At 55.8% G+C, this 55,024-nt stretch carries 59 protein-coding genes (2 of these 59 only partly in view); 29 read left to right on the top strand and 30 right to left on the bottom strand.

All coding sequences use genetic code 11. From position 1 onward, the window contains the following. Positions 1-130 carry the 3' portion of a hypothetical protein gene (locus tag ACQKLP_RS14240; RefSeq protein WP_427323408.1) on the top strand. The gene continues 221 nt to the left of window position 1, outside the view, so the window shows 130 of its 351 coding nt (coding positions 222-351); its start codon lies off the left edge, out of view; its stop codon occupies positions 128-130. A gap of 40 nt (positions 131-170) precedes the next feature. On the opposite strand, the gene ACQKLP_RS14235 is transcribed toward ACQKLP_RS14240, so the two are convergent. The 3 genes from ACQKLP_RS14235 to katG all read right to left on the bottom strand — a co-directional run bounded on the left by ACQKLP_RS14235 (position 171) and on the right by katG (position 4,722). Continuing rightward, entirely contained in the window at positions 171-1,142 is a 972-nt protein-coding gene (locus ACQKLP_RS14235) for an ADP-ribosylglycohydrolase family protein (RefSeq protein WP_427323407.1), read from the bottom strand. 30 nt (positions 1,143-1,172) lie between these two features. Beyond that, positions 1,173-2,303 (bottom strand): acyltransferase family protein, encoded by a 1,131-nt coding sequence (locus tag ACQKLP_RS14230; protein WP_427323406.1) that lies wholly within the window; start codon positions 2,301-2,303, stop codon positions 1,173-1,175. A gap of 142 nt (positions 2,304-2,445) precedes the next feature. Beyond that, entirely contained in the window at positions 2,446-4,722 is a 2,277-nt protein-coding gene (gene katG / locus ACQKLP_RS14225) for a catalase/peroxidase HPI (RefSeq protein WP_427323405.1), read from the bottom strand. A gap of 290 nt (positions 4,723-5,012) precedes the next feature. Here katG and ACQKLP_RS14220 point away from each other — a divergent pair, with 290 nt between their 5' ends. From ACQKLP_RS14220 to ACQKLP_RS14200, 5 genes are all read left to right on the top strand, one after another. Further along, positions 5,013-5,336, top strand: coding sequence for a metalloregulator ArsR/SmtB family transcription factor (locus ACQKLP_RS14220; protein ID WP_341839678.1), 324 nt, complete (start codon positions 5,013-5,015; stop codon positions 5,334-5,336). A 6-nt stretch (positions 5,337-5,342) separates the two neighbouring features. Further along, on the top strand, positions 5,343-5,810 hold the full coding sequence (locus ACQKLP_RS14215) for an SRPBCC family protein (protein ID WP_427323404.1): 468 nt from the start codon (positions 5,343-5,345) through the stop codon (positions 5,808-5,810). Between the two features lie 6 nt (positions 5,811-5,816). After that, on the top strand, positions 5,817-6,410 hold the full coding sequence (locus ACQKLP_RS14210; protein WP_427323403.1) for a YdeI/OmpD-associated family protein: 594 nt from the start codon (positions 5,817-5,819) through the stop codon (positions 6,408-6,410). A 37-nt stretch (positions 6,411-6,447) separates the two neighbouring features. Beyond that, on the top strand, positions 6,448-6,828 hold the full coding sequence (locus ACQKLP_RS14205; RefSeq protein ID WP_427323402.1) for a DoxX family protein: 381 nt from the start codon (positions 6,448-6,450) through the stop codon (positions 6,826-6,828). A 192-nt stretch (positions 6,829-7,020) separates the two neighbouring features. Next, a complete protein-coding gene (locus tag ACQKLP_RS14200) occupies positions 7,021-8,340 on the top strand; it encodes a DUF3472 domain-containing protein (protein ID WP_427323401.1) in 1,320 nt (439 codons plus the stop codon). Positions 8,341-8,422: 82 nt separating this feature from the next. Here the strand turns inward: ACQKLP_RS14200 and ACQKLP_RS14195 are convergent, their stop codons facing one another. Further along, on the bottom strand, positions 8,423-9,064 hold the full coding sequence (locus ACQKLP_RS14195) for a response regulator (RefSeq protein WP_427323400.1): 642 nt from the start codon (positions 9,062-9,064) through the stop codon (positions 8,423-8,425). 234 nt (positions 9,065-9,298) lie between these two features. Here ACQKLP_RS14195 and ACQKLP_RS14190 point away from each other — a divergent pair, with 234 nt between their 5' ends. Then, positions 9,299-10,030 carry a hypothetical protein gene (locus tag ACQKLP_RS14190; RefSeq protein ID WP_427323399.1) on the top strand — a complete coding sequence of 244 codons (732 nt, stop codon included), beginning with the start codon at positions 9,299-9,301 and terminating at the stop codon, positions 10,028-10,030. 46 nt (positions 10,031-10,076) lie between these two features. Then, the gene (locus ACQKLP_RS14185; protein WP_427323398.1) at positions 10,077-10,649 is read left to right on the top strand and encodes a hypothetical protein; all 573 of its coding nucleotides are present in this window, start codon (positions 10,077-10,079) and stop codon (positions 10,647-10,649) included. 103 nt (positions 10,650-10,752) lie between these two features. Here ACQKLP_RS14185 and ACQKLP_RS14180 read toward each other — a convergent pair whose 3' ends face one another. Continuing rightward, on the bottom strand, positions 10,753-11,223 hold the full coding sequence (locus ACQKLP_RS14180) for a DinB family protein (RefSeq protein WP_427323397.1): 471 nt from the start codon (positions 11,221-11,223) through the stop codon (positions 10,753-10,755). Positions 11,224-11,412: 189 nt separating this feature from the next. On the opposite strand from ACQKLP_RS14180, the gene ACQKLP_RS14175 reads away from it, so the two are divergent. Together ACQKLP_RS14175 and ACQKLP_RS14170 are read left to right on the top strand one after the other, a co-directional pair. Further along, positions 11,413-12,549 carry a serine hydrolase domain-containing protein gene (locus ACQKLP_RS14175; RefSeq protein WP_427323396.1) on the top strand — a complete coding sequence of 379 codons (1,137 nt, stop codon included), beginning with the start codon at positions 11,413-11,415 and terminating at the stop codon, positions 12,547-12,549. A 159-nt stretch (positions 12,550-12,708) separates the two neighbouring features. After that, positions 12,709-13,773 (top strand): hypothetical protein, encoded by a 1,065-nt coding sequence (locus tag ACQKLP_RS14170; protein WP_427323395.1) that lies wholly within the window; start codon positions 12,709-12,711, stop codon positions 13,771-13,773. Here the strand turns inward: ACQKLP_RS14170 and ACQKLP_RS14165 are convergent. From ACQKLP_RS14165 to ACQKLP_RS14150, 4 genes are read right to left on the bottom strand one after another with little or no spacing between them, the layout of a single operon-like run. After that, positions 13,759-15,300: an MFS transporter gene (locus ACQKLP_RS14165; RefSeq protein ID WP_427323394.1), complete on the bottom strand. Its 1,542-nt coding sequence runs from the start codon at positions 15,298-15,300 to the stop codon at positions 13,759-13,761. The two genes, ACQKLP_RS14170 and ACQKLP_RS14165, sit on opposite strands and share 15 nt — an antisense overlap. Positions 15,301-15,339: 39 nt before the next feature. Beyond that, positions 15,340-16,035 carry a LytR/AlgR family response regulator transcription factor gene (locus ACQKLP_RS14160; protein ID WP_126243695.1) on the bottom strand — a complete coding sequence of 232 codons (696 nt, stop codon included), beginning with the start codon at positions 16,033-16,035 and terminating at the stop codon, positions 15,340-15,342. Next, on the bottom strand, positions 16,004-17,098 hold the full coding sequence (locus ACQKLP_RS14155; protein ID WP_427323393.1) for a sensor histidine kinase: 1,095 nt from the start codon (positions 17,096-17,098) through the stop codon (positions 16,004-16,006). The genes ACQKLP_RS14160 and ACQKLP_RS14155 overlap by 32 nt, the downstream gene beginning before the upstream one ends. Continuing rightward, positions 17,082-18,071, bottom strand: a complete 990-nt coding sequence (locus ACQKLP_RS14150; protein ID WP_427323392.1) for a histidine kinase — start codon at positions 18,069-18,071, stop codon at positions 17,082-17,084. Before ACQKLP_RS14150 ends, ACQKLP_RS14155 begins: the two co-directional genes overlap by 17 nt. A gap of 226 nt (positions 18,072-18,297) precedes the next feature. Here ACQKLP_RS14150 and ACQKLP_RS14145 point away from each other — a divergent pair, with 226 nt between their 5' ends. The 4 genes from ACQKLP_RS14145 to ACQKLP_RS14130 are packed head-to-tail and all read left to right on the top strand — an operon-like array spanning position 18,298 to position 25,163. Further along, the gene (locus ACQKLP_RS14145) at positions 18,298-21,351 is read left to right on the top strand and encodes a SusC/RagA family TonB-linked outer membrane protein (protein WP_427323391.1); all 3,054 of its coding nucleotides are present in this window, start codon (positions 18,298-18,300) and stop codon (positions 21,349-21,351) included. 12 nt (positions 21,352-21,363) lie between these two features. Continuing rightward, a complete protein-coding gene (locus ACQKLP_RS14140; RefSeq protein WP_427323390.1) occupies positions 21,364-22,701 on the top strand; it encodes a RagB/SusD family nutrient uptake outer membrane protein in 1,338 nt (445 codons plus the stop codon). 20 nt (positions 22,702-22,721) lie between these two features. Beyond that, positions 22,722-23,978 carry a TlpA family protein disulfide reductase gene (locus tag ACQKLP_RS14135; RefSeq protein ID WP_427323389.1) on the top strand — a complete coding sequence of 419 codons (1,257 nt, stop codon included), beginning with the start codon at positions 22,722-22,724 and terminating at the stop codon, positions 23,976-23,978. A 12-nt stretch (positions 23,979-23,990) separates the two neighbouring features. Beyond that, the gene (locus tag ACQKLP_RS14130; protein WP_427323388.1) at positions 23,991-25,163 is read left to right on the top strand and encodes a TlpA family protein disulfide reductase; all 1,173 of its coding nucleotides are present in this window, start codon (positions 23,991-23,993) and stop codon (positions 25,161-25,163) included. A 58-nt stretch (positions 25,164-25,221) separates the two neighbouring features. Here the strand turns inward: ACQKLP_RS14130 and ACQKLP_RS14125 are convergent, their stop codons facing one another. Next, positions 25,222-25,857, bottom strand: coding sequence for a response regulator (locus ACQKLP_RS14125; RefSeq protein WP_427323387.1), 636 nt, complete (start codon positions 25,855-25,857; stop codon positions 25,222-25,224). A gap of 182 nt (positions 25,858-26,039) precedes the next feature. Here ACQKLP_RS14125 and ACQKLP_RS14120 point away from each other — a divergent pair, with 182 nt between their 5' ends. The 3 genes from ACQKLP_RS14120 (at position 26,040) to ACQKLP_RS14110 (ending at position 27,469) form a co-directional block, all read left to right on the top strand. Next, entirely contained in the window at positions 26,040-26,429 is a 390-nt protein-coding gene (locus tag ACQKLP_RS14120) for a hypothetical protein (protein ID WP_341839660.1), read from the top strand. 115 nt (positions 26,430-26,544) lie between these two features. After that, positions 26,545-27,066 carry a GNAT family N-acetyltransferase gene (locus ACQKLP_RS14115; RefSeq protein ID WP_427323386.1) on the top strand — a complete coding sequence of 174 codons (522 nt, stop codon included), beginning with the start codon at positions 26,545-26,547 and terminating at the stop codon, positions 27,064-27,066. 7 nt (positions 27,067-27,073) lie between these two features. Then, a complete protein-coding gene (locus ACQKLP_RS14110) occupies positions 27,074-27,469 on the top strand; it encodes a DoxX family protein (RefSeq protein WP_427323385.1) in 396 nt (131 codons plus the stop codon). On the opposite strand, the gene ACQKLP_RS14105 is transcribed toward ACQKLP_RS14110, so the two are convergent. Continuing rightward, positions 27,466-28,233, bottom strand: coding sequence for a nuclear transport factor 2 family protein (locus ACQKLP_RS14105; RefSeq protein WP_427323384.1), 768 nt, complete (start codon positions 28,231-28,233; stop codon positions 27,466-27,468). The genes ACQKLP_RS14110 and ACQKLP_RS14105 overlap by 4 nt on opposite strands. A 149-nt stretch (positions 28,234-28,382) precedes the next feature. Here ACQKLP_RS14105 and ACQKLP_RS14100 point away from each other — a divergent pair, with 149 nt between their 5' ends. Then, the gene (locus tag ACQKLP_RS14100; protein ID WP_427323383.1) at positions 28,383-29,138 is read left to right on the top strand and encodes a class I SAM-dependent methyltransferase; all 756 of its coding nucleotides are present in this window, start codon (positions 28,383-28,385) and stop codon (positions 29,136-29,138) included. A gap of 2 nt (positions 29,139-29,140) precedes the next feature. On the opposite strand, the gene ACQKLP_RS14095 is transcribed toward ACQKLP_RS14100, so the two are convergent. Next, positions 29,141-30,079, bottom strand: coding sequence for a dienelactone hydrolase family protein (locus tag ACQKLP_RS14095; protein WP_427323382.1), 939 nt, complete (start codon positions 30,077-30,079; stop codon positions 29,141-29,143). A 112-nt stretch (positions 30,080-30,191) separates the two neighbouring features. Between ACQKLP_RS14095 and ACQKLP_RS14090 the strand changes: the two genes are divergently transcribed. Both ACQKLP_RS14090 and ACQKLP_RS14085 read left to right on the top strand, forming a co-directional pair. After that, entirely contained in the window at positions 30,192-30,629 is a 438-nt protein-coding gene (locus ACQKLP_RS14090; protein ID WP_427323381.1) for a hypothetical protein, read from the top strand. Between the two features lie 16 nt (positions 30,630-30,645). Further along, entirely contained in the window at positions 30,646-30,933 is a 288-nt protein-coding gene (locus tag ACQKLP_RS14085) for a DUF721 domain-containing protein (RefSeq protein WP_126243680.1), read from the top strand. On the opposite strand, the gene ACQKLP_RS14080 is transcribed toward ACQKLP_RS14085, so the two are convergent. The 7 genes from ACQKLP_RS14080 to ACQKLP_RS14050 form a co-directional block, all read right to left on the bottom strand. Beyond that, the gene (locus ACQKLP_RS14080) at positions 30,930-31,457 is read right to left on the bottom strand and encodes a DUF4252 domain-containing protein (protein WP_427323380.1); all 528 of its coding nucleotides are present in this window, start codon (positions 31,455-31,457) and stop codon (positions 30,930-30,932) included. The two genes, ACQKLP_RS14085 and ACQKLP_RS14080, sit on opposite strands and share 4 nt — an antisense overlap. Before the next feature lie 77 nt (positions 31,458-31,534). Further along, on the bottom strand, positions 31,535-32,086 hold the full coding sequence (locus ACQKLP_RS14075; protein ID WP_427323379.1) for a DUF4252 domain-containing protein: 552 nt from the start codon (positions 32,084-32,086) through the stop codon (positions 31,535-31,537). A 50-nt stretch (positions 32,087-32,136) separates the two neighbouring features. Further along, positions 32,137-32,640 (bottom strand): hypothetical protein, encoded by a 504-nt coding sequence (locus ACQKLP_RS14070; RefSeq protein ID WP_427323378.1) that lies wholly within the window; start codon positions 32,638-32,640, stop codon positions 32,137-32,139. Next, positions 32,627-33,142: an RNA polymerase sigma factor gene (locus tag ACQKLP_RS14065; RefSeq protein ID WP_427323377.1), complete on the bottom strand. Its 516-nt coding sequence runs from the start codon at positions 33,140-33,142 to the stop codon at positions 32,627-32,629. The genes ACQKLP_RS14070 and ACQKLP_RS14065 overlap by 14 nt, the downstream gene beginning before the upstream one ends. A 113-nt stretch (positions 33,143-33,255) precedes the next feature. After that, entirely contained in the window at positions 33,256-34,308 is a 1,053-nt protein-coding gene (locus ACQKLP_RS14060) for an ABC transporter permease (protein WP_427323376.1), read from the bottom strand. A 5-nt stretch (positions 34,309-34,313) separates the two neighbouring features. Beyond that, entirely contained in the window at positions 34,314-35,402 is a 1,089-nt protein-coding gene (locus ACQKLP_RS14055) for a BT_3928 family protein (protein ID WP_427323375.1), read from the bottom strand. A 20-nt stretch (positions 35,403-35,422) separates the two neighbouring features. Continuing rightward, positions 35,423-35,953: a DUF1599 domain-containing protein gene (locus ACQKLP_RS14050; RefSeq protein ID WP_427323374.1), complete on the bottom strand. Its 531-nt coding sequence runs from the start codon at positions 35,951-35,953 to the stop codon at positions 35,423-35,425. A gap of 92 nt (positions 35,954-36,045) precedes the next feature. Here ACQKLP_RS14050 and folP point away from each other — a divergent pair, with 92 nt between their 5' ends. Then, complete coding sequence (folP, locus tag ACQKLP_RS14045; RefSeq protein ID WP_427323373.1) at positions 36,046-36,906, top strand: dihydropteroate synthase; 861 nt, start codon at positions 36,046-36,048, stop codon at positions 36,904-36,906. Positions 36,907-36,934: 28 nt separating this feature from the next. Next, positions 36,935-37,744 carry a diadenylate cyclase gene (locus tag ACQKLP_RS14040; RefSeq protein ID WP_126243672.1) on the top strand — a complete coding sequence of 270 codons (810 nt, stop codon included), beginning with the start codon at positions 36,935-36,937 and terminating at the stop codon, positions 37,742-37,744. A 217-nt stretch (positions 37,745-37,961) separates the two neighbouring features. Here ACQKLP_RS14040 and ACQKLP_RS14035 read toward each other — a convergent pair whose 3' ends face one another. Together ACQKLP_RS14035 and ACQKLP_RS14030 are read right to left on the bottom strand one after the other, a co-directional pair. Further along, positions 37,962-38,249, bottom strand: a complete 288-nt coding sequence (locus ACQKLP_RS14035; RefSeq protein ID WP_427323372.1) for a hypothetical protein — start codon at positions 38,247-38,249, stop codon at positions 37,962-37,964. A gap of 116 nt (positions 38,250-38,365) precedes the next feature. Beyond that, positions 38,366-38,722 carry a YraN family protein gene (locus ACQKLP_RS14030; RefSeq protein ID WP_427323371.1) on the bottom strand — a complete coding sequence of 119 codons (357 nt, stop codon included), beginning with the start codon at positions 38,720-38,722 and terminating at the stop codon, positions 38,366-38,368. A gap of 39 nt (positions 38,723-38,761) precedes the next feature. Between ACQKLP_RS14030 and manA the strand changes: the two genes are divergently transcribed. Further along, a complete protein-coding gene (gene manA, locus ACQKLP_RS14025) occupies positions 38,762-39,973 on the top strand; it encodes a mannose-6-phosphate isomerase, class I (protein WP_427323370.1) in 1,212 nt (403 codons plus the stop codon). A gap of 36 nt (positions 39,974-40,009) precedes the next feature. Then, positions 40,010-40,603: a DUF6580 family putative transport protein gene (locus ACQKLP_RS14020; protein ID WP_427323369.1), complete on the top strand. Its 594-nt coding sequence runs from the start codon at positions 40,010-40,012 to the stop codon at positions 40,601-40,603. A gap of 70 nt (positions 40,604-40,673) precedes the next feature. On the opposite strand, the gene ACQKLP_RS14015 is transcribed toward ACQKLP_RS14020, so the two are convergent. Further along, on the bottom strand, positions 40,674-41,333 hold the full coding sequence (locus tag ACQKLP_RS14015; protein ID WP_427323368.1) for a diphthine--ammonia ligase: 660 nt from the start codon (positions 41,331-41,333) through the stop codon (positions 40,674-40,676). Continuing rightward, the gene (lepA, locus tag ACQKLP_RS14010; protein WP_427323367.1) at positions 41,326-43,119 is read right to left on the bottom strand and encodes a translation elongation factor 4; all 1,794 of its coding nucleotides are present in this window, start codon (positions 43,117-43,119) and stop codon (positions 41,326-41,328) included. Before lepA ends, ACQKLP_RS14015 begins: the two co-directional genes overlap by 8 nt. A 175-nt stretch (positions 43,120-43,294) precedes the next feature. Here lepA and ACQKLP_RS14005 point away from each other — a divergent pair, with 175 nt between their 5' ends. Genes ACQKLP_RS14005 through ACQKLP_RS13995 form a run of 3 tightly spaced genes read left to right on the top strand, consistent with a single transcriptional unit; the run spans position 43,295 to position 45,431 of the window. After that, entirely contained in the window at positions 43,295-43,555 is a 261-nt protein-coding gene (locus ACQKLP_RS14005) for an acyl-CoA-binding protein (protein WP_341839639.1), read from the top strand. Positions 43,556-43,563: 8 nt separating this feature from the next. Next, complete coding sequence (gene rocD / locus ACQKLP_RS14000; protein WP_427323366.1) at positions 43,564-44,799, top strand: ornithine--oxo-acid transaminase; 1,236 nt, start codon at positions 43,564-43,566, stop codon at positions 44,797-44,799. Further along, entirely contained in the window at positions 44,796-45,431 is a 636-nt protein-coding gene (locus ACQKLP_RS13995; RefSeq protein WP_427323365.1) for a VIT1/CCC1 transporter family protein, read from the top strand. Before rocD ends, ACQKLP_RS13995 begins: the two co-directional genes overlap by 4 nt. Positions 45,432-45,501: 70 nt before the next feature. Here ACQKLP_RS13995 and ACQKLP_RS13990 read toward each other — a convergent pair whose 3' ends face one another. Beyond that, positions 45,502-45,894, bottom strand: coding sequence for a hypothetical protein (locus ACQKLP_RS13990; protein WP_427323364.1), 393 nt, complete (start codon positions 45,892-45,894; stop codon positions 45,502-45,504). Between the two features lie 96 nt (positions 45,895-45,990). Then, a complete protein-coding gene (locus ACQKLP_RS13985; protein WP_427323363.1) occupies positions 45,991-48,165 on the bottom strand; it encodes a S9 family peptidase in 2,175 nt (724 codons plus the stop codon). 244 nt (positions 48,166-48,409) lie between these two features. Between ACQKLP_RS13985 and ACQKLP_RS13980 the strand changes: the two genes are divergently transcribed. Next, on the top strand, positions 48,410-48,667 hold the full coding sequence (locus ACQKLP_RS13980; protein WP_126243660.1) for a hypothetical protein: 258 nt from the start codon (positions 48,410-48,412) through the stop codon (positions 48,665-48,667). 173 nt (positions 48,668-48,840) lie between these two features. After that, positions 48,841-49,824 (top strand): DUF481 domain-containing protein, encoded by a 984-nt coding sequence (locus ACQKLP_RS13975; RefSeq protein WP_427323362.1) that lies wholly within the window; start codon positions 48,841-48,843, stop codon positions 49,822-49,824. 271 nt (positions 49,825-50,095) lie between these two features. On the opposite strand, the gene ACQKLP_RS13970 is transcribed toward ACQKLP_RS13975, so the two are convergent. The 5 genes from ACQKLP_RS13970 to ACQKLP_RS13950 form a co-directional block, all read right to left on the bottom strand. Continuing rightward, a complete protein-coding gene (locus ACQKLP_RS13970; RefSeq protein ID WP_341839632.1) occupies positions 50,096-50,644 on the bottom strand; it encodes a hypothetical protein in 549 nt (182 codons plus the stop codon). A gap of 43 nt (positions 50,645-50,687) precedes the next feature. Next, on the bottom strand, positions 50,688-51,593 hold the full coding sequence (locus tag ACQKLP_RS13965) for a mechanosensitive ion channel family protein (RefSeq protein WP_427323361.1): 906 nt from the start codon (positions 51,591-51,593) through the stop codon (positions 50,688-50,690). A 69-nt stretch (positions 51,594-51,662) separates the two neighbouring features. Next, the gene (locus tag ACQKLP_RS13960) at positions 51,663-52,838 is read right to left on the bottom strand and encodes a PKD-like domain-containing protein (RefSeq protein ID WP_427323360.1); all 1,176 of its coding nucleotides are present in this window, start codon (positions 52,836-52,838) and stop codon (positions 51,663-51,665) included. A 30-nt stretch (positions 52,839-52,868) separates the two neighbouring features. After that, entirely contained in the window at positions 52,869-54,005 is a 1,137-nt protein-coding gene (locus ACQKLP_RS13955; RefSeq protein WP_427323359.1) for a YncE family protein, read from the bottom strand. 15 nt (positions 54,006-54,020) lie between these two features. Then, a protein-coding gene (locus ACQKLP_RS13950) for a TonB-dependent receptor (protein WP_427323358.1) crosses the window boundary here: on the bottom strand, positions 54,021-55,024 show its 3' portion. 991 nt of this gene lie beyond the right edge of the window; 1,004 of the gene's 1,995 nt are visible here — the last part of the coding sequence; the start codon falls outside the window, past its right edge — the gene reads right to left on this strand; its stop codon occupies positions 54,021-54,023.

Below are 55,024 nucleotides of genomic sequence, written 5' to 3'. Positions count from 1 at the left end.
GAAGAAAATTTATCATTTGCTGTCGGAAAAGCATTATGCCAAAGGCAGAACGAACGAATTCCCTTTTGGGAAATATGAAATGCTGACAAAGTTGATGCGAGAATATCTGCCCGCAGTGGTTTCGGAATAGCCAGAAATGCCTAGTTGCAGTGAGTCAAAAGTTCAGTTGGTTAAGTTTTCTCCTTAACTGGATCTCCTTGGCCGAAAACGCTGTCGTGCAGCCGGTCTGCAAGCGCCTCGATATCATTCCGCTTCGCCAGTTGTTGTAACCATGTTTCCGGAATATCGGCTGCGCCATACAAAACGCCCGCAAGCGCACCGGCCACCGCACCGGTAGTATCCGTATCACTTCCTAAATTCACTGCTTTCAACACGGCTTCGGAATAATTCCCGGTTTCCAGGATGCACCATATCGCCGCTTCCAGTGTGTGGACCACATATCCGCCACTGTGTATCGACGATTCGGGCAGTAATGGGAACGATGAATCGAACAGGCGATGGAAATGGGCGATTTCATTCGGATGGATGGAGATACTTTTCAAGAAATCCGGAAAGTTCTTGCGAAGCACATTAAATACCTCAAGCTTCTCCTTTCCTTCCATCAACAACCGCACAAATTCCAGGAAGTAATGACAGGCGATCGCCGAACGAACGTGCCCATGCGTAATAGCCGACACCTGCCTTGTTATCCGGTACCGTTCCTTTTCCTCTTTTTGGCCGATGCGGAAAGCCAGAGGGAATATGCGCATGAGAGAACCGTTGCCGTTATCGTCTTCCTCCATCCCTCCTGCCAGTTCGGGCGGCGTACCGGTCTTCAGCCGGTAAATGGCTTCGTTGGTAGCCATGCCGATGTCAAAAACACTGCCATGTGGCGTCCACCACTTTTCATATCGCCAGCGGATGAAATTGTCCGCCATCTTTTGCAGATTGATCCCTTCCACCAACGCCTCCGCCTGGCAGCACGCGAGCGACGTGTCGTCTGACCAGGTGCCCGGCGGCTGGTTATGGCTACCGTATCCTTTCATTTCCGTAACTGGCCGCTGGCGGAGGAATTCACGGTCCTTGAACTCCACCGGCACGCCGAGCGCATCGCCTGTTGCGAGCCCCAGTAGCCCGTCTTTTACAAAATTCCGTTGTTGCATCAGAAAGGGAATATAATCAGAATTTATCTATCACGATGCAGCCACCCCGTTCTTTTCCGCAGCAGCACTCCGGCTTTCTTCGAATTTCTTCCTGTTCAACCGCATCAGCCAATTGCGCAACGGTTCATCATACAACCGTAGCGCCAGGTACCCCATCAGCAGACTGGCCACAAACACACAAGCCGCCACCACATAAATCTCCTGCTGCCCGGGCTTCGCCTTCGCCATCCAGTTCCCGAACCCCCACACCATCCAGATATGCGTCATGTACAATGGATAAGACAACCGGCCCGTGAACCGGCAAAATCCACGCAGCCAGCCATTCACGCTGGCTCCTGCACCGAGCGACAGCAACAAGGGGAAAACGATCATCACCAGCGCCATTTCAACGATCCAGTCGTTATTGAAATGAGGGAATATAAACACGCCGATCAGCAAAAGCCCCAGCACCGCGAAATTCCATTTGTTGCGGATGGTCCAGTTGAAACGGTAAACGGTCAATCCCGCCAGGAAGGAGAAAAATACCCGCGCAAAACCATCCGGGAACGTGGGCGCGTCCCAGCCGGTGATGATCCACCCGCGATAGGCCGCCACAGCGCAGATCCACACCGCAGAAATACCGAGCAATACCAGCAGCGAGCGTTTCGGCAGGCGTAGCAGCACAAGCCCGTAAAAGATATTGATGAGATATTCCATCAGCAGCGACCATGCCGGCGTGTTGTAGGGGAACAGTCCCTCCGCCCTGCCGGGCAACCAGGGGTACGGTAACATGAGCAACGAACAGAGAAACGCCAGCAACACCGCGCCCAGTCCGGCTTCGGCCATATTGGCGGCGCCGGTGAACGGGTCCCAGATGTAGCCGATCAGCCCGATGACACTGCCCCAGATCACCATGGGATGCAGGCGGATGAGGCGGTTGCGGAAGAAGGTCGTAAGGCCCAGTTTCGGTGCGCGGCCGTCGTAGGCATACCCGATCACGAAGCCCGACAGGCAAAAGAAGAAATCCACCGCCAGGTAACCGTGCCCGATGGGGCTTTTCGTATAGTCGGGCGTAATGAATTCGTACAGGTGAAATATGACGATCGAAATGGCGGCAAGGCCACGCAGCCCATCCAGTACATCGAAGTGCTGGCGCGATTGTAGCAGATTTTTGGTTTCCATGTCCGCATAAATTAGCTTTCCCACGGCTAATTCGGAAATATGGGACAAGATTATGAGGGTTTTGGTGAAAAATATATCAAAGAGGCAAGAAAAAAGCAGCCTCCATGCGGAGACTGCTTTTCATATATCGGATGTGTTTGCCTTAGTTGAGATCGAAGCGGTCGAGGTTCATCACTTTATTCCATGCCGCCACGAAATCGTTCACGAATTTCTGCTGTCCGTCCGAACTGCCGTAGACTTCCGCAATGGCGCGCAGCTCGGCATTGGAGCCGAAAACGAGATCGGCGCGGGTGGCGCTCCATTTCGGTTTGCCGGTAGCGCGGTCCGTACCTTCGTAGATCTCACGGGCATCCGACGTCGCTTTCCAGGCCGTGTTCATATCGAGCAGGTTCACGAAGAAATCGTTCGTGAGCTGGCCGGGTTTGCTGGTAAATACGCCGTAGTTCGATCCGTCGAAGTTGGTGCCGAGCACGCGTAGCCCGCCAACGAGCACGGTGAGCTCGGGTGCGGAGAGCGTGAGGAGTTGTGCTTTGTCGATCAGCAGCTCTTCCGTCGAAACGGGGAATTGCGGCTTGCGGTAGTTCCGGAAACCATCGGCGATGGGTTCCAGGAAACCTACGGATTCCACGTCTGTCTGCTCCTGCGAAGCATCCATCCTGCCGGGCGTGAACGGCACTTTCACGGCGTTCCCCGCGTCTTTGGCGGCTTTCTCCACTCCTGCCGCACCGGCGAGCACGATCAGGTCGGCGATGGAAACTTTCTTGCCGTTTTTCTGTGCGCTGTTGAAAGCTTGCTGGATTTCTTCCAGTTTGCCCAGCACTTTTTGCAGTTGCGGCGGATTGTTCACGTTCCAGAATTTCATGGGCGCGAGGCGGATGCGCGCGCCGTTGGCGCCGCCGCGCTTGTCTGAGCCGCGGAAAGTGGAAGCTGAAGCCCAGGCCGTGCTAACGAGCTCGGATACACTGAGGCCGCTGGCGAGTACCTGCGCTTTGAGGTCGGCGATGTCTTTTTCGTCGATCAGCGGATGGTCGACCGCCGGGATGGGATCCTGCCAGATGAGCTCTTCTGCCGGAACGTCTGCCCCGAGGTAGCGGGAACGCGGGCCCATGTCGCGGTGCGTGAGCTTGAACCATGCACGGGCGAATGCGTCTGCGAAGGCATCGGGGTTTTCGAGGAATTTGCGGGAGATCTTCTCGTAGATGGGGTCGAAGCGGAGCGACAGGTCGGTCGTGAGCATGGTGGGTTTATGTTTCTTACCGCTGTCGTACGCATCGGGGATAATGTCTCCCGCGTTTTTGGCGACCCACTGATGCGCGCCGGCCGGGCTCTTGGTGAGTTCCCATTCGAATGCGAAGAGGTTTTCGAAGAAGTTGTTGCTCCATTTTGTAGGTGTGGTGGTCCAGGTCACTTCCAGGCCGCTGGTAATGGTGTCTGCACCTTTACCGGAGCCGAAGGAGTTGTGCCAGCCGAGGCCCTGCTGCGCGAGGTCTGCCGCTTCCGGTTCCGCGCCGACGTGTGTGGCGGGCGCTGCGCCGTGGGTTTTACCGAAGCTGTGGCCGCCGGCGATGAGGGCTACGGTTTCTTCGTCGTTCATCGCCATTCTGCCGAAGGTGTCGCGGATGTCTTTAGCCGCGGCGATGGGATCGGGATTGCCGTCCGGCCCTTCGGGGTTTACATATATAAGGCCCATTTGCACCGCAGCGAGGGGTTTTTCCAGGTTGCGGGATTTGTGCATATGTCCTTTGTCGTCGTCAGATGAAACCACGCCATGGTTTTCCACTACGCCGGGCGATCCGTCCGCATAACGGATATCGCCGCCGAGCCAGGTGGTCTCTGAGCCCCAGTATACGTCTTCGTCCGCTTCCCAACGGTCTTGCCGCCCGCCGGCGAAGCCGAACGTTTTAAAGCCCATGGATTCCAGGGCAACGTTGCCGGTCAGGATGAGGAGGTCGGCCCAGGAGAGTTTGTTGCCGTATTTCTGTTTGATGGGCCACAGGAGCCTGCGGGCTTTATCGAGGCTCACATTATCGGGCCAGGAATTGAGCGGGGCGAAGCGTTGCTGTCCGGACCCGGCGCCGCCACGGCCGTCACCCACGCGGTAGGTGCCTGCGCTATGCCAGGCCATACGGATGAAAAGGGGGCCGTAATGCCCGAAGTCTGCCGGCCACCACGATTGTGAATCGGTCATCAATGCATGGAGATCTTTTTTTACCGCTTCCAGGTCGAGGGATTTGAAGGCTTCGGCATAATTAAAGTCTTCGCCCAGCGGGTTGGAAAGCGGGGAATGCTGGCGCAGGATGTTCAGCTTCAGCTGGTTGGGCCACCAGTCGCGGTTCTTGGTGCCGCCACCGCCAACGTTGTGTTTCATGCTGCCGTTGTGGAACGGGCACTTGCTAATGTCATTTGATTCTTTCCCCATGTGTAAATTTTTTTTGCGTATTAGTAGAAACAATTTCCGGTACGTTGATGTTCGGTGGTAAAATTAACCGCTTATGAATATAAAGAAAATTGATTGATTCGATTATCGAATAGATACAGTCTATTTGGATGGCCTATGGCAGGTTTGCGGCGAACTATCCCTTAATCTACGAACTATATCCATCATTATCAACCTTTTCCATTTGTCGAAGAAAAAAATGTAGCCAAATGGCAAAATAAATTTGTGTAGTTATATAGCTACGCTTATATTTGTAGTCAAATAGCTACATTATGAATCTGAGAAGAGATGTTTTTCAGGCTATCGCGGACCCGACAAGGAGGGCCATTCTGATGCTGGTAGCCTCCCAGTCCATGACCGCCGGCGCCATCGCCGCCAATTTCGACACGGCGCGGCCCACGGTTTCCAAGCACCTGGCCATACTCACCGAATGCGAGTTGCTGGAGCCGGAGCAGAGCGGGCGGGAAGTCATTTATCACCTCAATCCGAAAAAAATGAAAGAGATCGCGGATTTCATCGAGCCGTTCCGGCAGTTATGGGAAGACAGGTTCAACAAGCTTGAAGCGATCATGAAAAACTATAAACCTAAAAAATAGTATCTTATGGAACGAAAAACCAAACTCACCGCCGAAGAAGGCAAACAGGAACTGGTGATCACCCGGGAATTCGATTTGCCGCTGGCACTGCTCTTTAAAGCGTATGAAGACCCCGAGATCGTGGAGCAATGGATGGGCACAAAAGTCCTCAAGCTGGAAAATCACGCCCACGGCGGCTGGCAATACGAAACCAGCGATCCCAAAGGCAACGTGGTATTCAGGGCCAACGGCGTTATCCATGACTTTGTTCCGGAACAGCGCATCACCCGCACGTTCGAGATGGAGAACACCCCGTTCCCCGTGCAGCTGGAGTTCTTCGAATTCGAATCGCTTTCCCCCGACACCAGCAGGCTGGTCATGAAAATCGTGTATAAATCCGTGGCCGACCGCGACCAGATGCTGAAACTCCCCTTCGCCCAGGGCATCAATATGGCCCACAACAAACTGCAGGAAGTCGTTAACAAACTTAAATAATCCATCATGGCACACATCGTCACCAATCCGAAAGTAGACGCCTTCATCGGCCGTGAAGATAAATGGCAGGAAGCCTTCGAATCGCTGCGCGACATTCTGCTCGATTGCCAGCTGACCGAAACGCTGAAATGGGGCGTTCCCTGTTACACGTATCAGAACGTGAACGTGGTACTGATGCACGGTTTCAAGGATTATTGCGCCTTGCTATTCTTCAAGGGCTCCCTCCTCCCCGATCCGAACGGCCTGCTGGTGCAGCAGACGGAAAACGTGCAGGTGGGCCGGCAGCTCCGGTTCACCGGTGCCAAAGATATCCAGAAACTGAAAGCGGTCATCCGCAACTATGTCCACGACGCCATCCAGGTGGAAGCGCAGGGATTGGAGCCGCAGTACAAAAAAGTCGCGGAGTTCGCGGTGGCGGAAGAATTCCAGGTGAAGCTGAACAAAAGCGCCGCGCTCCGCAAAGCTTTCGAATCACTTACGCCCGGCCGGCAGCGCGGATACCTCCTCTACTTCGCGTCCGCCAAACAGGCGAAAACCCGCGCCGCCCGCGTGGAAAAATATATCCCGCAAATCATGGACGGCAAAGGGCTCGACGATTGATCCAACTTTTCCTAACACACACTCACACACACTTACTATGAAAAAAAGCAGCAAAATCATTTACTGGATCGCCACCATCTGGCTGGCTTTGGGCATGCTCTCCGGCGGCATCATGCAATTGATCCAATATAAGGACTCCGTGCAGGGCATCATGCACCTGGGATATCCCGCTTACTTCGTGTCGCTCCTCGGCGTCTGGAAAATCCTGGGCGTTGTGGCGCTGCTCGTTCCCGGCTTCCCCGTGGTAAAGGAATGGGCGTACGCGGGTTTTTTCTTCGCCATGTCCGGCGCGGTGATTTCGCATGTGATTTCCGGCGATGGCTTCGCCCAGATTGCGCCTTCCCTTTTCGCGCTGATCCTTACCGTGATTTCGTGGTACTTCCGGCCGGAGAGCCGCAGGGTGCGGGCAGTTGCATAAACATTTAACCTGACGCATGAAGCGGCAACGGGAAGTTCCTGTTGCCGTTTTTTTTATTACGGTTCCCCCATCCCCATAGCCCCTTTTTACCACCGGCGTTGTCCTGTTATCGTGTTGATGCTCCAACCGGTAACCCGGCTACTCTTTTGTTTTCACTCATCTTTATCCGAAACCCAAAAAATTGCCAAAATCATGAAAATCAAGCTCCTGTTGAGTGGTTGCGCCTTTGCGATGAGCGCAATGCTCTGCTCCTGCAGCAAGGAAAAAGTCGGAACGCCCGACGCCGCCCCCAGACCCGATCAAGCACTGTCCGCCCTCCCGCCCGCTTCTTCCTATTCCGTCCCCCTCGCCGGCAACGGCTATGTGACCACCCTCGCGGCCGGCGGCGCGGAAGTGATCACCAGCAACGGCCTCGGCAACTGGACGAGCGCCAGCAGCATCGCCAGCGCCTGGTTCCGCCTCGCGCAAGCCGGCACGCTGAACGTGTCCATCCGCGCCAAAGTGCCCTCGGGCTCCAGTACCATCCAGGTGACCGTCAACGGTAACAATTTCACGAAAACCATAACCGGTTCCTCCTACGCCACGCATTCCATCGGTTCCGTGACCATCGCGGCAGCAGGATATGTACGGGTGGACCTGAAAGGGATTTCCAAAACCGGCAGCTACTTCGGCGATGTATCAGACATCATCATCAGCGGCGCATCCACGGCCAGCGACGTCGTGTACGCCAACGATCCCGCCAATTTTTACTGGAGCCGCCGCGGCCCTTCCGTGCACATGGGCTATACGATCCCCGCGGGGAACACGGCCGAGTGGTTCTATAACGAAATGACCATCCCCTCCGGCGAAGACAAAATAGGCTCCTATTTCATGAGCAACGGTTTCTCGCAAGGCTATTTCGGGATCCAGGTCAACAGCGCCACCGAGCGCCGCGTCCTGTTTTCCGTCTGGGACCCCAGTTCCGGCAAAACCACGCTCGTGCGCAAAGGCCCTAACGTGGTCGATAATACGTTCGGCGGCGAGGGCACCGGTGGACAAAGCTACTTGGTCTTCAATTGGGCAGCAGGTACCACATACCGGTTCCTGACGCAGATCAAGCCCGACGGAACGGGCGCTTCGCTGTTCTCGTCGTGGATTTATACGCCCGAAACTTCGTCGTGGCGCTTCATCGCCACCTGGAAGCGCCCCAACACCGTGACGTATTATACCGGCGCGCATTCCTTCCTCGAAAACTTCATCGATACCCGCGGCTATCTCGGCCGGAAAGTGCGGTACAACAACCAATGGGTCCGCAATACCGCGGGCACCTGGGTTGAGCTGACGCAGGGCCGGTTCACGACGGATGCGACCGGTACCAACGATCAGCGCCGCGATTACGCCGGCGGGCTCGACGGCGGCAGTTTCTACCTGCGGAACGGTGGTTATTTCGCTACACCTACCGCGTATGGCTCCACGTTTACGCGGCCTGCACTCGGCGTGGCGCCCAGCGTCAACCTCGCTACCTTGCCATAACCAGGGCATGCGGTTGGAGCATGGGAATATCCGCCCGGGAGTGCCGGGCGGATTTTTTATGTCATGTAATGTGGATGTTGGATCAGATGAGCCCGCGGCGGATGGCTTCTTTCACGAGGCCCACGGTATTTTTGACCCGCAGTTTGTGGATGATGTTCTGGCGATGGGTTTCCACGGTACGGAGGCTGATACAGAGGCGCGCGGCGATCTCGGGATTGGACAGTTCTTCGGCGATGAGCTGGAGGATGTCCTTTTCGCGCCGGGTGAGGGGGATTTCGTACCGGCTGACGGGATGCTCGGCCAGGGCTTCCTGGACAAGGCCGTTGCGGATGTAATCGTCGATGTATTTCTCTCCTTCCATCACCTTGCCGATAGCGGTAAAAAGCGCGTCCATCCCCGAATTCTTGACCAGGTAACCCGCCGCGCCGCTGCGGATCATTTGTTTGACATAAGCGGGCGTATCGTGGCTGGTGAGCACCACTATCCGGATGTCGGGGAACTGCTTGTGGATTTTACGGCAAAGCTCGGGGCCGGAGAGGCCGGGCATCTGGATGTCCAGCAGCAACACATCCGGCTGGCGGGTCTGCAGCTGCTCCCATAGCGAATCGCCGTCCTGCGCCTGGAACAGTATCTGAAAACCGGGGCGCGTGGCCAGCATGGCCCGTAATCCGTTCACGACGATGAGATGGTCGTCTGCAATGGCGATGTTTATGCTATTGGACATGCAAATTTATTTATGGACAGCGGATGTTTTGAGATCAGGGATGTTCATCGGGGCTGATTTCGGGGCAAAATTAACGGGATTCGGCCCATTAAAAGTAAGTGTTTTACGTAGATTAATATTTACGTTGCCGCACGGTAGCCCGGCGGCGGGTTTCGGGGTTCCTTTGCATCCGGATCTATGGTGCCGTATCCCCGACAAACGAACGGAGCGGCTCCTCACGAAACCATGAGCCCCATGCAGAAAATTACCTTTTTTATCGCCGGCCTCCTGAGCCTTGCACCGCTCGCAGGGTTTGCCCAAGAGCTGCGCCCGCGTACCGCCGGCGAAGACCGTTTCTGGAAGAAAGCGGACGCAGTTGTAAGGAAAGCCATCCCCCACACGCCCGGCAACGGTTGGGAGATTTCCGCTGAAACGACCGACGATTCCGGGTTTCAGCCGGATAAAACATGGGCCGAAGATAAAGGCCCTTATTCCTACGTCTACGAAATCACCTTCGTCCTTAACCCCGAAACCGTAAAAGCCCGGCTGGATTCCGTGGCGCAGCTCGTCGTTACCGCGCCCGAGCGGGCCGAAGAACTGGTCAGGCAAATGGAGCGGATATCCGCCGAGGCGCAATGCCGGATCGTGATGATCGTGAATTCGAATTACAGCGCATTGGGATTTTGTTCCGGGAAGCCCTCCTTTCCCACATACCCCGCTACCACGGCCGCTGTTCGCGTGCCGGCGGGCGCTTCCTGCGAGGCCGCGACCATGCTCCTCCTCGGCAAATTTGCAAAACCCGCGACGGATAAGCTCGACGGGCAGTCGGGCACCGTATCGGCCAACGGGATATTGACGGGCGGAGGGGCGTTTACGCTGCACAATGTCGAGATCAAGTTCCGGGCTGCGCCCGATGTGGCGGATTTTTTCATCCGGAAAACGGATATCGCCGGATTGGCGGCCCTCGTCGGCACAAGCCTCCGGTAACCGGATCTTCCATCCATCCCATCATAAACAATTAAACCCCGATACAATGAAAAGTTATCTGTTATTCCTGGGAATCCTCACCTGCCTGGGATTCCAGCAATGTAAAAAAGACGACGCAAAAGCGCAGGACCCGTATGCCGGCGTCCCCTCCAGCCGCGTACCTGCGCAACTGACCGGAGTGCTTTGGTTCAGCGGCACGCTGTCGGCCATCTCCTATTTCGACCGCGACGGCCACCATCTCGGCAACGACTACGAAGCCGGCCGCGAATACCAGTTCCAGGAAAAAGACGGCAAAGGCCGCATGGTATTTTTCCAGTACCTGGGCCTGCGCACTTCCGGTTCCTGCGTTACCGAGCACTTCACGCGGCTCGAGGGCTCGGTGGTGTTCGAGGGCGACCTGTTCACGTTCTATCCCGTGAAAGGCGAGTACAAAACCGTGAAAGACAAATGTGCTGCCGGCAATGGCGTTACCAGGCGGGCCGCGGCCAACGACGACCTGAAGCCCATCAAATACCGTTGGGAAATAAAAATCATTGATGGGGAACGATTACTCTATACCTATGAAGAACAGGACACGGCGCATGAAGCGGCCTTGTTCGTATACAGGATGACGGAATAATTGGGGGGCATGCGAGAGAAGGCAGGCAATTGTAAGATGATGATGCACAATCCTGCCGCATGAGCGCCGTGCAGCCTTTACGAAGGTTGTGCGGCTGTTCATTTTATAACCGGGAGCGCAACAGTTTCTTGATGATCGTGATTTGCCCCAGATGATAATGCGTATGCTCGATGATGCCATGCAGGTTCCGGTAATAATTGCCGTACCGGGGATCCTGGAAAACTTCCATCAGTTGCGCCTCCGGGATTTTTTCGATTTCGTCCGCGAACGCTTCCGCGTCTTCCAGGGCTTTGTCGGCCAGCTGGCGCCATTCAGCTTCCGACCGCAGCGGCGGGAGGTCGAAGGCGAATTTGTCGCTCGCCTGCAGCGGCGCGCCCCGCAACACTTTCAGGACCTCGCTAACGTAGTAGTTCATATGGTAAACCAGTGCGGCGATGGTATTGAGAGGGCCCGAAGGCGTTGTGGCTTCCTGCCAGGTAACGTCGGCCAGCACGTCCTTCAGATTCACGGCCGTCCAGTTGCCGCCAAAATGTACGCCCCGGAAATGTTGCGCGATTTGTTGAGCCAGGTGCATATGCATGGGTTTGGTTGGGAAGTTAATGTATAATTATCTGCGATGGACCGATGAATTGACGTATGCGATTCGTCCCCATGAAACCGCTTCCGGTTTCCGTTAATCCGCAGCTGCCATTCATGAAGCGGCCCCCGCAGCCGGAGGCGGGCAGCATTACCTTTGGTGCCATCACTGTTAAAACCTCAAAAAATGAAACACGTAGTTAAACCCTTCGCATGCTGCGCCATTGCAGTTGTAACCCTCGCCGGGCTGAACGCCTGTAAAAAGGAACCGCCCATCCAGTCGAACGACAAAAAATTCAGCACATCGCTTTTCAAGAAAAACCTGCAGGAAGCCCTTGCCAGTGCACGCGGGTACCAGTTCGTCATCACCCAAAACGGACAGGTGGCCGACACGGCGGCGTATGGTATTCAATCCATCGACGGTAAAAAGTCCGATCTTCATGCCTTCACCAACATCGCCAGCGTCACCAAAACGCTCACAGCGGCCACGGTGGTGCAGTACATGTTGCAAAAGGATGTGACGATCGAGTCGAAGATCGGTCGGTGGCTGCCTGCTTCCTGGTACATTCACGACAGCATCCGCAACATCACGTTCAAACAATTAATGACGCATACCTCCGGCATCAGGGGCAGCCAGACCGATTGGGAGCCGCTCATGAGCACGGTGGCATCGCCCATCACGGCGCCGAAAACTCCGGAGTACTCGAACATCAATTTCGCGCTGTTCCGGGCCATCCTGCCCAAACTGAACGATTCCGTGAAATTCCGCCAGCAGGAACAACTGCTCGCTCCCGGTGAATTCCGTAAATGGATGAGCCAGGAATACATCCGCCTCGTGAACGTGCATGTGCTTTCGAAAGCCGGGATTCCTGCACGCGGCTGCGCGCCGGTAGAAGGCAAAATGACCCAGATGATGTCTGAAGCGCCTTACCGGCTCATCGGCAGCGATTTCGGGAACTGGACGGAGAAATGCGGCGGCGGCGGATGGGTGCTCACCACCATGGAGATGTCGCGCATCATCGTCTACCTCACACATACCAATAACATCCTTTCCCCGGAAGAACGCCAGCTGATGGATGATAACCGCCTGGGCTGGATCGCGCGCTTCCCCGTGACGGGAGGCCTCGCTTACGGCCATGACGGCGCTTTGTACGTAGACCGTAATAAAGTGGAAGGACTGAACTGGGGCGACGTGGGCAGCCAGACGCTCATCATCCGCCTGCCCGCGAAAGTGGAACTGGCTATGGGAATCAACTCCCTGGGGGCCGACTGGCGCAAGGTGTACGACATCGTGGCGCTGGCCTACAACAAATCCTGGAAGTAGTATTAACCGCATATCCCGTGAATGAAGGCGCCCCCGGTACTCCGGGGGCTTTTTTATGAAAGGGGCCGCAACGACGAACCATCTCCGGCAGACTTTTTCTGCGTTGCATGCAGGGAAAAGTTTATATTGGAGTACGGAAACCCTATATCCCTGACCGTTATGTGCTATCCCTACGTCCATTTGACGGAGACTTCCCTGCTCCTTTTCCGGTTGTACTGCCGCATGCGTCTGCAACGCAGCAGCCTGGAAAATCGTTTGGGCCGCCTGCTGGCAAGCCTTCTCCCGGACGCCTCCTCCATCCTTCCCCCTGCCACCTTTCAGCGAATGGCCGCTTACCAGGAAATCGCGGAACATATCCTGTGTGGAGGCCTGGCGCGCATGCAGGGCCGGCGCCTCAGCGAAGCGGAACAAACCCGTTTGCAGTTGTTGGCCGTTGTGAGTACGTTGTTGCAGGATTTGCCGGATAACCGTTCCGCCGGTCATTCGAGGATTTTACAGTTGATACGCTCCCCTGACGGATTCGAGCCGCAGGATGCTTCGGAGTCGTTGCTCCGCGAAGCCTACCTCCGGCTGTTGACCATCGCCGCCGAGCCCCGCCGCGTGACGGCCCATTGCTGCGAAGCAGTGCATTGGCAGGAAGCGTCGTACCGGCAGAAAGACGCCGCTATTTCCGAAGCGGAGCTTTTCCGCATCACCTATCACAAACGTTTTCATGCGGTGTTGCTGATGTATACGGTGTTCGACAGGTACCCGTCTCCCGAAGAAACGGCGATGACCTTTCCCCTGGCGGGTTTGATGCAACTGACAAATGATGTGTCCGGCATCTGGACGGATATCCGTTCCGGTATTTATACCATTCCCATTCTCTACCGGCGGTACGGCCGGCTGGAAAGAAGGTTCCAGGCGGAAAGTGCGCGCTTCAACCAGGCCCTCGCGCGGCTGCCCTATCCGCCCGCCCTGAAACAGGAATATGCGATCACGGTACACGCGGTCCACGCCATGGGCTTGCTCGCCATCCGCAGCTTGCGGAAGGAAGCCGCCGGCGTGAGGGATGTGGGGGAACTGGCTTTGCTGGGAAGGAAAAAACTGGCGTTCGATCTGCGTAACCCGGCGGTGGTGTTGGCGCTGGCCCGGAAAGTCCGCGACCTCACGAACCTCACTTCGTTCGATGGTCCCACCGAGCCCGCACTGAAAAGGGATACCCGCCAGTCAGCGCGGAGTTGACTTTTTCTTCGGGATCATCCACCAGGCGATAATGCCCGACAACCAGCCCATGATGGCGGAAATCAGCAGTATTTTCTGATATGCGGTGGTAAAGCCTTCTTTATACAATGCTTTCACGCCAGCCGTCATATCCGCCGGTACGCCGCCGGGCGGATGTGCATTGCCAAGGTTCGTGGTTTCGGCTACCACGGCCGTTTTGAGCGATTCGTTCATCGCGAAGGTATCCAGCCCTGATCGTACATCCTTTGCGAACAGCAGCACGGCCAGTGCGCCGAAAATGGCCGTGGCGAACACGCTTGCGATGCGCGTCACCGCATTGTTGACGCCCGACGCCGTTCCGGATAACTGTGGTTGGAGGGAGCCCATCACAGTGGCCGTTAACGGCGCTACGGTGAAAGACATGCCCAGCCCCATCACGAGGATCCCCGGGAAGAAGGTGGTCCAATAGGCGGAAGGGCCGGCCGTTTTCCCTACCAAAGACATGAGGAACAAACCCGTTCCCGCCAGCAGCGGCCCGCCAACGAGAAAAGGCCGCGGCCCCGTTTTGTCTGCCCAGCTGCCCGCCGGCCGCGCCAGCAGAATCATAAGCACGGTAAACGGCAGGAAAGTAAGCCCGGATTGCAGCTGGCTATATCCCTGCACCTGCACCATGTTGAGGGAAAGGAACAGCATACCCGTTCCCATGGCGGCATAGAGGAAAAAAGTCAAAAGATTGGCGCCGGAAAATGTGCGGTTCCGGAACAGGTGCAACGGCAACATGGGATGCGGGGATTTCACTTCTACCACGATGAAAGCCGCCAACAGCGCAACTCCCGCCGCAATAGCGCCCCAGGATTGCCAATGACTGAAACCGTATTCGGGCATCCGTAAAAATCCGAAAGTAAGGGAAGCAAGCCCCAGCGCCGTAAGCGCCCCGCCCAGGTAATCGATCCCGCTGGTAGCCGATGCGTCCCGCTGTTCGGGAACGTGGCGGCGCAAAATGAACAACGACACCAGTCCCAGCGGCACGTTGATGAAAAAGATGTACCGCCATAACCCCGCATCCGCCAAAGCCCCTCCCAGCACCGGCCCGCCCATGGTCACCAGCGTGGTGAACGCAGACCAGGTGCCGATCGCCTTGCCCTTTTCATTTTCGTCCACCGAAGAAGACAGCAGCGACAGGCTCCCCGGGATCATGAGCGCCCCGCCCCCGCCCTGCACCACCCGGAAAAGGACCAGCTGCTCCACCGTTGCCGCCAGGCCGCACGCCGCAGACCCCGCAATGAAAACGATTATCCCCGTCATAAACACGCGCTTGCGCCCCAACCGGTCGCCCAGCGCGCCGCCAACGAGTATGAGCGCCGCGAGCATGAGCAGGTACGCGTTCAGTACCCAGAATAGCCCGGCCGCAGTGGCCTGCAACTGGTTTTGCAGGGATGGCAGCACCACGTTCAATGCGGTACCGTCGATAAATGCCATGGAAGACGCCAGGATGGTGGCGGCCATTACGTTCCGGCCTGTGGGTGAGGATAGCGGGTAAGTCGACATCGTCTTCTATTAACAGCCAATCCCCGGAAATGTTTCCCGTCAGCTCATGCCCATGGCTTCGTAAAACTGTTTTACGTAGGTATCGCCAACGGGGACCATGTGCTGGCCCATAAAAATCCGCTGTTTCTCGACGCTGTCGATCTTGTTCATGGCCACGATGAACGATTTGTGCACCCGGATGAACTGCCGTGGCGGCAGCGCTTCTTCGAAGCTCCGGAGATTTTGGAGGGTGAGGATTTTTTGCGTGGCCGTCTGGATGGCCACGTAGTTGCGGAGGGCTTCCACGAAGAGGATTTCGCTGAAATTGAGGCGGATGATCCGCTTGTCTGTCCGGATGAAAATGAAATCCGGTTGCGCTGCTACCACGGGCTGCTGCGCCTGTTTCCCGGTCACTTTCTGGACGGCTTTCACGAACCGGTCGAACGGAACGGGTTTGAGCAGGTAATCGGCCGCATCGTACTGGAACCCGTCGAGCGCATATTCGTCGTACGCGGAAACAACGATCACGGCCACGTCTGTCTGTCGCAGCTGCATGAATTCGATCCCGGATAGCTCCGGCATCTGGATGTCTAGGAAAACGAGCTTGACGGAGGGCTCATTGCGGAGGAAGGCCAGGGCTTCCAGCGGATTGTTGAAAGTGCCGGCCAGCGAGAGCTCCGGCATTTTACGGATGAATTCGGTGATGACCTGGACGGCCAGCGGCTCATCGTCCACCACTATGCATTGAATGGCCATTTTCCCAATGAATTTGCAGGTGACTGGAATATTCGTGTTCCGTTTCGCGGATGGTAAGATCGTATTGACCGGGGTAGACCAGCTCCAGGCGCTTCCGGACGTTGACGAGCCCGATGCCGCCGGTCTGGTCTTTGCGCTTGCGGGTCTTGAAATTATGGACGGTAAACCCGAGCCCCTCGCCCGAGCAATCCACGCTGATCTCCACCGGCTGCTCCGGCCGGTTGGCTACGCCATGCTTGAAAGCGTTCTCGACGAACGGGACCAGCAGCAGCGGCGCGATCCCGAATGCCGCCGGGTCGCCGGAAACCCGCATCCGGACACAGTCCTGGCACCCCGTCCGCAAACGCTGCATCGCGATGAAATCTTCGAGGTACTTTAATTCGTCGGACAGCCGGGTGCGATATCCCGCCACCGGCGGCTGTTCCGTCATATACTCCAGTATCTGGGAAAGCGTATGCGCCGCATCTACCACCTGCGGCGAGCGTACCAGCGCCAGGCTATAAATACTGTTGAGGCTGTTCATGAGGAAATGCGCGTTCAGTTGCATTTTGAGGATGGCGAATTCGGCGTCCTGTTTTTGCAGCGCAAGTTGCTTCCGCCGTTTATCTTCCGCCAGCCAGGCGAAAAACAGTACGTACGCCAGGGCTGCGCAAAGCACCACGGCGTTCGTCCACATCTCGGTGCGGAAATAGTGCCAGTAATCCTTGTATAGCTTCACGCCGTTTCGATAGCCGATCTCGAGGATTTCGGTGCGGAAGAAGTTGTCGGCGATGGCGAATTTCACGGTGGTGCCGATAACGACCAATAAGATCAGTCCTGCTGCGAGCCGGCCCCATTTCCGGTGCTCCAGGAACTGGGGGAAAACGAGCCGGATGGCGGCATAGCATATCCCGAAATTCAGTAGTCCGAACACGCCGCGGTTAATGTGCAGGTATCGGAACGAAAGCGGTGTGAAGGCGCGCGGCATCCCCAGGATGCTGAGCCCGTACATCACGAGCATCCACAACACGAGCAATGCGGCGAATTCCCGGAGGCGATGGAAGTGTTCAGGCCGGTCCGGCATACAGCGGGGTTTTAAAACGGCGCATATCGGCGGTGCCCGGCAGCCATTGCGCCAATCGTTGCAAAAGCGATGTGCCGGCGGAAGAGCTGAGCGCGAGCTCGTCTGCCCCAATTTCCAGTTTCAGCACCACGGGCAGGCCGTTTTGGGAACGGGCGAGCAGTTTTTCCGCCGCGGTTTGCAGCAGCAACGGTGTAACGTACCGGCCGGTGGTGGGGCCGGTCATATGCAGGCTTACCTGCTGGCCGGGGAAGAGCCGGTTATGCAGTTTGAGGTAGATATCGAAATAATACAGCTCCCGGTCGAGGGGGGCTTTGTCGAGCTTCACGCCTTTGTCATACAGCATATACCGCAGCAGTTCCGACAGTTGAAGGATGGCTTCGGCACCTTCTTTTTCCCTTTTTTCCTCCGTTTCCAGCAGCGATTTGATGGCTTTCAGCTTGCGGAGGAGCAACCCGGTCGACACCTGCATCTGCGCGAACTGTTTTCCCGCCGCGGCCGCTTCCAGCTCCAGCCGGCGGCTTTGGCGGTCGCCCGTGCGCCACATGAGGAAAACGTAATACGCATAGGCGGCGAGGCCGACCAGTATCCCCGTTTGCAGGGTCATCCGGAAATAGCTCCAGAACGTATGGTAAGTTTTCTTAAAGCCGATCATGGCGATCCCCAGCTGCAGGATCTCGTCGGGCCAGATGTGGCCTACGCCGTATTTCAGCATGCAAAACGCGAGCACCGTGCTGAAGGCGAGTAATAACGCCCGTGAGGTGCCGGCCCTGGCGTGCAGCGGGTATACCACGAACACGAGGAGATAAAACAGGTGGAAATTGATGAAGCCGAAAACGATGAAGCGGGTGATCGTGTACCGGAGGCCCAACGGACTGGAAATGTTACCTTTGAGCATCGGGAATATATACAACAGCACCAGCGCCATCCACACGGCGAGATGAATCCAGTACCTATATGTTTTTTGCGTAGGCATGAGATGCTAAGATACGCGATATCAGGGCTTTATAGACGATTTTTTTTCATCCCCGCGATTTGCCGGATTGTACCTGCCGGATGCCGGTATGTACAGTTTTGGCCTTTTGAATGGAACGCCGGGATTATTTTGGTGGGGTCATGAGGCTCATTTCAATCAATCAAAGACCAACCAACGAAAGAATCAACCAAATCTCCAACCATTCATTTTCCAAACAGTAGTGTTTATGAAACATGTCTATTTGCTATCTCTTGCCTGTATGTTGAGCGCAGGGGCTTTTGCCCAGCAGGTTATCAGGGGAACGGTGCGCGATTCGCTCACCAGGGCGCCGATCCCCGGCGCCACGATCAAGGTGGTGAACGGTACGGGCGGGGTAACCGCCAATGAAAAAGGGGAATTCGAATTGCGGGTGCCCGCCAATGCGAAGCTTCAGATCTCCTCCATCGGCTTCGAGCCTGTCATGCTGACGGCCGCGGCCATCGTCCGCCCGATTATGCTCGTCACTTCGGCGATGGAGCTTAAATCGACCGTGGTAGTGGGTTACGGTACACAACAGCGCCGCAACGTGACAACGAGTATTTCCTCCATCGGCGCCAAAGACCTGCAGCCGCAGAACAACATCGTGTCTGACGTGGGTAAAGCCCTGCAGGGCCGCATCCCCGGCGTTACCGTGGTGTCTTCGTCCGGCACTCCCGGCGGCGCGCCCACCATCCAGATCCGCGGCGTACAATCTGCCAGCGCGAATTCGGCGGCCCCGCTCATCGTGATCGACGGGCTCGTGGTAGAAGGCGGCGCCGTGGCGCTGAACAGCCTCAATCCGCAAGACGTGGAAACCATCGACGTGCTGAAAGACGCCGCTTCCGCAGCGATCTACGGCGCCCGCGGCTCCACCGGCGTCATCATCATCACCACTAAAAAAGGCCGGATGGGCGCCAAGCCGTCTTTCTCCGTAAATGCATACACCGGCTTCAATAATGTGCCCACCACGCGGAGGATGCTCACTACCGACGAGTACAAATCCGCCTTCTCCGACTCCCGTAACAACCGCATCGCCGATATCGACAGAATACTGGCCAATCCCGTAGGCCTCACGCCCGCGCAGATCTCACGGCTCGGATCGGAAAAGACGCGCCTCGGCAGCGAGGTGTCTGGCCTCAATATGGCCGACCGCAGCATAGACTGGATCGACCGGATCAAGAACAAAACTGCCCCCGTTACCAATATCCAGGCCAGCATGAACGGCGGCGGGGAAAAGAACAGTTATTACATGTCGATCGCCCGCTATTCCGAACAGGCAGCCATGGGCACCGGTCAGTACGAAAGATACACTGGTAAGATCGACGTTACCCAGCAGGTAGGCAACTGGCTGAAACTGGGCGGCAACATCAATCTGTCGCAGGGCGTCAACAAAAACAACAGCTACCCCATCGTAAGCGCGTTCAACGCCCGGCCCGATACGCCGGAAGAGCCTGTGCGCCGGCCAGACGGCAGCCTCGGCTACTACGTTGGCCAGCAACAGCACCCGCTGGGTGAAATGCTCGAAAACGATAACAAACGCAAACAGCAAACCTGGTTCGGCAACGTCTTCGCAGAAGTGAAACTGCACAGAACCCTGCAATTCCGTTCCCAGCTCGCTGCCAACAAATACAACATCAACAGCAACGATTTCCAGTCGCCCCTCGGTTACCTCGGCTACAACAACAAAGGAAGCCTGAAAGTGACGGGATCGGATAATTTCAATTACAACGTCGACAACTACCTCACTTACAATAACCGTTGGAACGACCTGGGCCTCACCGCCACAGCGGGCCAGACGTTCTACAGCATGGAGTCCAGCAACTTCGGGTACGAACTGAACGGGTTCCCGCGGGTGCCGGGCATTACCGGCGGACAGGCAGCCGCTTCTTACGGCAGTGTGTTCGGCATCGGTTCGCTGAATGGTAACGGGAAGGAAACTTCCGAAGCGTATTTCGCGCGGTTGGGTTTCGACTATAAAGACCGTTACCTGCTGGGGGCGAGCCTCCGGACAGACGGTTCCTCCAAGCTCGCCAGGAACAACCGCTACAGCTGGTTCCCGGCCGTGTCTGCCGGTTGGGACATCTCCCGCGAGCAGTTCATGCTCAGCCAAAAAGTCGTGAATCACCTGAAACTCCGTTCCAGCTACGGTCTTAGCGGGAATATCCGTCCCCTGGCGCAAAACGGCGCCGAAGATCTCATGCAGGGTACCACCTATATCGGCGACGCGGCCCTCAAGATCCGCGACCTCGTAGGTAACCCCAATGTGCGCTGGGAACAGACCAAACAGTTCGACGCCGGTATCGATGCGGCTTTGTTCAACAACCGCGTGAACCTGACGGTCGATTACTATAACAAAACTACCGACAAGCTGATGAGCAACCGCAACATCCCCTGGGAGTTCGGTGCCACCAACATTCCCTACAACGTGGGCAGCGTGCGCAACCAGGGTTTCGATATGGAGCTGTCTGTGGCCAGTGCCACGGGTTCCGCCATCAGCTGGCGCGTGGCAACGAATATGAACCTCAACCGCAACAGGGTGCTTTCGCTGGCCGATACCATGGCGCAGTTCGGTACGTTCATTTTCGGCGGGCCGCAATCTACCGTGAAAGTAGGCGAATCCGTAGGCTCCGTGCTGGTGTACCGCTCGCTGGGCGTAGACCCTGCAACGGGAGACATGATCTATGACGACCTGAACAAAGACGGGATGATCAATGCGAAAGATTACGTGAACATTCCCATCGCACTGCCGAAATTCACCGGCGGTACCACGCTTTCGGCCGGGTACAAGGGTGTGACGGTGGAAGCATTGTTCTACTACGTGGTAGGATCGAAAATATATGACTTTTATGAACAGACCCTCCGCAATTACGACCTCGACTGGTTCGGCGTGATGCCCAATAAATTCGATATCGTGAACAGCCGCTGGCGCAAGCCCGGCGACGTGACGGACGTTCCGCGGGCAGTAGCCGGCCAGCACGGGCAGGGCAATGTGACCAACTGGAACTCGATGGCGTCTACCCAGTTCATCTACAACGCTTCGTACGTGCGGCTGCGCAACCTGACGGTAGGGTATGAGCTCCCGAAATCGCTCCTGCAGCGCGCGCACCTTACGCGGGCCAAGGTGTATGCTTCCGCGCAGAACCTGTTTACCATTACCAAATACATCGGCTTCGATCCGGAAGCGGCCAGCAATTCGGGGATCGTGTCTTCCAACGTTCCCAACCCCAGGTCCATGGTACTGGGCGTCGATCTCTCATTCTAAAAAATTACCGGTATGAAACATTCGCTCTACCTCTCCATATCAGCTATCATCGGGCTTTCCGCCTGCAGCAACCAGCTCGACGTGCGGCCCGATCACCTCGCTTCGCCGTCCATGATCAACAGCAACAACCTCGCACTGGTGGTTAATGGCGCCAAGCTGGGGCTTACCAACAACGCATTCAACCTGTATTACAGTCTTACCGAAATCATGGGCGACGACGTGCAAACGCTCGCCTATGCAGGCTATGAATCCTGCAACGTCCCCGTTGCCGAGAACGCCCTTCAGTTCGCTTACCGCTATCCTTACCAATGCGTCGGCAATGCCAATGCGGCGATCCATTACTGGGAAGCGCACAAAGACGAAAGCGCGCTGCGCCCCATCGCCGGGGAAGCTTACCTGTTGCGGGGGTATGCCTATTCCCTGCTCAACGAGCAATTCGGGCAAGTGGCATTGATGAAAGGCGGGGAAGACCCGCTGACCTTCCCGCTCCGCGAATCCGAAGACAAAGTGAAAGCATTCGTGGAAGCGGACCTCCGACAGGCGGTGGAACTGCTGCCCGATTTTACGTCGGGTGTCACGAAGGCGAGCAAACAGGCCGCACAGCTGCTGCTGGCGCGCCATTGCCTCAACAACGGGAAGTATAAAGACGCCGTGGATATGGCCGAAGCGGTGATCAACTCCGGGAAATTCTCCCTGGCAGACAAGGTGGATTCCGCCATGTTCCTGTACAATACTTCTTCCAGGGAAATGATCTACGCCATCGGCGAGGCTTCCAATAGCGGCAGCAAGATGCTGGGCCTGAATTCCGTTTTCGGGGCCGGTGGATTTGCGCCCTGGGGCGGCGAACAGCTCGCCGGTAACGGCAATACCTGGATCGATGAAGCGCTGATCAATACCTACGAAGACACGGACGTCCGCAAGAAATGGTACTTCAAGCGCAAGGGGCTCACGTTCGACCTCGAAGTGAACTACCTCAACAAATTCCCCATGGAAGCCACGCCCTCCTACCCCGTGTGCCGCCTGGCGGAAGCATACCTTATCGCCGCGGAAGGTAAAGCCCGGCAAGGAAACGTGGATGTTACTCACTTCAATACACTGCGCGGAAAACGCAAAGCCAGCCTGCGCACCACCGGCGATTTCGCCAGCGCGCAGGCCTTTCTCGACATGATCGAAAGCGAGCGCCGGCGCGAATTCACAGGGGAGCGCCTGCGCTGGAGCGATATGCGCCGGTTCGGGAAAGCCCTCCCCTGGCTTTCCAGCCTGCAGCAGCCCGGCGGCCACGTGCTCCTGCCGCTGCCGGAACGCTTGCTGGTGCTCAATCCCAACATCAAACAGAATTCAGACTATTAAGCATAATTAAAAACACAGGAATGAAGAAAGCAATGTTGAAACCTGCTTTATTGGCGCTGTTGATGACTCCGGCGGCGCTCATGGCCCAGAAAGCCAACTTACCAAAGCAAATTACGGTGAAAGGCACGGTGAAGTTCCCCACACCCGAAGGACAACCCAAAATGATCTATCTCAGCCGCGAAACCTTCCAGGGCAGCAAATCGCCCATCGTAGACTCGGTGGAACTGGGAAAAGATCTCACCTACTCCTTCCGCGTAAAACAAGACCACCCGGGCATTTATAAAATCAACGTGATGAACTGGGAATATATCACCTTCTGGAGCGACGCCGACGTGAAGATCTCCTCCCGCGGCTACGACACCGCTAAGATGAAGATCAAGATCCCGCACTTTACTTTCGTGGAAGGCTCGCACGACAATAACTTCGTGAACCAGATGGAACTGAACAGCACCCTGGGCTACCTCCGCATGGTGGACGATTATAACCAGCAGTATTTCGCGAAAGAACATAAAACCAAAACCGGCGATTCCGCCTGGGCGAATTACTGGGTCGGCCGCCGGCGGTATAACGAGCCCCGCGACGATCAGGACCAGCGCGACGAACTGATGAAGCGCATTTACAAAGACCGTCCGGTATATATGTACGCCCTCCGTGGCGCCGGAAGTCCGCACGATACCACGCAGTACGCCGCCACGCTCCGGCAGCTCGATCACCTCATGCAGTTGTACCCCTGGCTGAGCGAGGCGAAAAACCTCAAAAACACCATCATCAAGAACCGTGCGCAGATGATGAAACTGCAGCCCGGCCAGCCCGCGCCTTCCATCTCCTACCCCGATCATCTCGGCCAGTTACAGGGCCTGGAGAAATACAAAGGCAAATATCTCCTCGTCGATTTCTGGGCCAGCTGGTGCGGCCCCTGCCGCCAGGCCATCCCGAAAGTGAAGGAGCTCTATACTGCCTACAAGGCCCAGGGGCTGGAAGTTGTCAGCATTTCCATCGATACCGATAAAAATGCATGGAAGAAAGCTATGGCAGACGAAAACATGCCCTGGGAACAACTCCTGAGCGACAATAAGGACAAAACCATGGAAACCTACCAGTTCTCCGGTATCCCCACGCTTTACCTCATCGACCGGGAAGGCAAGATCGTGACCAAATTCACGGGCTACAGCCCCGAAGCGGAAACCCAGATCAAATCCGTTATCGAGAAAGGTCTGAGCGCGCAACCTGAAGGGGAGAAAAAGGTAATCAAGGCCATGGGTATGACATCCATGTAATAAAATCCAATCATGCAGAAAACAATCTTATCGGCCCTCGCATTGGCCGCAGGGCTTTCCGCTTCCGCCCAGCAGCGTTATACGCTGGATGTGTACATGGAAGGACAGGATGGTTATAAACTGACGCTGAGCTATGTACAGCACGGCGCCCGCAAATCGGATACGGCCATTTTGCAGCCGGATGGTGCTTTACGCTTCTCCGGTGAGATCGCGGAGCCGGTAGTGGCAGTGCTTTTCAACAGCAACCCTGCAAGCAAGTTCGAAATGTCGAAAGGCGGGATGTTCATTCCCGGCCCGGTAGCGGAATTGGTGTTGGAAGAAGGGCGCATCGTGCTGCGCGGCAAATCCGAAAAATCGTATATGGCACTGCCCAAAGGCGGCAAGCTGAATACCGAATTCGCGAAATTCCACGCACAGGAGCTCCCGCTAATCGACAAGCGCTGGCAACTGACGAAAGACGGTGCCGTCGCTTCCAAAAGCGGCGATACGGCGAAAGCCTCCTCCATGCGGAAAGAAGCAATGGCGCAGGATGGCAAGAAGACAGAACTGCGGATGGCTTACATCGCCAAAAATCCCGGCTCTTTCCTGAGTGTGTATTTCCTCACCCAGCTGTTCGACGATTATACGCCGGAAGCGTTTGCACAGACATTCGCAAAGCTGGCTCCCACCTGGAAGCAGACCTTCTACGGCAAATGGGTAGCCAACAAGATCGAAAGCATCCAGGCTACGGCGATGGGTAAGATCGCCCCGGATTTCACGAAAAAGGATATCCAGGGCAATGATTTCTCCCTGTCGTCCCTGAAAGGGAAATACGTGCTGGTGGATTTCTGGGGAAGCTGGTGCGGCCCCTGCCGCGCAGGCCACCCGCATCTGCGCAAGCTCTACGAACATTACAAAGGGAAAGGCTTCGAAATCCTGGCCGTTGCAGACGAAAAGTCGGCCGACCTGGCTGCTTCGGAAAAATCCTGGAAGAACGCCGTGAAAGCGGACGGTATCGACTGGCTGCACGTCATGAACAACTATGGAAAGGAATCGCTGGACCTCGTTCAGAAATACGGCATCAGCGGCTTCCCGACCAAATTCCTCCTCGACCCCACCGGCAAGATCATCTTCAAGCAATTGGGCGGCGGTAAGGAAAGCGAAGATGAGCTCGACGCTAAGTTGAAAGAAGTTTTAGGTGAATAGATTGGTAAATTGATATATGCAAACCTGAGAATGGAACGCCTTCGGGCGTTCCTTTTTTTTACATGAGCCCCAGCTGCACGGCGAGCTTGATCATGGCAGCTACATTGGGCGTACCGAATTTCTGCAGGAGGTTTTTGCGGTGCGTTTCTATGGTGAGCGGACTGAGGTGCAGGAACGATGCGATGTCGGCAGTGGTTTTACCGTCGGCGATGAGGAGGAGGATTTCCTTTTCGCGGCGGGTGAGCTGCGGTGTTTCGCGGAGCGCCGATGCGGAAGGCTTTGCCATGATCTCGCGGATCGCTTTGCTGAAAGTGAGCAATCCTTCGTGCGCTTCGTGGATGCAGCGCACCAGCTCGTCGGCCGCCACGTTTTTCAGCAGGTAGCCTGATGCGCCCTGCTGGAGCATCTGCAGGATCATGCTGCGCTCGGAATGATTGCTGAGCGCCAGCACGCGCGTGGCGGGAGAAAGGGTTTTGACATCGCGGCAAAGGTCGAGCCCGCTGGCGTCTGGCAGGCCGATGTCGAGCAAAAGGATGTCGGCATAAGAGGTGCGGAGAAAATCCAGGCATTCGGCGGCGCTGCTGAAACATCCGGCGATTTCCACGCCGGGGGTGTTATCCAGTAACTTCTGTAATCCTTCCAGGATGAGCGGATGGTCGTCTACAATGGCAATTTGAATCGTATTTCCGGACATGGTTTACCGGGGCGGATGCTCCCCGTCCCCAAAAATATCGATTATTCGCGTCCGGCGATGATAATTACCCGCATCTACCGGAAAACCAGTAGGAAATTTCACCGGGAATGGGGTATTGAACCCGGTGGCGGACGGGTTTACTTTTGTGGCGTGCAGCATTTTGTTATCTAAACAACTACTATATGAAATCACTGAAAATGTTCCTGTTGCCATTGTTAGCCCTTTCCATCGGTATGGCCGCCTGCGGCGGGAAAGACGACGATCCGGGACCGGGCCGTTCTGCGAAGAAAGTGCAGTACAAAGCCTCCGGCAGCACCGGGGTCGTGATCATGAACGCCGTTTACGGGTACGATCAGTCGATTACCACGGCTTCGAGCATCAACAAGAATACCTGGGAAAGCCCCGTGCTCGACGTTCCCGCCAGCGCATTGGGCGGTACCTGCGTAATCGGAGCCGTTGGCCCCAACGCCAATTCCAGCCTCAAAGTCGAAATGTTCGTGAACGGAAATCTCGTAAAAACGGGAACATCCACGGGTACCGCGCTTTCCGCCGGTACGCAGATTGTTTTTTAATCCGGAACGCACATACGTTCCGCCTCTCAGCCGGTCGCCAGTTGGCCGGCTGTTCATTTTACCTTTGACGCGGGGCCAGGAAAACCGTAATTTCAGGATCAAACTCCTGTATCGTATGAATAACGGTCCTATGCTTATCCGCCCCCTGGCGCACGACGCTGCCACGCTTGCCGCTCTCGCCGGCCTGTTGATCGAAACCGTGGCGCATGGCGGCTCCGTAAGCTTCATGCATCCCCTTTCCGGGCAAGAAGCACGCGCTTTCTGGCAAGGCTCACTGGCAGCGGCGGAACAAGGCGGGCGTATTATCCTCGGGGCTTTTACGGATGGCGCTTTGGCGGGCACCGTAACACTGCTGCTCGATCTGCCGCCCAATCAGCCCCACCGCGCCGAAATCGCCAAAATGATGACGGCCGTGGCCCATCGCGGGAAAGGCGTTGCCAGCGCGCTGCTGGCCGAAGCGGAAAACCTCGCGCGCCTTCACGGGCGCAGCCTCATTACCCTGGATACCGCAGAAGACGAAGGTGCGGCCGGGTTCTACGAAAAGCAGGGATATATCCGGACGGGCGTCATTCCCGGCTTCGCGCTGAAACCGCATGGCGGCCTCACGGGTACGATCATTTACTATAAGCAAATCTGAACGAACAATGCGTTTCCCTTATCTGTCGCTGCGGCACACGCTGCTTATATTACGTATATTCATTGCCGTTATTTTCATCGCGCATGCCGTTGTGCGCGTGGCGGGCGGGACCGTCCCCCGGTTCGGCGGGTTCCTCGAATCGAAAGGGTTCCCGGCCGGCGAAGCGCTGGTATGGATGATCACGGTTTTCGAGATCGCCGGCGGGATATTGCTCGCCGCAGGCAAATTCGTGCGTTGGCTGAGTGCGGGATTCGTGCTGATGCTGCTCATCGGGATCGTCATCATCCATGCGGAACTGGGTTGGTTCGTAGGGGAACACGGCTCCGGCGGATGCGAATACAGCTTCATGCTCATCGTGGCGCTGCTGGTTACGGCAGCGGCCGATAGCCAGCGCGTGGCTTAACGCTGCGGCGTAAGCGTTTCCGCAAGCCCGCCCCTTTCATGGACTTCGAGTTTTACCGGACGGCCGTCTGCATCGCGGGTGAACGTGAAGGTGAGGTCTGCCTCTTTCATAAAAAACACATCGGCAGATTGCGGGTATAAATTGATGGTGTTTTTCGGCGTTTGCATGATCAGCATGTTGTTCCCTGCTGTGAAAACCAACGTCGTTTGCGGGCCCTTGAATGTGCCGGTGCTGCTTTCCAGCTGTTTGGCCGTCAATTCCACGACCTTCCTTCCGTTATCGTAAGGCGCCGGTCCATGGTCGAAACTGAGGACGCGCGTCATTTTCCATCCCCCTTTTTTCATCCAGACATGCGTGAATTGTGCCAGTCCGTCGCGGCGCGTTTGCCCGTTTTTCACGATACTGAAGTAATGGCTGCCCTGGATGATGGCGCCATATACCGTATCCGCCTGCCGCAACGTGTACACTTTTACGGACCCCGGCACGGCTTCGCGCAGGAGGCGGTAATCGCCCTTTGGGCTGCAGGGCCCTTCCCCGAAACTCTTCACCATCTTATCCACCCCAAACGTGAGGCCGCCTTTGTCGTGGTAAAATTCGAGGTCTGAACTGAAGAAAGTCTTCATGGCCGCGAGATCGCAACTATTATAAGCTTTCCAGAAGAGACTGTCTTTTTCAAGGATGAGGCCGGATATCACGGCGTCTGACTGTGCGCTGACGCGGGTGAAAATCAACAGGATACCGAAGCAGATGCAAATTTTTTTCATGGCGGAAGTGTAAAAAAAAGATGATGTTATAATATTACACCAAACAACCGGAACATTTATTTGTTACTGTAGATTCATGCGGGGAAATTTTGGCATGATAATAATAACCTTTGACATCAGACATGTAACCCATGGAACAACCATTGCATATGAAAAACACCGAACGTTTCAGCGGAAGGGCTGAACATTACATTAAATACCGGCCACATTATCCGCATGCCATCATCACCTGCCTGGAGCAGGAAGCATGTCTTACGAAAGGCTCCATGGTAGCCGATATCGGCGCAGGAACGGGGATTTCCTGCATGCCGTTCCTCGAAAACGGGAATACGGTATTTGCCGTAGAGCCCAATTCCGACATGCGGGACGCCTCCGAGCGGCTGCTCCGTGGGTTTCCGGGGTTTCATGCGGTGGCGGGGACCGCGGAGAAAACCACCCTGCCCGACGCTTCCGCCGACCTGATCGTGGCCGCCCAGGCATTTCACTGGTTCCACGGCAGCGCAGCGCGCAGCGAATTCCTGCGGATCGGCAAGCCCGGCGCCTGTACGGTGCTCATGTGGAACGAGCGCGATCTGCAAGACGAACTGGGAAAAGCCTACGAAGCCCTCCTCCAGAAATACGCGGTCGATTACCGCGAGACCAACCACCGGAACGTAGGCCCCGCCCAGCTGTCGGCCTTCTTCTCCCCCGCCGTGTACCGCGCCCACGTTTTCCGCAACGCGCAACAGCTCGATCTGCAGGGCCTCAAGGGCCGGCTGCTCTCCGCATCCTACGCGCCGCAGCCCGGCCACGCGCTTTATGCGCCCATGATGAGCGAGCTGGAAGAGTTGTTTGCACGATACGCACACAACGGCATGGTGAAATTCATGTACACCACGCGCCTTTACATCGGTAAACTGGAATAACGCTACTTCACCTTTTTGTACTGCTCCTGTTGCCAGCCGCGGAACAGGAATCCTTCTTTATTGAAAATGATATCCACCGGCGCTTTGTCCATCCAGTAGAAAACCGTCTCCGACGCAGGTTTCAACGTTTCCTTGCCCCGGCCGGCCTGTAATTGCAGGGCGTTTTCCGCCGGTGTGATCACGACCGTATCCCGCCCGTTGCGGACGTACACGCCCGCATATTTCGCCAGCGTGGCGGGCGCCACGGGCACGGGTTTGAATTCGTGGCGGCGCTGTGCCAGCAGCCAGGTCCAGAGGCTATCGCTGTTGTAGGCTTCCGTCCAGCTATCGTGCCCCGCATCCGGGTACACCGTGAATTTCACACCGGGCTGGTATGGCTTCAAAGCGTTGATCATATCGGCGCTTTGACTGGGGAGCACCACATTATCTTTCCCGCCATGGAAACACCAGGTGGGCACGTACCGCATCTTCCAGGCGTCTTCCGGCCGGCCGCCGCCGCAAATGGGCACAATGGCCGCCAGGTCGCCGGCGAAGCGGGAGGCGTATTCCCAGGTGCCGAAACCGCCCATGCTGAGGCCTGTCATGTATACCCGGTCCGCATCTACCCGGTAACGGGTTTTGAGGTCGAGGATCAGCCGCTGGAGGATGCCCGCGTCCCAGCCGCCGAAATCGGATTGGGGAGAAACGATGATCATCGGGAACTTCTTCCCCGCTTCCACGAGCTTCGGCGGCCCGTGCACTTTTACTTTATCGAGATCGATACCGCTTTCGCCGGACCCGTGCAGAAAGATCAGCAATGGCCATTTACGGGTGGAATCCGCGTTGTACCCATCCGGGAGCGAAAGCAGGTAACGCACGTCCAGCGAGAATTTGGCGGGTGATTGCTGTGCTGCGGCGGAAAGGCCGATCAGCAGCAAGAGGGGAACAAATAGATGCTTCATGACAGGAATGTACGCAAACTCCCCAAGGTTTCCTATCCGCCGCTACCGTTTTTTCAGCTCGATAACCGGGCCCATGGCCCGAATATTGCGATGCTACGGTAAACGCCCGCATATGGACCAGATCAGGGAATTCTTCCAGGCATACGAACAGCGCTTTAACGACGGCGTGCAGGGCCGAAACGGCGACCCCAAAGCCATGGCGGAGGCGTTCGCGGATTATTTCGTGGAGTCGTCCGCCCGTGGGGTGATGGGCGGCAAAAACGACGAATCTTTCCTGAAAGCCGTTCCGGAAGGCAACGCGTTCTACCGGAAGATCGGCACCAAAAGGATGCGCGTTGCGGGGCTGGAAGTGACCCGCATCAATGAACAGCATTTCCTGGTGAAAGTGCATTGGGATTCCGCTTACGATAAGGACGGGCAAACGATTGAGATCGAATTCGATGTGTGGTACCTGCTCACGTCGGCGTCGGGTGCGCTTAAAATATTTGCATATATAACCGGCGATGAACAGCAAGTGCTGCGCGAACATGGACTGATCCCTGAAAATTAATCCCTACATTTGCGCTATGCGAAACAACCTTGTCAGCATGGGCGACGCCCTGCGGGAGTATCTCAACAAAAGCAAGCTCAAGCCGCGCCTCATGGAAGTGCGTATCCAGGAAAACTGGGAGCAGGTGGTCGGTAAAACGATCGCGAGATATACCGAAAGCGTGCACCTGTACGATGGCAAGCTGGTGATCGTGACGAGCGTAGCGCCCCTCAAGCAGGAGCTGAATTATTCCAAAGACCGGATCGCCGGGCTGGTGAATGAAATGCTGGGGGAAAAGGTGGTGACGGAAGTGATCATCCGTTAACGGCCGGCGAGCTTTACTTCGTCGGATACGACGTTGACGATGCGGGTAATATCGTCCATCGTGAGCCGGGTACGCAGGTGCAGCATCATCATTTCTCCGTCTTCCTGCACCAATACCACTAAATTATCGATCCTGTCTTCTTTTTTGCCGTTGCTGAGCAAATGGATGTTGGCGTTCTCGTGGCGGACTTCCGCCAGCAATTCGAATTTATTTTGCTGTTCCAGCTCATGCCGCAGGCCCATCACCGTTTCGGCGGAGAACACGCCGTAATCCATTTCGAGCGCGTAGAACCTGGCCCTTCTTACTTTTTTCAATGCCCATTTGATGTCTTTCATCTTGCCGTCGAAAGCCCGGTCGGGGATGAACCAGCTCACCACGCGGAATGTGAGGAAGCCCAGCCCTATCTTTTGGGTGGATGCCACATCGTAATGCTGCACCATAAAGTGGCGGAGGGTTTTGCGCTGTGCGCTGGCGGTGGTGGCAAACAGGATGCAGGTAATGGCGATAATTAGGGTGCGGATCATGGAGGATATTTTTTCAGGTAAAGGATGGATAATGGAAAAGCGGCCGCGGATGGAGGACGGCGGCTTGTCCGGTCCGGTCATTTTTTGCCTTTCGGCCCCTTGGGGCCTTTGGTGTCGAGCTTGCCGAGGTTCTCGAAACCGTCGATGTTCATGCTTCCGGCGATGTCGGAGAGCTCTTCGATGGAGAAGTCTCCCATGAGCAGCAGCGCGAGGAATTCGTTGGTACTGCCGACCAGCATCACTAGTTCCGCTACGTTGCCTTTGGCATTTTCGCGGACCATGAATTTGAGATCGGTGTCCTTGTCGCGCAGGCTCATCAATTCTTCCATGCCGTTGGTAAGGAACTGGGCAGCTTCGCGGTAGAGGCGCTGGCCATCTTTGGTGTCTTCCTTGATCAGGATGCGCAGGCCTTTCAGTTTGCTGGCCAGCGTCATTACCTTCTTGGCGTCCGGATCATCGGAGCTCACTTTCGAAAACATGGAGAACATTTTCGGCGTGATGTTGATGACGGTGAAGGAATTGTCGTTCTGATACTTCTGGAAGAACTTGTCGATGGTGGTTTGCGCCACGGCCAGCTGGCTGCTGCACAAGAGGCAGAGTAAGGCGACCAGTGGAATGAGACGTTTCATGTGCGTTGAATTAAAGAATCAATCAAGGTTATATTGGTTTTTGAATGGCCTTAGTTTTTGCCCGTCACGAGGTCTGTGGCCTCATTGAAGTAGGCGATCTTTTCCATTTGCGATTTGCCCCTGTTCAGGTTTTTGGACAGCAGCTGAAGGGCGCGCTGCGTTTGCTGGTAAGCCAGTTTGGGATCGGAGTAGGTATCGCGGAATGCGAGGTCTTCCGACGTCCGTTTGTCGCGGAAGCTGTCTGCCGAATACAGCATTCCGGCGGCTACGAGCACGGCTGCGGCGTATTTCATCCATCCCTGCGTGATCGAACGGATGATGCCGGTTTGCTGCGGCTCGTCCCAGGGGGCCGGGCGGTCGGTAAACAGTTCCGGCATTTCCGGTATGCCGCTGCAATCGTGGTAATACCGGAACAGCGGCGCCGCTTCCTGGAGGTCTGCGGGCAACGTCCCTTCATGGCTGGCGTAAAAAACGCGCAGCTCCGCTTCTTCCGCTTCAGTGCTCTCGCAGGCCCAATACTTGTTCAGCAGGGTCCTGATGTCATTGTATTCCATACACTTGCAGGTTTTGTAACTGCTCCCGCACCTGTTTCCGGGCGCGATGCAGGTTGATTTTTACTTCCGGCAGCCCGATTTCGAGCATATCGGCGATTTCCTGGTAACTCAGCCCGTCCATATCCCGGAGCTGCAAAACGGTCCGGTATTTCTCCGGTAATCTGGCGATGGCCCCGTGCACCCTCCGCATCACATCACTTTTTTCGGCGTGCTGATGAGGCGTTTGATGCACGGAAGGCACTTCGCCGGCCCTGTCCAGGTCGTCGGTGACGCGATACTTGCGGCTCTTCAGCCGGTCGAGCGCCAGGTTGCGCGTAATGCGCATGCACCAGGCTTCGAGGCTTTGGAGCTCGGGCATCTTGTCGCGACTGTTCCACACCCGGATAAAGCAGTCCTGGACCACATCCTTCGCATCCTCCTCATTGCCGAGCAGGCGGAACGCAAAGCAATAGAGCTTTTGCCTGTACGGTATAATGAGGGACTGGAATGCGCTGGATGTCATGCGTTTATTTTAGAATGGCAGAAGGAGGCGGTTCCTTCGTTGTTACAAAAAGAAGACGACTGCCAATTATGTTTGTTACAAAATAAGAGGAAAATTTTTTCCGGTGCTGATTATCAGGTGGTTAGACGAATGCGGGGATCGATGACGCTGTAGAGCAGGTCTGCCAGCAGGTTGATGATCACGAAAATGCCGGCGGTGAACAGCACAGCCCCCATTACCACGGGGAAATCGAATTTTTCCAGCGCATCTACCGTTACTTTGCCTATTCCTTTCCATCCGAAGATGTATTCCACGAAAAACGCCCCGGCCAGGAGCTCGGCGAACCAGCCGGTAATGGCGGTGATCACGGGGTTGAGGGCGTTGCGGAGGGCGTGCCGGAAAAGGACCGTCCGGCGGCGGAGCCCCTTGGCATAGGCGGTCCGGATATAATCCTGGTTCAGCACATCGAGCATGGCGCCGCGGGTGAGCTGCACGATGATGGCCAGCGGCCGGATGCCCAGCGTCAGCGCGGGCAGCACCAGGTTCCGGAGGTTCAGCACCCTGCCCCGGAAAGGATCGATGTCGTAAAGGCTCCCTGTCATATGGAGGCCCGTCCAGCCGGCCAATACGAACCCGAAAAGGTAAGCCAGCACGATCCCTGCAAAAAACGACGGCGCCGAAATGCCGGTTACGCTGGCGAACACGGCGCCCGTATCCATCCAGGTGTTTTGCTTCACGGCAGACAGTACCCCCAGCCCGATGCCCACCACGGTAGCGAAGAGCATAGCGGCCAGTGCCAGCACCAGCGTGCCCGGCAGCGCTTCCGTGAGTATTTCCCAGACGGGTTTCTTGCTTTGGTAACTGCGGCGGAGATTGGGCGTTTTTACGACGAAAGCGCCATCGCCCACGGAGAATATCCGCAACGCGGGCATTTCCTTCAATTCGGCGGCAGATAAAACGCCGATGGGCGACAGGTCATGTAAATAATACAGGAACTGTACGCCCACCGGTTTGTCCAAATGCAATTCCTTCCGCACGTTTTCCAGGCTGGCCACGTCTGTCCGCTGCCCGAGCGTCATCCGGGCCGGGTCGGCCGGGAGCACGTTGAACAGCAAAAAGACGATGCTCACCACCCCGAAGAGCACGAGCAGGCCGTATCCGGTTTTGCGGAAAAGGAATCGCAGCATATGGCTTACGGGATATCGTTATGGTGATATTTGGCCTTGATCGTGCCTTTTTCGAGCACCAGCAGGCAGGGATTGCTACGGCCGGCCGTCTTGATGGCGGTACCGTCCATCTGCAGGAACTCGAAAGTGATCCCGCGGTTGGCCTTGAACTGTTCCACGGCTTCCTGGCTGGAGCTGGTCACGCCCATGAGCACGATCTTTCCTTCCGCCGCCATCTGCTGGTATTTTTTCATCCTTTCTTCCCAGCCTTTACCGGCCTTGCTCACGTCGAGCACGAGGAAGAGGTATACGGGCAGGGGCTCGGTGAGCACGGCCCTGTTCATATTATTACCGTTGAAATCGTTCAGGATGAAATCCTTGATCGGCGGTTCGGCGTTGCCTTTCTTGATCAGCTTGTCTTTCCGGTCCACGAACTTCCAGGTGGTATCTTGCCAGGGGTAGTTTTCCGTTGTGTACTCCTGCTGCTTGCCGTCTTTTTCATAGATCATCACGGTTTCATACACGTCGGGCGTAGATCCCGGAGGCGGTTTCATCTTGTCGAGGATGTTGTTGCCGACTTTGTAAGGCAGGCAATCCACGATGGGCAGGTGCGCCAGCGCATACCATTGCACGGCAACGGGGAACAGCACGGCGAAGATCATCACGGCGTTGCTGGTTTTCGGTGAAAACAGCGGCTGGATGCGCTTGTTGAAGATGAAGATCACGAGGATCATCACCAGGAGGATGATATCTTTCCAGAACGACTGGTCGGCCGTGAGCTTGATACAGTCGCCGAAGCAGCCGCATTCGCGGATGAGGCCGCTGAACAGGGCGAACCCGGTGAGGAAAGTGAAGAAGATGATGAGTAAAAGTAGCAGGAACGAGAAGAAGCGCATGCGGTAGCCGATGAGCACGGCAAAACCGGCGATGATCTCGAACGCGTTCATGATCAGGGAAAGGGCCAGGGAAAAGGGGATCATGAAGTGCAGGTGCAGCACTTCAAAAAACTCGTCCATCTTGTAGCTGAGGCCAAGCGGATCGTTGGCTTTGATCAGTCCGGAAAAGATGAACAGCACCCCTACGATGATGCGAAAAATGGTGATGATTGGTTTCATAGTGGTTAAAGATAGGAATGTTAATGCTTTTCTTCAAGCAGGATGAGGGCGAAAACGGCATAGTTGACGATGTCTACGTAATTGGCGTCGATCCCTTCGGAAATGAGGGTCTTGCCATCGTTGCGCAGTATCTGTTTGATCCGGAGGAGCTTGGTGAGGATGAGGTCTACGAACGATTCCTGGCTCATCGAGCGCCAGGCTTCGCCATAGTCGTGGTTCTTGGCTTCCATGACGGTGCGGATGAAGGCGGCTTGCTCATCATACAATTTCGACACCTGTTCGGCGGGAAGGTCGGTATAAATATCGTCAGAAGGCAACTGCAGCTGAATGAGCGCGATGACGCCATAATTGATAATGGCACGGAATTCCCCGGAAATATCATCGGCTACCTTCTGCACGCCCGTTTCCTGGATGGTGCGGATGCGCTGGGCTTTGATGAAGATCTGGTCCACGATGGAAATGGGGCGCAGCACGCGCCAGGAAGTGCCGTAATCTTTTGTCTTCTTGATGAAAATGTCCTTACTGCTGTCGATCACCTGCTGGTATGTCATTCAATTGCTGATTTTAATTTGCCGTGAAAGGCGGTGGGGAATGAAGGATTTCGGTAATTTTGACTATCCATCACTTTCATAATCACTGCCTCTTGCGTTTCAAAAATACATCATTACGGAAAGATTTCACCATCCGCTGCCGCGGAAAGTTGCTGAGCCTGGCCGAGCCCCTCGTGATGGGGATCATCAATGTGACCGACGATTCCTTTTATCCGGACAGCCGCAGCCGTGAGCTGCACGACGCCGTGGTGCGCGCCGAAGCCCTCCTGGCCGATGGTGCCGCCCTGCTCGACATCGGCGCCCAGAGCACCCGGCCCGGCGCGCCCGAAGTCGGGGCCGCGGAAGAAGTTGCGCGGCTGGTACCGGCCATCCACGCCATATTATATAAGTTCCCCGAAGCCGTGATCTCGGTGGATACCTACCACGCCTCCGTGGCCGAAAAATGCATCCTGGCAGGGGCGGCGATCGTGAACGATATCAGCGCCGGTGAAATGGACCCCGAAATGATCCCGGCCGTGGCCGCGCTCCAGGCGCCTTACATCGCCATGCACATGCAGGGCACGCCGGCCACGATGCAGCAAAACCCTCGTTACCAGGATGTAGTGCAGGAAGTGCTGGACTATTGCATCCAGAAAACCGAAGCCTGCAGGGCCGCCGGCATCCACGACGTGATCCTGGACCCGGGGTTCGGGTTCGGCAAAACGATATCGCACAATTACCAGTTGTTGCGGGGCATGGGAATGCTGCACCTGGCGAATGCGCCGTTGCTCGTGGGCGTTTCCCGGAAATCGATGGTTTACAAATTGTTAGGCTCCACCCCTGCCGAAGCCCTCAACGGCACTACCGTTTTGCATACCGCCGCATTGGAGCGGGGCGCGCATATTTTGCGGGTGCACGATGTAAAAGCCGCCGTGGAAGCGGTGCGCATCGTTTCTTTCATGGAAAGCGCATAGTGGGCCAAATATTTCTATTTTTACAGCTATGAAGGATGTATACGAATTTTACGGATTTGAGTTTCGTTGGCTGAATGTTGTGGACCTGCTGATTGTGATTTTTCTCGTTATCCAGCTGTACCGCCTGCTGAAAGGCAGTCTCGCTTTCAATATTTTCATCGGCCTGCTGATGGTGTATGCCGCCTACTTTCTGGTGCGCTCGCTGCAGATGCCGATCCTCACCAACATTTTAGAGAATTTCATCAACATCGGGCTGATCGCCATTATCATCATCTTCCAGCCGGAAATCCGGAAGTTTTTGCTGGTTTTGGGAAAGAAGACGCCCCTGAGCAAGGACTCCTTCTTCACCAAACTGTTCCTGCCAGACCGGTTCAAGAGTTATAAGGAAGAAGAGAACATCATCAACGAGATCATCGTGGCCGCGGGGCACATGGCCGCGAGCCAGACCGGCGCCCTGATCGTTATTTCCACCACCTACCGCGTGAAGTTCGACACGGCGTCGAGCATCGCGATAGACGGGAACGTGAGCGCCAAACTGATCGAAAGCATCTTCGAGAAGAACAGTCCGCTGCACGACGGGGCGTTGATCATCGTCGGCAACAAGATCCTGGCCGCCAAGGTGATCCTGCCCATGTCGGAAAACCCGAACCTGCCCACGCGGATCGGGATGCGCCACCGCAGCGCCGTAGGCATTACGGAACATAGCGATAACCTGGCGATCATTGTGTCGGAAGAGCGCGGAACAATTTCCTATGCGCAAGACGGGCAGCTGGTGCAGAACGTGCAGCTGGAAGAACTGAAAGTGAAACTCTACGAAGTGCTGGTCGACGGACTGTAATTGTTATCAGGAAGTAATTTGAGATCCTCCCCATGCGGGAGGATTTTTTTATGCATGCCGTTGTTTGGATAATACCGGTAATGTCTGGCCAGCATCGCCGATTCGCTTACCGGCTGCAAGCCTTCTTTCCATCTCCAACACACCCCTTAAAATACAAAGTCCTCCCGTTTTACCGGGAGGATCTATGTTTGGGGGGATGATGATAGTAATGATAATATCATGGCCGGCAGAGCCGGAATTTTGCTTTGTAACCGCTGACCTGGAGCGAATATTCGCCTTCGGGCAACGTGGATAGCCGGATGGTGTACACACCCTTTCGGTGCCCTCCTTCCAACGGTAGGATCCGCACAGGCAGATTTTGCCCGTTATAGATCGTACAGGGAATCATTCCCGCATGTGTTTCCAGCGAATGGACCTGTATTCGGACGCTGTTGTTGTTCACAGGCAACAGCACCGGTTCGGTCAGGTGCGTATGGATGAAAAATAAAAGACTCCAGTAAGACATATAGAACCGTTTAGGCTGATCAGGTTCTTTTACAGGAGCTGGTTAGATTGGATGCCCAAATATACAACTATTTAATTTCTTTCATATTTCAATTTTGTTAACTCCGAGTTAACGGGTCAGAAAACGTCCTGCAGGTGCAGGATTTCAGGCTTTTCACCCGGAACGGCAAAGATGGAAAGGATGTCGAACCGGATGTGCCTGACCTCTCCGCCGTTTTGCTCCAGCCAATGTTCGGCCACCTTGCGCAGGTGCTCCTCTTTCTTCCACCCCACCGATTCTTCCGGCATCCCGAAAAAACGCGAACTGCGGGTTTTTACTTCGACGAAAACTACCGTCCCGCTTATCTCCGCAATGATGTCTATCTCCTTCCGCCCCGCTTTCCAGTTGCGGTGAAGGATGCGGTAACCGGCGGCTGCCAGGTGCTCCGCGGCCAGCCGTTCTCCCAAATTTCCCAGTGATGAGTCGCAAGCCATGCGTTTTTGTCTATTTTTACGGTTTAATAAAGGAAAAGTATGCGAGACCCGAATTTATTCTACCTGACAGGAAAAGTGCAACATTACGCCTGGGGCGGCTTCCGGTACATCCCCGAGCTCCTCGGCCAGCCGGTTACAGACCAGCCCAGCGCGGAATACTGGATGGGCGCACACCAGAGCGCCCCTTCCCTGCTGCAAACCGATCAACCGCAACCCCTCAACGCCTGGATCGCCGAAGACCCCGCCGGCGCCCTCGGCCCCGCCGCCGCAGGCAGGTTCGGCGAACTGCCCTATCTATTCAAGATCCTCGACGTGAAAGATATGCTCTCCATCCAGGTGCACCCCACCAAATCGGAAGCGGAAAAAGGTTTCGCGCGGGAAAATGAAGCCGGCATCGCCCTCAACGCACCCAATCGCAATTACAAAGACGCCAACCACAAGCCCGAGATCATGGTGGCGCTCAGCGAATTCTGGCTCCTCCATGGCTTCCTGCCGGAAGACCAGCTCCGTAAAGTGCTGGCCACCATACCGGTATTCTCGGCGCTGGGCCCCGTTTTCGAAAAAGACGGATATTTCGGTCTCTATAAAACAGTGATGGAAATGCCGCAGGAAGAGGTGAACGCCATGCTGCGCCCCCTCGCGGAAAAAGTACTCCCCGCCTATCGCGCCGGGTCGCTGAAAAAGGAAGACCCCGCATTCTGGACCGGCCGCGCCATCGATAACGACCCGCAGGGATTGGAGCGCCTCGACCGTGGGATCTTCTCCATCTATTTCTTCAACATCGTATACGCAGCACCGGGAGACGCCGTGTTCCAGGACGCCGGCATCCCCCACGCCTACCTCGAAGGCCAGAACGCCGAACTGATGGCCAATTCCGACAACGTGCTCCGCGGCGGCCTCACGCCCAAATACATCGACGTGCCCGAGCTCCTGAAACACACCCGATTCGAAGCCGTGCATCCGAATATACTGAAAGGGGAAGCCATTCACGGTGGACAGGAACGCATCTACCCCACCCCCGCCCCTGATTTCGTGCTGAGCCGCATCGCGCTGAAAGCCGGGGAAACGTACACGCACACCTCCGTTGCTCCCGAAACCTGGATCGTGCTGGAAGGCACCGGCAGCGCGGAAGGACCGGGAGGCAACCAGCTGGCGCTGTCAAAAGGTAAAACGCTCTTCGCTGCCTATGGCACCGCGTACAAAGTGGTTTGCGAATCGGACCTGGTGATTTTCAAGGCGGCAATTCCATAATTGGTTATATTTGTGACAAGCAAACGCGCTTTATTTATGAAGAAAGAAAGTTTATCCAACGCGATCCTCGTAGCGTCGCTGATATTCGTTACCGTTCTCTGCCGGCTGGCGACCAACTATTTCGAAATTTACAATTTCACAGCGATGGGCGCCGGTGCACTGTTTGCAGGCGTGATCCTGAAAGACAAGAAATATGCCTATGCCGTACCGCTGGTTTCTTTACTGCTTACAGACCTGTTCTTCTACTTCTTCACTGATATCCAGGGCATCTACGGCGGCGAAATGCTGTTCGTGTACGCCGGGCATATGTTGGTTACCTTCATCGGCACCCGTATCCGCAAAGTGACCACGGGCCGTGTATTCCTCGGTGCAGTTGCTTCAGGGTTGGTATTTTACCTGATGTCCAACATGGGTACCTTCATTTTCAGGGACCTGTACCCGCACACGCTGTCGGGCCTCATCACCTGCTATTGGTCTGCCATTCCGTTCTACAAACAGGACGTGTTCGGCAGCTTTTTCCTGAACACCATCATGGGCAACGTGTTTTACACCGCGATCCTCTTCAGCGCTTATGCCGTACTGAAGCCCGTGTTCATCCGGGGCGAAAAGAAGGAAGCTGCCATCGCATAAAAGTTATCGCTGTAAATAAAAAAGCGGTCCTGGTTTTACCGGGACCGCTTTTTTTATGCCTTGTTGCCTGCTACAGTTTCCATTGCAGGAAGTGATAGTGTTCATGTTGCACTTTCTCCGACGGCGGTAGTTGCACCGGCACCGAAAACAGCGGGCAATCCGTCACCAGTGTATGAAACTCGCCGTTCTCGCCGCAAACGTCTACCCCGGCGGCCTCCAGGTCGGCGATGAGGACATCGTCCATTTCGCGGCCCAGGAATTCCGGGCCCAGTGTACCGTTGCACGACACGATCCGGCATTTGAGCCCCTGTTCCAGCATCCGGTACACGAGCATTTTGCGTTCCTGTTGCCAGAGCGGCAGCAGGGTTTTGAGGCCCGCGGCGGCACAGACTTTTTCTTCCCAGTCGCGGTGCGGCTGCAGATCGATGTCGCCGAATACGGCGGCGGTGGCGTTATGGGCGGATTTGAGCTGGCGGAGCGATGCCACGAAGTGCGTTTCGTAGTCTTGCCAGGTGCTGGGTTGCAGCAAAACGGGCAGCCCCAGCGCCGCGGCCTGCTGTTGCAAAATCTGCGGCGGCAGGCCATGGGAGCGGGAAATCTGCCCATTCTCGTTCAGTACGTTCAGGAGCGCTACGGGTTTATGGCCCGATTTCACGGCGGTCATCAGCGCAAAACAGCTGTCTTTCCCGCCGCTCCATGAACAAATGATATTTTCAGGGGGATTAGTCATCCAGTTTGAGCACAGCCAGGAACGCTTCCTGCGGTACTTCCACGTTACCGATCTGGCGCATCCGTTTCTTACCCTCTTTCTGTTTTTCCAGCAGTTTACGTTTACGGGAGATGTCGCCGCCATAACATTTGGCGGTCACGTCTTTCCGCATGGCGCTGATATTCTCCCTCGCTACGATCTTGGCGCCGATGGCGGCCTGGATGGCGATGAGGAATTGCTGGCGCGGGAGGAGCTCTTTCAGTTTTTCGCAGAGCTTGCGGCCGAAGTCCTGCGCGCGGCTGCGGTGGATCAGGGCGCTGAGGGCGTCCACTTTCTCGGCGTTGAGCAGGATGTCCATCTTCACGATATCGCTTTCGCGGAAGCCGATCGGGGTATAGTCGAACGAGGCGTAACCGCGGGTCTGGGATTTCAGTTTATCGTAGAAATCGAACACGATCTCGGTGAGCGGCAGTTCGAACATCAGTTCCACGCGGGTGGTGGTGAGATAGCTCTGGTTGAGCAGGATGCCGCGCTTGCCGAGGCAAAGCGTCATGATATTGCCGATGTAATCGGGTTTGGTGATGATCTGTGCGCGGATCCAGGGCTCTTCGATGCGGTCCATTTTCGTGGGCTCCAGCATTTCGGAAGGGTTGTTCACGATCACTTTCACGCCTTTGTTGTCGTAAGCGATGAAGCCTACGTTGGGAACGGTGGTGATCACGGTCTGATTGAACTCGCGTTCCAGCCTTTCCTGGATGATCTCCATGTGCAGCATCCCGAGGAAGCCGCAACGGAAGCCGAAGCCCAGTGCCTGGGAGGTTTCCAGCTCATAGGTGAGCGATGCGTCGTTGAGCTGGAGCTTGTCCATACAATCGCGCAGCTCTTCGAAATCCTCGGTAACCACGGGGAAAATACCCGCGAACACCATGGGTTTCACCTCTTCGAAACCTTTGATGGCTTCGGCGCAGGGGCGGTTGGCGAGGGTGATGGTGTCTCCCACCTTCACTTCTTTCGCGTTTTTGATACCGGTGATGATGTATCCCACGTCTCCGGCAAACACCTCGTTCTTCGGCTCGAGGCCCAGTTTGAGGATGCCTACTTCGGCGGCTTCGTATTCTTCCCCGGTGTTCACGAAACGGATGATATCGCCTTTCTTGAGGGAGCCGTTGTAGATGCGGAAGTAAGCGATGATACCGCGGAAAGAGTTGAACACGGAGTCGAAGATAAGCGCCTGGAGGGGTTCTTCGATATTGCCGGTCGGCGCCGGGATGCGGGTCACGATGGCTTCGAGGATTTCCTCGATGCCGATGCCCGATTTACCGGAAGCCAGCAGGATGTCTTCGTCTTTCACGCCGATCAGGTCGATGATCTGGTCTTTCACTTCTTCGATCATGGCGCCGGCCATGTCGATTTTATTGATGACGGGAATGATCTCCAGATCGTTTTCCATCGCCAGGTACAGGTTGGAGATGGTTTGCGCCTGGATGCCCTGGGCGGCGTCTACCAGCAGCAGGGCGCCTTCGCAGGCGGCCAGCGCGCGGGACACTTCGTAGGAAAAATCCACGTGGCCGGGAGTATCGATCAGGTTGAAAACGTATTTTTCGCCGTTTTTGGCGTTATAGGTCATCTGGATGGCGTGGCTCTTGATGGTAATGCCCTTCTCCCGCTCCAGGTCCATATCGTCCAACACCTGGGCTTGCATGTCCCGGTCGGAAATGGTCTTTGTAAATTCCAGTAAACGGTCGGCCAGGGTACTCTTGCCATGGTCGATGTGTGCGATAATGCAGAAATTCCGGATATTCTTCATATAAAAGACAAAATTACGAACCATCCTACCGCACGCTTCGCGTAACTTACTCGTTTCCCGCGGTCGACAATCCGTAATTAATTATTTGCGCAAAGGTATTAAATTTTAATCTTCTTTAAAGGGGCAAACCGCCTTTTGCCCGTATTTCTTTACTTTTAAAGCTAAAATATTCACCATGTCACTGCAACAATCTTTCGAAGCCGCCGTGGCGGCCAGTAAAACGCTCGACGCCAAGCCCGATAACGACGTGCTGCTGCAGCTGTATTCGCTGTACAAGCAGGCCACCGAGGGCGATATCAACGTGGAGCCCCCCGCCAATATGTTCGACTTCGTGGGAAAAGCCAAATATGATGCGTGGAACAGCCTGAAAGGCAAATCGAAAGACATCGCCATGCAGGATTATATTGATCTGGTGAATCAGCTGAAGAATAAGTAATTTTGAGTATGGTACCCAATTATACGATCAGTGAGAAGACACAGCATTTCCTGGACCTCGAAGACCAGTACGGCGCGCACAACTATCACCCGCTCCCGGTGGTCCTTACCCGTGGCGAAGGCGTGCATGTCTGGGATGTGGACGGGAAAAGATATTACGACTTTTTATCCGGGTACTCCGCCGTCAACCAGGGCCATTGCCATCCCAGGATCGTGGCTGCCCTCGTGGAACAGGCTTCCCGGCTGACGCTCACTTCCCGCGCTTTTTATTCCGACCTTTTGGGCGAATATGCCAGTTATGTGACCCGTTATTTCGGGTACGACCGCGTGCTGCCCGTCAACACCGGCGTGGAAGCCGTGGAAACCGCCCTGAAGCTCTGCCGCCGCTGGGGGTATGTGGTGAAAGGGATCCCGGAGAACAAGGCGAAGATCATCGTCTGCTCCGAAAACTTCCACGGCCGCACCCTGAACGTCGTTTCCTTCAGCACGGACCCCGTCGCCCGGCGCGACTTTGGCCCGTATATGCCTGGTTACGAAGTGATCCCGTTCAACGATCTCCCCGCACTGGCCCGCGCCCTGCAAGACCCGAACGTGGCAGGCTTCCTCGTGGAGCCGATCCAGGGAGAAGCCGGCGTGAAAGTGCCGGATGAAGGATACCTGTCGTCCGCCCGCCAATACTGCACCGATGCCAACGTCCTGTTCCTGGCCGATGAGATCCAGACCGGGCTGGCGCGTACGGGCAAAATGCTCGCTTGCGACCATGAGAACGTCCGCCCCGATGTGCTGATCCTCGGCAAAGCCCTTTCCGGAGGGATGTTGCCCGTTTCGGCCGTGCTGGCAGACGATGCCATTATGCTCACCATCAAACCCGGTGAGCACGGCTCCACTTACGGCGGCAACCCGCTGGCCTGCAAAGTGGCCATCGCCGCGCTGGAGGTACTTCGCAACGAGCGGATGGCCGATAATGCCGCGAAAATGGGCGAACTGCTCCGCCAGGGCCTCGCCGGCCTCCATTCCCCTTTCATCCGGGTGATCCGGGGAAAAGGTTTGCTGAACGCCATCGAAATCGCGCACCCAAACCCCGACGCCGCCTGGGACCTTTGCCTCGCGCTAAAGGAAAATGGCCTGCTCGCCAAGCCTACGCATGGCGACAAAATCCGTTTCGCGCCGCCGCTGACCATCAACGCCGATCAAATCAACGAATGCGTCGGCATTATTTCGAAAAGCCTCGAAACGCTCGCATGACGAAACCGCAAAAAGCCATACGCAGTTCCGGCTGGCGGACCGATCTCATGATCGGGTTCCCCGACGGTGTGCTGCTGTTACTTTTCACCACGCAGGTGCTGTACGCCAAGAACCTCACGGTACAGGCGTTCTATACCCTGCATCTCATCATCCTCGGCGTAGCCACCCTGCTCATGATGATCGCGGTGTTCCGCGCCAATCGCGGGGAAGCCGAAGAAGGCGTCATGACGCCCGAGGAAGAAAGCAAGCTCCGCAACCTGGACATCTCCCAGCCTACCATCGCGCACATCGCTGGAGAAATGGAGAAAGACCAGGCACAGTGGGAGGCCACGCTCCAGTCGGAGCAGGTGCCGCTGCGCGAGTTTGGGCTGGCCCATGCTGTTCGCAGCACGCTGCTGACCGGGGCGTTTTTCCTGCTGGGCGGCCTGGTGGCATTCGTGCCCTACCTGATGCAGGAAGATTTTTCAGTAGCGGGGCGCACGAGCCTGATATTCAGTATGATAGCATTGCTGGTTTTCGGCTGGACGAAATCCCGGATCACAGGCCAGCAGCTGTTCGCGCTCACGATCCGGTACCTGTTAACGGGGGGCGTTGTGGTGCTGACATCTTACATCATCAGTTCCGTCATTTAATCAAACGGTTATAAAAGCAACAGCCGGCGCAGTGATCCCGCGCCGGCTGTCGTATTGTTGTACCTTTCGGTTATTGCACGAATTTCTTGCGGTGCATCAGTACGCACACAAAACTGGTGAGCGCCGCCAGCAGCGACAGCCACAATCCATACCGCTGATCGGGGCAGATGCCCATTTCGCAGCGGGAATACAGCAGCAGGTTACGGAACGCCCAGGCCGCGAGGAACGCGCTGGGGAACAGGTTCGCCCGCGCCGCCCAGTCTTTCGGGATGAGGAAGAACACGCCCGTCAGCACCGCAACGAAGATGCTCAGTTTGCCCGGTTCCCCGAAGCTGGAGCCTTCGCTGCTCAGCCCGGTATAGGTGCGCAGGCCTTCATCGGCCTGTACGGTGATCCAGGGTAAAAATGCACTGATGATGACGACGATGACAGCGATAATTCCTATGATGGCGTTTCTTTTCATGTTCCGGTTTGTAATTAGCCCGCAAAGTAAACGGTTATCTCCGAAAAAGAAAAATCACCTCCCGTTTGGCGGAAGGTGATTTTCGTCAGCATGCGGTTAGCGTGCCCCCGGAGGACAATTCTCCCGCAAAAATTCGGTGTACGTAGCGGAAAGGTGCTCAGACGTTCCTTCACCTTCAAAAATGCCGTGCGAGCGATTGGGATAGCTCATGAGGCGGAAGGTTTTCTTGTATTTGATGAGCTCGTTGATGAGCATTTCGGCATTCTGGTAATGGACGTTGTCGTCTCCCGTTCCGTGGATGTACAGCAGTTTGCCGCGCAGGTTCTTCACGTAGGTGATGGGAGAACCGGCGATGAAGGCCGCGCGGTCTTCCTGCGGCAGGCCCATGTAGCGTTCCTGGTATATGTTGTCGTAGGTCAGCTGGTTGGCCACCGCAGCCACGGCGATCCCGGTTTTGTAGATTTCGGGATACTGGCAGAGGAGGTTCAGCGTCATGGAACCGCCGCCGCTCCAGCCCCAGACGGCGATGCGGTCTTTGTCCACGTACGGCCATTTCAGGATTTCGGTGGCGGCCATGGCCTGGTCGCGGGCGTTGAGGATGCCCACTTTGCGGTAAATGGTCTTGCGCCAGGTGCGGCCTTTGGGTGCGGGCGTGCCGCGGTTGTCCAGCGAAATGTAGATGTAGCCGTCGTCGGGCATGCTGCCGTCGTAAACGGGGTTCTGGCCGTTGCCGTAGCTGTCTTTCACGGTGCAGGACGCGGGCTCGCCGTACACATAGAATACCACGGGATATTTTTTCGTGGAATCGAATTTGGCGGGCAGGCTCATCCAGCCGTCCATCGTAACGCCATCGGCGGTGGTCACCTGGAAGAAGCGGAGCGGGCTCCCGGTGGACGCGGCGGTTTTGGCGCGGGCGGTAAAGTCTTTGCCATTGAGGCTTTTATGGTCGGGCAGGGAAACGATTTCCTGGTCGGGCGTCAACAGGTGGCTGTTGTAGCTATGCAGGGCGAACTGTCCGGCCGGCGCGATGTTGTAATCGTGCGTTCCCGGCTGGCCGGCGGGCGTTACGAGCGTAGGTGTTCCGCCGGCGAGGGGGGCGGAATAGAGGTATTGCTGTGTCGCGTTTTCGGGAGAAGCGAGGAAGTACACTTTGCCGTTGGCTTCATCGATGCGGGAGATGTTGATCACATCGTAATTCCCTTGCGTGATGAGGGTTTCTTTCGAGCCGTCTGCCGAAACCCGGTACAGGTGGCGCCATCCGTCCTTTTCGCTTACCCATACGAAGGCCTTGTTCTGTTCCAGCCAGTCCCATCCCATAATATTGCCGTCGTCCCAATACGATTTAACATCGATCCAGGCGTCGTCCGTTTCGGTGAGAATGGTGGAAGCGGTGCCGGTGGCGGGTTGCAGGAGCATGACTTTGGACTGGTTCTGTTTGCGGTTCAGCTGCTGGATGATGAGCTGCTGTTTGCCGGGCACCCATTCCATCCGTGGAATGTAGTGCTGGCGGGGATCGCCGGGAACATTCATCCAGACCGTCTTTTTGGTGGACAGGCTCACCACGCCTACTTTACAGGGCGAGGGGCTCTCTCCTACCTTGGGATATTCTACGGGGATGGTGAAAGAATAAATGGAATCGGTGTTGTTGATCATGAGGAAATCGCGGATCTGGCGGGCGTCTATCTGCCAGTAAGCGATGCTTTTGCTGTCCGGGCTCCAGCGGAAGCCGTCGCGGCAACCGAATTCCTCTTCGTAGACCCAGTCGAAGGTGCCGTTGATGAGGCGGCGGTCGCCATCTTTGGTGAGCTGGTCGATCTTGCCGGTGGCGAGGTCTTCGGCGTAAATGTTATGCTGGCTCACATAGGCCACGCGTTTGCCGTCGGGCGAGAACTTGGCGAACATGAGGGACGATGCCGGGAGGCCTTTGCCGAGCTGGCGGAGTTTGCGGGTGGCCACGTCGAGGTGCCAGTAGTCGCCGCGGGTATCGTAGCGCCAGACGCGTTTGGCGTTGGTGTAGATCAGGAGTTGTTTTTCATCGTCCGAGAACCGGAAGCTTTTCACGCTGAGGGGGGCGGATGCGCCGGCGGGTGTGAGGGCCGATGCGGGAACGAGCGTGGTGGACTGGCGGCCGGGTAGCTCGATGGAAACGATGTTGCCGTCGTTTTCCAGGAAGAAGGCGTTGCCGGCCTTGTTCCATTTAACTTCCTGCGCCCTGGAGCCAAGGGAAACGGCCAGGGCGAAAATCAATAAAAAGTAACGAATGGGATGCATATGCAGGTTTGAGGTAAATGATAATGCATAAAAATAAGGGTTCCCGGGAGAACTGCCGCGGGTATTTATGTTAAACGGCAATTCCGGCATGGGGCTTGCTTTGTGATGAGTTATGAAGGTTACCTTAAAGTTAAGTGCCTTGTACGCGGTTGACTTTTATAGAAATTATTCATAATAAATTTTGACAATTTATTATTTGTCGTATTTTTAGGGTCATTAGTGATCCTATTGAAAAACTAAGAAAATGGTTACAGTCTCTTATTCTTACAAGAACCGTGAGTTCGTGAACCTGGAGGATTCCATCATGGACCAAATCGCGGAAAGCGGGCGCCGTATGCTTTTCGCTTTACTGGAGCCCATCCATGAAGTGATGGTGCATGAAAACGGGAAGATCCGGATTTGCCTGGACGAGCGGCCCAACATTGAACTGGAAGGTTTTAGCGCACCTGTAAAACACCAGATCGAATGCACCTTGCGGGGTGAAGAGCCCGCTTACTACTGAAATTCCGATAACTGAATACGAAGAAATTACCTGCTGAAATATGGCCCCGGCGCTGCCGGGGCTTTTCTTTTCCCCCAACTCCCTGTGCCTGAACATTTTCCACGTCCGGCTTGTAATATGGAAAACCGTTCCGCATCCATACCCTCAAACATATCGTTACCGCCCTTCTCCTGTTGCTGCATCTCCCGGCATTTTCCCAAAGGACCGATACGCTGTGGATGGTCAACGGTACCCGTATTATCGGGGAACTGCGGAGCATTTCGGTGGGGATCGTCCAGTTCAAGGCAAACGGGTCGGCCGTGCTGAACATCCGGCGGCATAATGTGAAGACCCTCTCTGCCAAGGTCCGCGATTTCAAAATGGAAACCCTCGGCGGCGAAATGTACTTCGGCAAAGTGCTCCCGTCAGCAACAAGCGGGCAAATCCGGATGATGGGGCGCGATGTCGCCCTAATCGACGTATACACCCTCAATTATTTCCGCAGCGGCATTTTCCGGCAGGTGCAGGGCAGCTTTTCGGCGGGGTATTCTTTCACCAAAAACTCCGGGACGGGCCGACTCAACACCGATGCGGCGCTGCGGCTGTCGCAAAGGCGCTATGAGATCAGGCCCAGCCTGTCCAATATCACCAGTTTCAACCGGGGGGATTCGGTGAGCCGGGAGCGGGAAGACGTGAACGTCCAGGTGCTGTACGACCTCACGCCGTTCTTTTTCCCGGCCGTCTCCATCGCATATGAACGCAACCTGCAACTCGGCCTCATCCGCCGGTTCTCCCAAAGTGTGGGCATGGGCGCGAAAGTGCTCGTCAGCCCCTGGGTCCATGCGCGTGTGGTGACGGGGATCGTGTTCAACCAGGAACGGTATATCGATGGCCGGCGCAGCTCCAACCTCAAGGAAATCCCTGTTTCCTTGTCTGTCAACGCGTTCCGGTATACGAATCCCTCCTACGTCAGCCTTTCCACGACCCAAACGCTCTTTTTCGGCATCAACGAGCATGGCCGTACGCGGCTGGAAGGAGAAACCCGCCTGGCCTGGGAGATCATCTCCGATTTCAACGTCAATGTTACCGTGTTCAACTCCTACGACAGCCGGCCGTCTGTAGCCGCCAACGGTACGTCGGATGTGAGCATGGTGTTCGGGATCGGGTATACTTTCTGACGCTTTCCGCCCTTCGCGGGCAGATTTACATTTTCGTATAATTTACGCAATTGTTTGGGCGGAGTATATCCTTTACCGTTAGATTGCATGCGTAAGGGATTGATTTCCGGAGTGGTGAAATTCGTTGTCCTTTCAGGTAAAATGGACACAAATAGGTTTTTGGGCCGGATACTGCCCGATGTGGGGAAATATGGGTTTTGATGGCGGGTATCGAACTAAAAAAGCCTGCTTTCATGAAAGCAGGCTTTGTATTCTATGCAAATGAATGCTGCTAATCTTCCTTCCCTCCTTTCTCCCCGGTGAACCAATGTTCCTTGTCCCGGAAAAGCACGTTGAAAGTCGTCAGCGACCCGTAGATCCGGGTGATGTACTGCTGGAGGTTGACCTTGTCTTCGTCACTAAGAAGTTTGTGTGCGTTGATCTGTTGTTCCAGCACGCGGAGCCGGTCGCGGACCATGACGATCTTGTGGAAGAACACCTCGATGGGCACGTCTTTCCCTTTCTGGTTCGTGTCTTTGGGCGTGAGGGTCATGGTGCCGCCGGTCCAGCGGTCGCCGAGGGGCACTACTTCCGAAAACCCGTTCCAGAGGCGGAGGATTTTGAGCAGGGAGGTTTCCAGTTCGGAAGCGGTCTCTATTTCGGCGGAGCGGTTTTCGGAATAGAGCACTTCGAATTTGGGGTCCGTCTTGTCTACTTCCACCACGCCTTCATTGATAAATGTTACCACGTACTGGGCATATTTCACGCCGATGATCACACCGGGGCCGAATCGGGCATGCTGTACACGGGAGCCGATGCCTGCGGTCAGTTCTTCCATCATGTAGTTCGAATTTTAATTTCCCAAAATAAGGAATGCTTGCATATCATCCGTCGTTTTCCACCGTATTCACCTCCCTCCCCGAAAATGAAAGGATCGTATTGATGAGCAACCGCCGCATCTTGCGCTCCGTTTCCTTATCCGGCCGCGGAATGAGGAACTGCACCTTGTAATGCACGAGGTCTTTTTTGATCTCGAGGATCTTTAATGAAAAACTGTTCTCGGTAATATTGCTGGCAAACGGCCGCAGCACGCCTTTCAGCGTTTGTTCCAGCTCGTCGGGCGATGACTGGTATTTAATGTCCAGCTCGAATTCGATCGTCAGTTTCTTGATGTTCTGCTTGCTCTGGTTGAGCACCATCGTGGAAAATATCACGGAATTGGGGATGAGCACGAGATCATCGTCGTCGTTCTGCAACACCACATTGATCAGCGTAATGTCGAGCACCTTCCCTTTAAATTCCCCTACCCTGATCTGGTCGCCCAAAGACAGCTGGTCGGAAAACATGATGATGAGCCCGTTGATCATGTTGGTCACATAATCTTTCGACAACAGCGCGAACGCCGCCGCCGCGAAGCTGATGCTCACGATCATGTTGATCGGGTTCACACCGAATAGGAGCATCACGGAAACGAGCGCGATGATGGTATTGAGTACGGAACTGATGCGGTTGATGCCCAGCACGAAATTGTCGCGCGTGAGCCGCTTGAGGTGGTTTTTCCGGATATACCAGCTGATCATCACCAGCCAGCCGATGGAAATAAGCAGGTTCGCACCCAGGAACAACGAAATGGCATTCGAAATGCTGCCGATCGCCTCGTATTTTTTGAAAAGGTCGCGCTGCGTGAGGTTAAACCATACTACCGCGGCGTATACCAGCAGTTTGGCGATAAAAATGAGTACCTGCCGGCGGATCTTCTTCTGGTTATATGTAGCCTGATCGATTACCATGATAGCTACAAAAATACGCAAAATCGGAGGATTGTCCCGGCATGAAGCACCGGGACAATTTGTTAAATATTATTTCAGATTTAAATCCTTCACGCCGCTCACCTCGGTAGACACTTCCCCGAGCCAGCCGCCCTGCGCCCGCATGCCCGTGTGCACCCGGATGAAATCGATGCCTTTCAGCTTCGCGGGTTTGCCGTTGGCGTCTACCGCCCAGTCGAGCTTGATGCCCGATTTGGCTTCCATATTCGCCCAGTTGTCTGCATACCCGAATTCATAAGCCGGGCAAATGAAGAAAGAGCCGGCGCCCGATTGGTCTTTGATCCGGTCGGGATCGAGCATGGTGCCGCTGAACGTGATCTTGTCGCCTTTCCAGTTGGGATAATAATTTTGCGAATGGAAGGAATTTTTCTCCATGTATCCGGAACCGCCTTTGTTGTCCGTCCATTTGATATAATTCATATCCGTAATGTATGAATATTGAGGGTCCGGCGTGGCTACATGGTCTGCCGCCGGGCGGTGGTACGTGATCTCGTATTTATGCACGGTTTTCGGGGAGTTATATTCCGATCCGGCGATTTCGTACCAGGCATCGTCAGGCAATCCGTTCCCGTTCGCGTCGGCCGCCACCTGGATGATGCCGGGTTCCGCCCAGTTGTTGAAGGCATTGCCCAGCACCTGGAAGTTATATTCTCCGGGCACGTTCACGATGGTATGGTCGAAACCCATGACGATGTACCCGCCAAAACCGCCGAGGCAAACGAGGCCGTTACTTTTGAGGGCGGTTTCGGCTTTGGCGGTCATCTGTGCTTCGGTATCACCGGCTTCCCAAAGGGGCAGTTTGTTGGTGAACTGGGCCGGCGCCGGCTGGAAATCGAATACTTTGGACACGCCGTTCGTGTATACCTGGGCGTTGACCCTCACGCTCACGTGCTGATTGGCTTCTCCCGCTGCGGTTTTGACGTTCAGCTTGAAAGTGCTTTCACCCGCCGCGGCGAATACGTGCACGAGTTCGCGCTCGCGGGAAACGGTGTCTTTATCGAGCGTCCAGACGTAAGATGCGCCTTCGGCGTTCTTCACTTCCGGGGAAATGCGGACCCATTGCGCGGTATGCACGGAATAGCCGCCGGCGGGCACTTTGATGTCGATGAGGGGCAGCGGCCGGGTGTCTGCTTTGTCGTTGTTGCCGGAACAGGCGGCGGCTCCCAGGAGGAGCGCCAACGCCGGCCATTGTAGATTTCTTTTCATATTAACTGGTTGTTTTTGTTTGTTGATGGATCAGGGAACGGGCAGGAACGCGAAATGGGCGGGAATGTCGCCCGTGGTCACCGACCATTTTTTCTTCCCTTTTTTATCGAAGCAATACAGTGTTCCGGGCGACACATAATCGCGCGCGTCGGTCACGAAGATGTCGCCGGTAACGGGGTGAACGGCCACGCCGTAGGGCATTTTGATGTTTTTGTCCGTTCCGTCGGTGATGAAGCTCCCGGGCAGCAGGGTTTCCGTTTTCACATCGAGCATACTGTAGCTGATCTTCCAGGAATGCGTGTCGTAATTGAACGCGGTGCCGTAGATGAAAGCGGTGTCGTTGTGGACCCAGAGGTTGCTGGCGGCGAGGGGGAAGCTTTTCTTCACCTGGTCGGTTTTTGTGTCGATGATGTGCAGCGAGGGTTGTACGCTGTAGTAATCGCCGCGCGAGGTAACGTAGAGGTCGCCATGGCGGTCGGGTTTTACATGGTGCAGGTTGATGGCCACATCTATCTTTTTAATTTCCTTGAAGGTGGGTAGGTCGATCACGGAAACGGTGCGGTCGTAGTCCGGAACGCGGTATCCGCCGCTGTTGGCGACGTAGAGTTTGTTTCCCGCGACGGCCATTTCCTCCGGCTGGTAGCCTACGATCACTTTCCGGGTGATCTGTAGCGTGGTGGTGTCAACTTCCGCCACGAAACCCACCGGCGCGTTCGGGTCTATTTCCACCGGCCCTGCATACGAGCTCACGTAAGCTTTTCCGTTGGCGAAGGCGAGATACCTGCAGTTGGGGATATTGATCTGGCCGATGCGCTTGCTGGTGAGGGCGTCCATCACTTCCACCTTGTTGGAAACATTGATGACGGCGTACAGTTTTCCGCCGTAGATGCGGATATCGTTCCCCACGTCGCCCAATTCCTTTACCACATTCGGATTTACGGTGGCGTAGATGTTTTCGTTGTATTTCCCGGTGGTGTAGTCGTAGTAATCGAGCGTCGATTTGTTGCTGCCCATGTTGCCTTCGTTGAGGAGGTAGAAACCGAGGTAGCCATTAATCGCCACCGTATCTACGGGCGTCACTACCGGCGGAACGATCTGGTCGCCCTTCCGGCAGGCGGCGGTCAGCAGCACGAAAGCCGCCAGGATGCTGAGTTGTATGCTTTGCATGGTCGTATCGTTTGATTACAGTTGCACAGACAGGGTTACTTTATAATTCCTGCCGGGCATGGGGTAATTGAGCACTACGTCGTAGAACTGGTTGAAAAGATTGTTGACCTGCGCGGTGAGGGCCACTTCCGTCCTTTCTATCCGCAGCGCCCTGCGCAGGGAAAGATCGCTGGTGTACCAGGGCTGCATGTAATTGCGGGGGATATTGGCTTTGCCGTTATAGCGTTCGCCGGTATACAGGAGGCTGTAGTTGAGGCCCCAATCCCCGAGGTCCGCGCTGGCGATGAGGGAGCCTGCGTGCCGGGGGATGTACACGATCTGGTGGCCGAAGAAGCTATCAGCCGGATCGGTGAAATCCCGCGCCTGCTGGAAGGTGTACGTCGCCCGCGCCCCCATCCGAAGGCGCTCCCAGGCCAGCAGCGTGGCGCCGGCGCGAAGGTCGAGGCCATGGATTTTCACGAAGCCGAGGTTCATCATCGTCCAGCGGAACTGGCTCACCGTGGGCACCGCCACGATCTTGCCCGTAACTTCGGTATAATAGGCATCGGCTTCGAGGAAAACGGATTCCAGTATTTTACCGGGGCGCGCCTTGTTCCAGGTAAAGCCCGCGTCGTACTGATGCGTGTACTCGGGATCGAGGCGCGAATTGCCGATGTCGGTATAGTAGAGGTCGTTGAAAGTCGGCATGCGGAAAATATGCTTATAGAACCCCCTCACCCTGAAATCCTCCTTCCCGAACGGCTGCCACGCCATCACGACCGAGGGTGTAAATTCCCTTTTCGGCCCCGACGCGGCATTCTTTTTCACGCTTTCGTTCATGATCGTTGCCAGCATCGCCGCCTGTGCACTGAACCGCGGTAAGGTGACGGACGTGCTCAGCGCCCCCAGTACCGTGTGCCGCCGCGGATACGAGAAGTTTTTCAGCGAAGCGTTCAGAAGGTTGAACTGGTAGTCGGTCGACAAGCCGGCCGTCCACCAGTTTTTGATGGTAAACTGCTGCGCGAGGGAAACGTAGGCTT

Source organism: Chitinophaga sp. NPDC101104 (genome assembly GCF_050277495.1).
Classification (GTDB): Bacteria; Bacteroidota; Bacteroidia; order Chitinophagales; family Chitinophagaceae; genus Chitinophaga.
Note: the sequence above shows the minus strand (reverse complement) of the source record. Positions and strands in the feature narration are given on the sequence as shown.

Bases quoted from the DNA above. Each gene is read 5' to 3' on its own strand.
- ACQKLP_RS14185 (WP_427323398.1), top strand. From the start codon at position 10,077: ATGAAAAGTTATCTGTTATTCCTGGGAATCCTCACCTGCCTGGGATTC.
- katG (WP_427323405.1), bottom strand. From the start codon at position 4,722: ATGGGGAAAGAATCAAATGACATTAGCAAGTGCCCGTTCCACAACGGC.
- ACQKLP_RS14120 (WP_341839660.1), top strand. From the start codon at position 26,040: ATGAAATCACTGAAAATGTTCCTGTTGCCATTGTTAGCCCTTTCCATC.
- ACQKLP_RS14065 (WP_427323377.1), bottom strand. From the start codon at position 33,142: ATGACATCCAGCGCATTCCAGTCCCTCATTATACCGTACAGGCAAAAG.
- ACQKLP_RS14110 (WP_427323385.1), top strand. From the start codon at position 27,074: ATGCGTTTCCCTTATCTGTCGCTGCGGCACACGCTGCTTATATTACGT.
- ACQKLP_RS14105 (WP_427323384.1), bottom strand. From the start codon at position 28,233: ATGAAAAAAATTTGCATCTGCTTCGGTATCCTGTTGATTTTCACCCGC.
- manA (WP_427323370.1), top strand. From the start codon at position 38,762: ATGCGAGACCCGAATTTATTCTACCTGACAGGAAAAGTGCAACATTAC.
- ACQKLP_RS14020 (WP_427323369.1), top strand. From the start codon at position 40,010: ATGAAGAAAGAAAGTTTATCCAACGCGATCCTCGTAGCGTCGCTGATA.
- ACQKLP_RS14070 (WP_427323378.1), bottom strand. From the start codon at position 32,640: ATGGAATACAATGACATCAGGACCCTGCTGAACAAGTATTGGGCCTGC.
- ACQKLP_RS14155 (WP_427323393.1), bottom strand. From the start codon at position 17,098: ATGCCGGACCGGCCTGAACACTTCCATCGCCTCCGGGAATTCGCCGCA.
- ACQKLP_RS14215 (WP_427323404.1), top strand. From the start codon at position 5,343: ATGGAACGAAAAACCAAACTCACCGCCGAAGAAGGCAAACAGGAACTG.
- ACQKLP_RS14055 (WP_427323375.1), bottom strand. From the start codon at position 35,402: ATGAAACCAATCATCACCATTTTTCGCATCATCGTAGGGGTGCTGTTC.
- ACQKLP_RS14060 (WP_427323376.1), bottom strand. From the start codon at position 34,308: ATGCTGCGATTCCTTTTCCGCAAAACCGGATACGGCCTGCTCGTGCTC.
- ACQKLP_RS14235 (WP_427323407.1), bottom strand. From the start codon at position 1,142: ATGCAACAACGGAATTTTGTAAAAGACGGGCTACTGGGGCTCGCAACA.
- ACQKLP_RS14170 (WP_427323395.1), top strand. From the start codon at position 12,709: ATGTGCTATCCCTACGTCCATTTGACGGAGACTTCCCTGCTCCTTTTC.
- ACQKLP_RS14165 (WP_427323394.1), bottom strand. From the start codon at position 15,300: ATGTCGACTTACCCGCTATCCTCACCCACAGGCCGGAACGTAATGGCC.
- ACQKLP_RS14200 (WP_427323401.1), top strand. From the start codon at position 7,021: ATGAAAATCAAGCTCCTGTTGAGTGGTTGCGCCTTTGCGATGAGCGCA.
- ACQKLP_RS14125 (WP_427323387.1), bottom strand. From the start codon at position 25,857: ATGTCCGGAAATACGATTCAAATTGCCATTGTAGACGACCATCCGCTC.
- ACQKLP_RS14115 (WP_427323386.1), top strand. From the start codon at position 26,545: ATGAATAACGGTCCTATGCTTATCCGCCCCCTGGCGCACGACGCTGCC.
- ACQKLP_RS14220 (WP_341839678.1), top strand. From the start codon at position 5,013: ATGAATCTGAGAAGAGATGTTTTTCAGGCTATCGCGGACCCGACAAGG.
- ACQKLP_RS14080 (WP_427323380.1), bottom strand. From the start codon at position 31,457: ATGATCCGCACCCTAATTATCGCCATTACCTGCATCCTGTTTGCCACC.
- ACQKLP_RS14180 (WP_427323397.1), bottom strand. From the start codon at position 11,223: ATGCACCTGGCTCAACAAATCGCGCAACATTTCCGGGGCGTACATTTT.
- ACQKLP_RS13985 (WP_427323363.1), bottom strand. From the start codon at position 48,165: ATGCATCCCATTCGTTACTTTTTATTGATTTTCGCCCTGGCCGTTTCC.
- ACQKLP_RS14175 (WP_427323396.1), top strand. From the start codon at position 11,413: ATGAAACACGTAGTTAAACCCTTCGCATGCTGCGCCATTGCAGTTGTA.
- ACQKLP_RS14160 (WP_126243695.1), bottom strand. From the start codon at position 16,035: ATGGCCATTCAATGCATAGTGGTGGACGATGAGCCGCTGGCCGTCCAG.
- ACQKLP_RS14095 (WP_427323382.1), bottom strand. From the start codon at position 30,079: ATGAAGCATCTATTTGTTCCCCTCTTGCTGCTGATCGGCCTTTCCGCC.
- ACQKLP_RS14150 (WP_427323392.1), bottom strand. From the start codon at position 18,071: ATGCCTACGCAAAAAACATATAGGTACTGGATTCATCTCGCCGTGTGG.
- ACQKLP_RS14075 (WP_427323379.1), bottom strand. From the start codon at position 32,086: ATGAAACGTCTCATTCCACTGGTCGCCTTACTCTGCCTCTTGTGCAGC.
- ACQKLP_RS13995 (WP_427323365.1), top strand. From the start codon at position 44,796: ATGACGAAACCGCAAAAAGCCATACGCAGTTCCGGCTGGCGGACCGAT.
- ACQKLP_RS14090 (WP_427323381.1), top strand. From the start codon at position 30,192: ATGGACCAGATCAGGGAATTCTTCCAGGCATACGAACAGCGCTTTAAC.
- ACQKLP_RS13955 (WP_427323359.1), bottom strand. From the start codon at position 54,005: ATGCAAAGCATACAACTCAGCATCCTGGCGGCTTTCGTGCTGCTGACC.
- lepA (WP_427323367.1), bottom strand. From the start codon at position 43,119: ATGAAGAATATCCGGAATTTCTGCATTATCGCACACATCGACCATGGC.
- ACQKLP_RS13965 (WP_427323361.1), bottom strand. From the start codon at position 51,593: ATGGTAATCGATCAGGCTACATATAACCAGAAGAAGATCCGCCGGCAG.
- ACQKLP_RS14145 (WP_427323391.1), top strand. From the start codon at position 18,298: ATGAAACATGTCTATTTGCTATCTCTTGCCTGTATGTTGAGCGCAGGG.
- ACQKLP_RS14030 (WP_427323371.1), bottom strand. From the start codon at position 38,722: ATGGCTTGCGACTCATCACTGGGAAATTTGGGAGAACGGCTGGCCGCG.
- ACQKLP_RS14085 (WP_126243680.1), top strand. From the start codon at position 30,646: ATGCGAAACAACCTTGTCAGCATGGGCGACGCCCTGCGGGAGTATCTC.
- ACQKLP_RS14135 (WP_427323389.1), top strand. From the start codon at position 22,722: ATGAAGAAAGCAATGTTGAAACCTGCTTTATTGGCGCTGTTGATGACT.
- ACQKLP_RS14140 (WP_427323390.1), top strand. From the start codon at position 21,364: ATGAAACATTCGCTCTACCTCTCCATATCAGCTATCATCGGGCTTTCC.
- rocD (WP_427323366.1), top strand. From the start codon at position 43,564: ATGGTACCCAATTATACGATCAGTGAGAAGACACAGCATTTCCTGGAC.
- ACQKLP_RS13980 (WP_126243660.1), top strand. From the start codon at position 48,410: ATGGTTACAGTCTCTTATTCTTACAAGAACCGTGAGTTCGTGAACCTG.
- ACQKLP_RS14130 (WP_427323388.1), top strand. From the start codon at position 23,991: ATGCAGAAAACAATCTTATCGGCCCTCGCATTGGCCGCAGGGCTTTCC.
- ACQKLP_RS13970 (WP_341839632.1), bottom strand. From the start codon at position 50,644: ATGATGGAAGAACTGACCGCAGGCATCGGCTCCCGTGTACAGCATGCC.
- ACQKLP_RS14100 (WP_427323383.1), top strand. From the start codon at position 28,383: ATGAAAAACACCGAACGTTTCAGCGGAAGGGCTGAACATTACATTAAA.
- ACQKLP_RS14205 (WP_427323402.1), top strand. From the start codon at position 6,448: ATGAAAAAAAGCAGCAAAATCATTTACTGGATCGCCACCATCTGGCTG.
- ACQKLP_RS14230 (WP_427323406.1), bottom strand. From the start codon at position 2,303: ATGGAAACCAAAAATCTGCTACAATCGCGCCAGCACTTCGATGTACTG.
- ACQKLP_RS13990 (WP_427323364.1), bottom strand. From the start codon at position 45,894: ATGAAAAGAAACGCCATCATAGGAATTATCGCTGTCATCGTCGTCATC.
- ACQKLP_RS14190 (WP_427323399.1), top strand. From the start codon at position 9,299: ATGCAGAAAATTACCTTTTTTATCGCCGGCCTCCTGAGCCTTGCACCG.
- ACQKLP_RS14015 (WP_427323368.1), bottom strand. From the start codon at position 41,333: ATGACTAATCCCCCTGAAAATATCATTTGTTCATGGAGCGGCGGGAAA.
- ACQKLP_RS14005 (WP_341839639.1), top strand. From the start codon at position 43,295: ATGTCACTGCAACAATCTTTCGAAGCCGCCGTGGCGGCCAGTAAAACG.
- ACQKLP_RS14050 (WP_427323374.1), bottom strand. From the start codon at position 35,953: ATGACATACCAGCAGGTGATCGACAGCAGTAAGGACATTTTCATCAAG.
- ACQKLP_RS14210 (WP_427323403.1), top strand. From the start codon at position 5,817: ATGGCACACATCGTCACCAATCCGAAAGTAGACGCCTTCATCGGCCGT.
- ACQKLP_RS14195 (WP_427323400.1), bottom strand. From the start codon at position 9,064: ATGTCCAATAGCATAAACATCGCCATTGCAGACGACCATCTCATCGTC.
- ACQKLP_RS14035 (WP_427323372.1), bottom strand. From the start codon at position 38,249: ATGTCTTACTGGAGTCTTTTATTTTTCATCCATACGCACCTGACCGAA.
- ACQKLP_RS13960 (WP_427323360.1), bottom strand. From the start codon at position 52,838: ATGAAAAGAAATCTACAATGGCCGGCGTTGGCGCTCCTCCTGGGAGCC.
- ACQKLP_RS14040 (WP_126243672.1), top strand. From the start codon at position 36,935: ATGAAGGATGTATACGAATTTTACGGATTTGAGTTTCGTTGGCTGAAT.